This is a genomic window from Streptomyces sp. NPDC043853 (assembly GCF_056436025.1).
The window spans coordinates 741442-799112 of record NZ_JBWKDJ010000001.1; the positions used below are offsets into that span (position 1 = coordinate 741442).

At 72.7% G+C, this 57671-nt stretch carries 38 protein-coding genes, 2 pseudogenes and 1 riboswitch (2 of these 41 only partly in view); of the genes and pseudogenes, 22 read left to right on the forward strand and 18 right to left on the reverse strand.

Going from position 1 to position 57671, the window contains the following annotated elements:
- The 5 genes and pseudogenes from AC067U_RS03230 to AC067U_RS03250 form a co-directional block, all read left to right on the forward strand.
- Positions 1 to 521, forward strand: the 3' portion of a protein-coding gene (locus AC067U_RS03230; protein WP_478828275.1) for an NACHT domain-containing protein. 1459 nt of this gene lie to the left of the window's left edge; only the last 521 of its 1980 coding nucleotides appear in the window; its start codon lies off the left edge, out of view; the stop codon is at positions 519 to 521.
- A gap of 402 nt (positions 522 to 923) precedes the next feature.
- Positions 924 to 1118: pseudogene (locus AC067U_RS03235) on the forward strand (CorA family divalent cation transporter); the annotation flags it as partial.
- Between the two features lie 221 nt (positions 1119 to 1339).
- Positions 1340 to 2263, forward strand: coding sequence for an NAD-dependent epimerase/dehydratase family protein (locus AC067U_RS03240; protein ID WP_478827864.1), 924 nt, complete (start codon positions 1340 to 1342; stop codon positions 2261 to 2263).
- A gap of 4 nt (positions 2264 to 2267) precedes the next feature.
- Positions 2268 to 3152, forward strand: coding sequence for an RNA polymerase sigma-70 factor (locus AC067U_RS03245; protein ID WP_478827865.1), 885 nt, complete (start codon positions 2268 to 2270; stop codon positions 3150 to 3152).
- A 377-nt stretch (positions 3153 to 3529) separates the two neighbouring features.
- The gene (locus AC067U_RS03250) at positions 3530 to 4864 is read left to right on the forward strand and encodes a hypothetical protein (RefSeq protein ID WP_478827866.1); all 1335 of its coding nucleotides are present in this window, start codon (positions 3530 to 3532) and stop codon (positions 4862 to 4864) included.
- 36 nt (positions 4865 to 4900) lie between these two features.
- Here AC067U_RS03250 and AC067U_RS03255 read toward each other — a convergent pair whose 3' ends face one another.
- From AC067U_RS03255 to AC067U_RS03275, 5 genes are all read right to left on the reverse strand, one after another.
- Positions 4901 to 6259: a TIGR02679 family protein gene (locus AC067U_RS03255; protein WP_478827867.1), complete on the reverse strand. Its 1359-nt coding sequence runs from the start codon at positions 6257 to 6259 to the stop codon at positions 4901 to 4903.
- The gene (locus AC067U_RS03260; protein ID WP_478827868.1) at positions 6256 to 10467 is read right to left on the reverse strand and encodes a TIGR02680 family protein; all 4212 of its coding nucleotides are present in this window, start codon (positions 10465 to 10467) and stop codon (positions 6256 to 6258) included. Before AC067U_RS03260 ends, AC067U_RS03255 begins: the two co-directional genes overlap by 4 nt.
- A complete protein-coding gene (locus AC067U_RS03265; RefSeq protein ID WP_478827869.1) occupies positions 10464 to 11777 on the reverse strand; it encodes a TIGR02678 family protein in 1314 nt (437 codons plus the stop codon). Before AC067U_RS03265 ends, AC067U_RS03260 begins: the two co-directional genes overlap by 4 nt.
- On the reverse strand, positions 11774 to 13330 hold the full coding sequence (locus AC067U_RS03270) for a TIGR02677 family protein (protein WP_478827870.1): 1557 nt from the start codon (positions 13328 to 13330) through the stop codon (positions 11774 to 11776). The genes AC067U_RS03265 and AC067U_RS03270 overlap by 4 nt, the downstream gene beginning before the upstream one ends.
- A gap of 191 nt (positions 13331 to 13521) precedes the next feature.
- Complete coding sequence (locus AC067U_RS03275; protein ID WP_478827871.1) at positions 13522 to 14331, reverse strand: L-threonylcarbamoyladenylate synthase; 810 nt, start codon at positions 14329 to 14331, stop codon at positions 13522 to 13524.
- Between the two features lie 218 nt (positions 14332 to 14549).
- Between AC067U_RS03275 and sigJ the strand changes: the two genes are divergently transcribed.
- The 4 genes and pseudogenes from sigJ to AC067U_RS03295 all read left to right on the forward strand — a co-directional run bounded on the left by sigJ (position 14550) and on the right by AC067U_RS03295 (position 19623).
- Positions 14550 to 15560 (forward strand): RNA polymerase sigma factor SigJ, encoded by a 1011-nt coding sequence (sigJ, locus tag AC067U_RS03280; RefSeq protein ID WP_478827872.1) that lies wholly within the window; start codon positions 14550 to 14552, stop codon positions 15558 to 15560.
- A gap of 17 nt (positions 15561 to 15577) precedes the next feature.
- Positions 15578 to 17725 (forward strand): annotated as a pseudogene (locus AC067U_RS03285) (MMPL family transporter); the annotation flags it as partial.
- A gap of 213 nt (positions 17726 to 17938) precedes the next feature.
- Positions 17939 to 18646 carry a histidine phosphatase family protein gene (locus tag AC067U_RS03290; RefSeq protein ID WP_478827873.1) on the forward strand — a complete coding sequence of 236 codons (708 nt, stop codon included), beginning with the start codon at positions 17939 to 17941 and terminating at the stop codon, positions 18644 to 18646.
- Positions 18643 to 19623, forward strand: a complete 981-nt coding sequence (locus AC067U_RS03295) for a tellurite resistance/C4-dicarboxylate transporter family protein (protein ID WP_478827874.1) — start codon at positions 18643 to 18645, stop codon at positions 19621 to 19623. The genes AC067U_RS03290 and AC067U_RS03295 overlap by 4 nt, the downstream gene beginning before the upstream one ends.
- A 136-nt stretch (positions 19624 to 19759) precedes the next feature.
- Here the strand turns inward: AC067U_RS03295 and AC067U_RS03300 are convergent, their stop codons facing one another.
- A complete protein-coding gene (locus AC067U_RS03300; RefSeq protein ID WP_478827875.1) occupies positions 19760 to 21001 on the reverse strand; it encodes an MAB_1171c family putative transporter in 1242 nt (413 codons plus the stop codon).
- A 329-nt stretch (positions 21002 to 21330) separates the two neighbouring features.
- On the opposite strand from AC067U_RS03300, the gene AC067U_RS03305 reads away from it, so the two are divergent.
- Positions 21331 to 22257: an ATP-grasp domain-containing protein gene (locus AC067U_RS03305; RefSeq protein ID WP_478827876.1), complete on the forward strand. Its 927-nt coding sequence runs from the start codon at positions 21331 to 21333 to the stop codon at positions 22255 to 22257.
- Positions 22254 to 23147: an ATP-grasp domain-containing protein gene (locus tag AC067U_RS03310; protein ID WP_478827877.1), complete on the forward strand. Its 894-nt coding sequence runs from the start codon at positions 22254 to 22256 to the stop codon at positions 23145 to 23147. Before AC067U_RS03305 ends, AC067U_RS03310 begins: the two co-directional genes overlap by 4 nt.
- 233 nt (positions 23148 to 23380) lie before the next feature.
- On the opposite strand, the gene AC067U_RS03315 is transcribed toward AC067U_RS03310, so the two are convergent.
- Positions 23381 to 24343 carry an oxidoreductase gene (locus AC067U_RS03315; protein WP_478827878.1) on the reverse strand — a complete coding sequence of 321 codons (963 nt, stop codon included), beginning with the start codon at positions 24341 to 24343 and terminating at the stop codon, positions 23381 to 23383.
- A gap of 259 nt (positions 24344 to 24602) precedes the next feature.
- Between AC067U_RS03315 and cbiE the strand changes: the two genes are divergently transcribed.
- From cbiE to AC067U_RS03340, 5 genes are all read left to right on the forward strand, one after another.
- The gene (gene cbiE / locus AC067U_RS03320; RefSeq protein WP_478827879.1) at positions 24603 to 25838 is read left to right on the forward strand and encodes a precorrin-6y C5,15-methyltransferase (decarboxylating) subunit CbiE; all 1236 of its coding nucleotides are present in this window, start codon (positions 24603 to 24605) and stop codon (positions 25836 to 25838) included.
- A gap of 6 nt (positions 25839 to 25844) precedes the next feature.
- On the forward strand, positions 25845 to 26594 hold the full coding sequence (cobM, locus tag AC067U_RS03325) for a precorrin-4 C(11)-methyltransferase (RefSeq protein ID WP_478827880.1): 750 nt from the start codon (positions 25845 to 25847) through the stop codon (positions 26592 to 26594).
- Between the two features lie 58 nt (positions 26595 to 26652).
- Positions 26653 to 27525, forward strand: a complete 873-nt coding sequence (locus tag AC067U_RS03330; RefSeq protein WP_478827881.1) for a cobalt-precorrin-6A reductase — start codon at positions 26653 to 26655, stop codon at positions 27523 to 27525.
- Positions 27526 to 27618: 93 nt separating this feature from the next.
- Entirely contained in the window at positions 27619 to 28338 is a 720-nt protein-coding gene (locus AC067U_RS03335) for a hypothetical protein (RefSeq protein WP_478827882.1), read from the forward strand.
- A 1924-nt stretch (positions 28339 to 30262) separates the two neighbouring features.
- Positions 30263 to 30622, forward strand: a complete 360-nt coding sequence (locus AC067U_RS03340; protein WP_478827883.1) for a DUF6204 family protein — start codon at positions 30263 to 30265, stop codon at positions 30620 to 30622.
- Positions 30623 to 30794: 172 nt separating this feature from the next.
- Here the strand turns inward: AC067U_RS03340 and AC067U_RS03345 are convergent, their stop codons facing one another.
- From AC067U_RS03345 to AC067U_RS03355, 3 genes are read right to left on the reverse strand one after another with little or no spacing between them, the layout of a single operon-like run.
- A complete protein-coding gene (locus AC067U_RS03345; RefSeq protein ID WP_478827884.1) occupies positions 30795 to 32342 on the reverse strand; it encodes a precorrin-2 C(20)-methyltransferase in 1548 nt (515 codons plus the stop codon).
- Positions 32339 to 32986 (reverse strand): precorrin-8X methylmutase, encoded by a 648-nt coding sequence (locus AC067U_RS03350; protein ID WP_478827885.1) that lies wholly within the window; start codon positions 32984 to 32986, stop codon positions 32339 to 32341. The genes AC067U_RS03345 and AC067U_RS03350 overlap by 4 nt, the downstream gene beginning before the upstream one ends.
- A complete protein-coding gene (locus AC067U_RS03355; RefSeq protein WP_478828276.1) occupies positions 32983 to 34536 on the reverse strand; it encodes a cobalamin biosynthesis protein CobG in 1554 nt (517 codons plus the stop codon). The genes AC067U_RS03350 and AC067U_RS03355 overlap by 4 nt, the downstream gene beginning before the upstream one ends.
- Before the next feature lie 488 nt (positions 34537 to 35024).
- A riboswitch (cobalamin riboswitch) is annotated at positions 35025 to 35120 on the forward strand.
- Between the two features lie 51 nt (positions 35121 to 35171).
- On the opposite strand from AC067U_RS03355, the gene cobN reads away from it, so the two are divergent.
- The 3 genes from cobN (at position 35172) to AC067U_RS03370 (ending at position 41637) form a co-directional block, all read left to right on the forward strand.
- Entirely contained in the window at positions 35172 to 38810 is a 3639-nt protein-coding gene (gene cobN, locus AC067U_RS03360) for a cobaltochelatase subunit CobN (protein ID WP_478827886.1), read from the forward strand.
- Positions 38811 to 39052: 242 nt separating this feature from the next.
- Positions 39053 to 40837, forward strand: coding sequence for an aminotransferase class I/II-fold pyridoxal phosphate-dependent enzyme (locus AC067U_RS03365; RefSeq protein ID WP_478827887.1), 1785 nt, complete (start codon positions 39053 to 39055; stop codon positions 40835 to 40837).
- Complete coding sequence (locus AC067U_RS03370; protein WP_478827888.1) at positions 40834 to 41637, forward strand: phosphatidate cytidylyltransferase; 804 nt, start codon at positions 40834 to 40836, stop codon at positions 41635 to 41637. The genes AC067U_RS03365 and AC067U_RS03370 overlap by 4 nt, the downstream gene beginning before the upstream one ends.
- Positions 41638 to 41745: 108 nt before the next feature.
- Here the strand turns inward: AC067U_RS03370 and nadE are convergent, their stop codons facing one another.
- Positions 41746 to 42576 carry an ammonia-dependent NAD(+) synthetase gene (nadE, locus tag AC067U_RS03375; RefSeq protein ID WP_478827889.1) on the reverse strand — a complete coding sequence of 277 codons (831 nt, stop codon included), beginning with the start codon at positions 42574 to 42576 and terminating at the stop codon, positions 41746 to 41748.
- Between the two features lie 145 nt (positions 42577 to 42721).
- Complete coding sequence (locus tag AC067U_RS03380; protein ID WP_478827890.1) at positions 42722 to 43936, reverse strand: MFS transporter; 1215 nt, start codon at positions 43934 to 43936, stop codon at positions 42722 to 42724.
- A gap of 182 nt (positions 43937 to 44118) precedes the next feature.
- Between AC067U_RS03380 and AC067U_RS03385 the strand changes: the two genes are divergently transcribed.
- Together AC067U_RS03385 and AC067U_RS03390 are read left to right on the forward strand one after the other, a co-directional pair.
- Positions 44119 to 46347 carry a terpene synthase family protein gene (locus tag AC067U_RS03385; protein ID WP_478827891.1) on the forward strand — a complete coding sequence of 743 codons (2229 nt, stop codon included), beginning with the start codon at positions 44119 to 44121 and terminating at the stop codon, positions 46345 to 46347.
- Positions 46348 to 46506: 159 nt separating this feature from the next.
- Entirely contained in the window at positions 46507 to 47961 is a 1455-nt protein-coding gene (locus AC067U_RS03390) for a S28 family serine protease (RefSeq protein ID WP_478827892.1), read from the forward strand.
- A gap of 19 nt (positions 47962 to 47980) precedes the next feature.
- On the opposite strand, the gene AC067U_RS03395 is transcribed toward AC067U_RS03390, so the two are convergent.
- The 6 genes from AC067U_RS03395 to AC067U_RS03420 all read right to left on the reverse strand — a co-directional run bounded on the left by AC067U_RS03395 (position 47981) and on the right by AC067U_RS03420 (position 56294).
- On the reverse strand, positions 47981 to 49294 hold the full coding sequence (locus AC067U_RS03395; RefSeq protein ID WP_478827893.1) for a YncE family protein: 1314 nt from the start codon (positions 49292 to 49294) through the stop codon (positions 47981 to 47983).
- A gap of 116 nt (positions 49295 to 49410) precedes the next feature.
- A complete protein-coding gene (locus tag AC067U_RS03400) occupies positions 49411 to 50577 on the reverse strand; it encodes an XdhC family protein (RefSeq protein ID WP_478827894.1) in 1167 nt (388 codons plus the stop codon).
- A gap of 67 nt (positions 50578 to 50644) precedes the next feature.
- Entirely contained in the window at positions 50645 to 52108 is a 1464-nt protein-coding gene (locus AC067U_RS03405) for an NCS2 family permease (RefSeq protein ID WP_478827895.1), read from the reverse strand.
- A gap of 270 nt (positions 52109 to 52378) precedes the next feature.
- Positions 52379 to 54778: a xanthine dehydrogenase subunit D gene (gene pucD / locus AC067U_RS03410; protein ID WP_478827896.1), complete on the reverse strand. Its 2400-nt coding sequence runs from the start codon at positions 54776 to 54778 to the stop codon at positions 52379 to 52381.
- A 2-nt stretch (positions 54779 to 54780) separates the two neighbouring features.
- Complete coding sequence (locus tag AC067U_RS03415) at positions 54781 to 55398, reverse strand: (2Fe-2S)-binding protein (protein WP_478827897.1); 618 nt, start codon at positions 55396 to 55398, stop codon at positions 54781 to 54783.
- Positions 55399 to 55400: 2 nt separating this feature from the next.
- Complete coding sequence (locus AC067U_RS03420) at positions 55401 to 56294, reverse strand: FAD binding domain-containing protein (protein ID WP_478827898.1); 894 nt, start codon at positions 56292 to 56294, stop codon at positions 55401 to 55403.
- Positions 56295 to 56546: 252 nt separating this feature from the next.
- On the opposite strand from AC067U_RS03420, the gene AC067U_RS03425 reads away from it, so the two are divergent.
- Positions 56547 to 57671, forward strand: partial view of a PucR family transcriptional regulator gene (locus AC067U_RS03425; protein ID WP_478827899.1) — the 5' portion only. It continues 561 nt past the right edge of the window; the window shows 1125 of its 1686 coding nt (coding positions 1-1125); it begins with the start codon at positions 56547 to 56549; its stop codon lies off the right edge, out of view.

A 57671-nucleotide genomic window follows, 5' to 3' on the forward strand; every position in this document is an offset into this window, starting at 1 on the left:
GCATGGTGGCCACGCAGTTGGCGCGAGCTGGGTTTCCTTGGGCGCATGAATCCTTGGCCTCGATTGCCGCGAACGCCGAAGTCGACGGCCTGGTACGGGTATGGGCCGCAACCGCTCTGCACGACATGGGGGATATGCGTGGGCTGCTCTACCTAAAGCAAATCGCAGTCGGCGCGGTGGCCGACAGACTCGTCACCCTGTACGCAGCAGGTGCCGCTGCGGGGATCGGCGAGGAGTGGGGTACCGAGATACTCGCCCACATGGCCAGTGACGACACAGGTCCGTTCAAGCTGCAGAAGCTCTCGGCCCGCGTCCTGACAGAGGCTGGTGACGTGCGTGGTCCTAGGGCTCTCAAGCTACTGGAGGTCGACCCCAGAGGCCGTCTCTCGTGGAGACAGCGCAAACTCAAAGAGTGGGAAACTCAATGGGAGAGGGACATGGACAATCGCCTCCCCGCCCATATCCTCGACTCGGGGACTAGCGCGAAGAGCAAACGCGTGACCGAACGGGACGTAACCTGACATATGAGCCGGCGGCCTCACAGGCTGCGCGGGCACCCAAGGGAACCGCCACGCATGGCGCATGGTCAGTGCAGTTGACAAGAGGCTGTCCTGGGAGAAGGCGTGGGCGCTCGCGGTCTGGGGCCGGAGAGGCGTCTCCGCCCACCACGACCACCACCGCTGCTCCGACTCAGTTTCACTACGTTGCGTAGCCCATCTCGATACTTGGATCGGACTCCTGGCCAGCGGTGATCCGTCTTTCCGGGCAGCCGCGACTGGGGAGAATCTGGGGAGAATGAAGGCCCGTTGGGGAGCGGCTGGGGAGGATCGGCTACACAAAGGGGCAGCACGGCGAAAGGGCCGGAAAGGCGGATCACCGCAGGCCGGACCGGCTGCGCTGGCGGTTCCGCAGGTCAGAGCCGTAAGGGCGACAACTTCAAGAAGATCTCCTCCTGGGCCGCCATCCTCTTTGCACCCACACTCGTGGGAACCATCTACGGCATGAACTTCGGCTCCATGCCCGAGTTGAGCTGGCGCTTCGGTTACCCGTTCGCGGTTGGCTTGATGGGGGTGGTCTGCGTCAGTTTGTATGTGATTTTCAAGCGCCGGGACTGGCTAATGGATTGCCCTATGGGGTACCGGGACTCCTTGGGGAAGGCGCTCTTCGCGCCTGAGCCGCGGAGGGGACCCGGCCACACCTCGCAATCCACCTCCGCGAGGAGTCCGGAGTTGGCCGAGACGGCTGTGATCCAGCCCACTCCGAGAGGGTGTCACGTTCCGCGCCGGCCGTCTGTCTTCTGGACGTCACGGAGACCGAACGAGACCGAGGGAGTGCGGACATGAGGGTTCTGCTGGCGGGTGCGAGCGGTGTCCTGGGACAGCGGGTGGTGTCGGCGCTGACGGCGGCCGGGCACGAGGTGGCCACCCTGGGCCGGGGAGCGGGAAGTTCGGTACGCGCGGACCTGCTGGACAGGCAGACGGTGCTGCGGGCGGTCGACGGGCTGGCCTTCGACGTGGTGGTGCACGCGGCCACCGCGCTGAGCGGGAAGTCCATGATGAGGCACCAGGACATGGCCGGCACCAACGCGCTGCGCACCGAGGGCACCGCCCATCTGCTGGACGCCGCCCGGGAGACCGGGGCCAGGCGGTTCGTGGTGGAGTCGATGATGTTCGGCTATGGCTACGGCGATCACGGCGACGGCCTGCTGACCGAGCACGGGACGGCGTTCGGCCCGCGCCAGAACGACCCCTGGCTGGAGCGGCACGTCGGGGCGGTGCGCACCAAGGAGGAGTTGGCCTTCACCACCGAGGGCATCGAGGGGATCAGCCTGCGGTACGGCCTGTTCTACGGTGAAGGCACCACCGATGTCCATCTCGCGCCGATGCTGCGCAAACGTCAGGTGCCGGTCGTGGCCGACCAGGGGCGGGCGCTCTCCTGGGTGGACGTGGACGACGCCGCCCGCGCCGTTGTTCTCGCGGTGGAGAAGGGCCGGGCGGGAGAGGCGTACAACATCGCCGACGACACCCCGGTCGGCTTCGGGGAGCATCTGCGGGCGGTGGCCGCCGCGTTCGGCGCGCCACGGCCGCTGACCGTACCGCTGTGGCTGCTCAAGCCGGCCCCCCTTGCACACAGCATCATGGGGGCCAATCTCCGTCTGTCCAACGCGAAGGCGAAGTTCGAGCTCGGCTGGGAGCCCCGCTGTACCGGCAGCGTGGCCGGAGTGCAGGCGCTTGCCCGGCGGCTCGCCGTTCCGGCAGCCTGATCCGATGATCGATTCCACGCCCGTCCAGGACCCCTTCTTCGAACACCGGCGGCTGCTGTTCGCCACGGCCTACCGGATGCTGGGCAGTGTCGCCGATGCCGAGGACATCCTGCAGGACGCCTGGCTCAGCTGGTCCCGTACGGACCACGCCTCCGTCCAGCAGCCCAAGGCGTACCTGGTGCGCACCGTCACCAACCTGTCGCTGAACCGGCTCACCTCCGCCCGGGCCACCCGCGAGTCCTACGTCGGACCGTGGCTGCCCGAGCCGGTGCTGACCGGCCCTGACGTCGCGGAGAAGACAGACATGGCCGAGACCGTCTCGATGGCAATGCTCGTGGTGATGGAAAGCCTCAGCCCGATCGAGCGCGCCGTCTTCGTACTGCGCGAAGTCTTCGGCTACAGCCACGCCGAACTCGCCGACGTGCTGGAGCGCCCGGAGCCCACGATCCGCCAGATCGCGCACCGGGCGCGCTCCCACGTGCAGGCCCGAAGGCCTCGCTTCGACACGGACCGCGCCCAGCGTGACGCGATCACCGAGCGCTTCCTCGCGGCCTGCGCCGGCGGTGACCTGAACGCCATGATGGAGCTGCTGGCCCCCGATGTCACCGCCTGGTCCGACGGCGGCGGCAAGGTCACCGCCGCCCGCCGCCCGCTGCACGGCACCTCGGCCGTGGCCCGCTGGCTGCTCGGCGTGCTCGCCAAGCCGGAGTCCCACGGCATCACCCTGCGCGCCATCGAGATCAACGGCGAGCTCGGCATCCTCGCCGCCGTCGGGGACACCCCGGTCGGCGCGCTGTCCTTCGATCTGGTCGACGGACAGCTGCAGAACCTCCGCCTGCAGGTCAACCCGGACAAGCTCGCCGGCCTGGACAACGACCACACCTCCTGAGGCACCACCGCGCGACCCCGCCGGCCTCGTCAGGCCGCCCTGTCCGACGGTGAGCGGTACCGCCGTCGCCGTCGGCATGGGGCTGGTCCTCATCAGTGGACTGGTCTCACGTCGCACCTGTGGGCGTTCACGTATTTCCCCACGATCGATGGTTTCCCCATCACGTAATTCCCCACCTCGGCCGAGGTCGGCACCGACACCGAGTGCGCTCATCGGATGAATGCGGCGGCGTCAGGGCAGCCCAAGGGGAGCTGCACGCGGGAGACGTGGTCGGCTGGTTTCGGTGCCCCTCGTCGACGGTCTGCGGCAGGACGGACTGGGGTTGCCGTGTGGAGCACGTCCGACGGGACGTCTCCTGGCAGAAGGAGGAACCCCTGATGTCCTGGCAGAACTTTCGAGCGAAGGGTCCGGTCCTCGGTCTCCAGCGACCGCATCCGGGCCGGCTCCTGGCCGCGGCCGGCCTGGCAGCCAGCTGCGTGGCGGCGCTCCCTGCCCCGCTCGCCCACGCCGCCGAAAAACGCCTCCCATGCTCGGTCCCGGCGCTCGTCGAGGCGATCAAGAAGGCCAACGGCTCACCGGGCGCCGACACACTCCGCCTGGCGCGCAAGTGCACGTACACCCTCACCACCCCGGACAGCAATGACAACGCCAACGGCCTGCCGTTGATCACCACCGAAATCACCATCCACGGCAACGGAAGCACCATCAAGCGAAACCCGCGGGCCGCCACGCCGGACTTCCGTATCCTCGCCGTGTCAGGGGAGGGCAACCTCACCCTGGAAAGAATCACAATCGCTGGGGGAAGGACCACCGATCCCGCCGATTGCCCGAGCGCACCCGACCTGATCTGCGGGGGTGGAATCCTCAACGCAGGTACGCTCACGCTGCGCGCCAGCCGCGTGACCGGCAACACCGCCGCCGGCAGCGTCGGCGACGCAGTGCTCGGCGGCGGCATCCACAACGAAGGCACGGCCACGCTCACCGACACCCGGATCGACGGCAGTACCGCCACCAACACCGGCTCTGGGCAAGCCATCGGCGCAGGGGTGAGCAACTTCGGCACTCTCACCTTGAACCACGGCACCATCACCCGCAACACTGCCACCGCGACGGGGCTGCAGGCGGTCGGCGGCGGCCTGAACAACTTCGGCGCCGCCTCCGTGACCAGGACAGTGATCAGCGCCAACACGGCGACCAACACGGGCGGTGGGTTCGCGCGGGGCGGCGGCATCGGCAACGCAGGCAGCCTCACCATGAGCGGCGGCTCCGTGCACGAGAACCGTGTCGATTCCTCAGCGGGCATTGTGGGAGGCGCCGGGATCACCAACCGGGCGGAGCTGAAGCTGAAGGCTGCTTCCGTCCGCGACAACAGCGCCAGCGCATCCAACGGCACAGTCGAAGGCGGTGGCCTGCGCAATGCCCTCGGTGGCACGGCAACGCTGACCCGCACTCCGGTCAGCGGCAACACCGCCGACGCACCAGGCGGCACCGCGCTGGGCGCCGGTGTCTTCAACGGCGCCGACAGCACGACCTCCCTGGAACGCAGTCACGTGAAGGCGAACATCGCAAGGGCCTCCGGCGGGAGCGCCGACGGCGGCGGCGTCTTCAACCAAGCCGTCCTCGGCGCCGTAACACTGACCAGCAGCCGCGTCACGGGCAACCGCCCGAACAACTGCGCCCCACCCGGCAGCGTGACCGGCTGCACAGGCTGAGCGAGCCCCCGGGCCAGGACCTGCGCCACCCGCGGATCACGGCTCGTCCAGACGACGGCGAACGGTTCCCCCGCTCTTGGCCGGTACGGTGTGCGTGACGAGAGCATGGGCGTGGCCGTCGCCGAGCCCATGTGCCAGACCGACCAGGTCGTCCAACAGCACCTCGGCCACCAGTTCCTCGACCACGGCAGTGCCCTGCGCGGCCATGGCCCCGGCCAACTCCGTGTCCCACGGCGCTTCGGTGATCCGCCCGACCGGAGGGCCGCTCGGGTTGCGGAGGACCGCGTCACGGTAGTCCGCTGCCGCCATGCGCCAGGGGCGTGCCGAGGTCTTGTCCAGAACGTATGCGGCGATCCTGATGCCCTCGCCGTCGAAGTCACCGTGGTAGCGCAGCGCAGCGCCGTGGTCCACGAGTGTGCGCAGGAGCTGGATCGCGGCACTGTTCGGCCAGCCGGACGTGCAGACGAGCGGCGGGCAGCAGGGACCGAAGCGGCGTAGGGCCAGGGCCAGGATGCTGGGGTTCTCCACGACGTGGACGACGGATGCCTGCGCCGTGCACAGGGTGAACTCACCTGGGTTCCTGACCTGCGCGAGGGTCAGACTGGCGGCCTGACCGGCCTCCGCGCACGCTGCGGCCACCCTGGCGAGCAGACCTTCGCCGAACGGGCGCAGCCCGGCGACGAGGACGGTGCCGGACAGCTCGTCGTCGGCGACCCCCGCGCGGCTCCACAGGGCGCGCCGTTCGGCCGCGGAGTGTGGCGGAACGGTGTCGTACAGGGCAGCCAGGGCGCGCAGTACGAGTGTGGACAGGGGTGTGCCGTCGTCGAGTGCGTGCGCATGGCCGTTCAGCACCCTGGCGGCGAAGACGGGCAGGGGTTCTGCTCGGCCCGGCAATTCGGCGAGCACTCCGAGCGCATCCGTGAGCAGGGTGCGGGTGCGTTCCGCCGAGCCACCGACCGGACCGGCAGCGCGGCAGGAGGCGGCCCAGTCGGCGAGCACCGGCTGGGCCCGTACCACCTCGTGATCGGTCAGCCAGGTCCACAACTCGGCGCGTTCGTCTTCCCGGCGGCGCAGTTCGCCGGCCCTGTCGCCGAGCGGGCCGACGAGCGAGGTGACGAGCTCCCGTACCGTGCGGCCGGAGAGTTCGGTGACGGCCTCCTCCAGGCGGGCCAGGGTGATGCCGGGGCGTGTGTCGGGCAGCCGGTCCATGCCGAGGAGGTCGGCGAGGGCCTCCCGCTGGGTCTCGTCCAGCGGTCCGAGGCGGACCCGTGTGACGGGGCGGCCGGAGGAGAGCCGGCTGTGGACCGCCTGCCAGAGGGGGCGGAGTTCGGGGCGGCCCAGGGTGGCCTCACCCGGAGGGGGTTCCGTGGCAGCCCTCGGGTCCGGGGTCGTCATCCCGCCTCCATGCCGGTGCCGTTCCAGACGAAGCGCGCGCTGGTGACGGCGGCGTCGGCGCTGTCGGTGAGGAGCTGGTGGACGGCGATGCCGGGCAGCTCGCGGTAGGTGCCCCACTCGTGGTCGGAAGTGATCACGAGGTCCAGGTCGAGTGCGGTGAGCAGGGCGAAGACCTGTCCGCGGTTGACGGTGTCGACGCCGACGAAGACCTCGTCGAGCAGGATCGGGCGGGGTGCCAGGGGTACGTCCTCGTAGTGGGCGGCTACGGCGGCGAACAGCGGCAGGTGCAGGGCGATGGCCTTCTCCCCTCCGGAGAGCGCGCCGTGCAGCCTCTTGGTCAGCGGCTGCCAGCCGTTTCCGTCCGCCCGGTCGATACGGACGGTGAAACGGTGCCAGGCGGTGTAGTCGAGCACCTCGCCGAGGTGCTCCTCCCAGCTCGCGGCCGTGTCGCTGCCCTTGGCCTCCTCGATGCGGGCGCGGAAGAAGGCGTGCAGGGCCTCCCGGTCGGACTCGGTCACCCGGCCGGCGTCCTTCAGGAGCAGCCGGCGGGCGGTGCGGGTGCTGTCGGGGAGGTCCGGACGGACGTCCCAGACGAGCTGGACCGCCACGTTGGAGGCGGTACGGACCCGCTCCAGGTGCCCGTTCATGTCCTCCACGAGCCGGCCGGCCCGGCGGATCCGGGCGGCGAGGTGCCGGCGGATGTCGCCGGTGAGGATCTGGTCGAAGAGCCGCCGCTCGGCCGTGCTGATGTCCTCGCGGCTACGGTCACGCTCCTGGGTGAGCGTGGTGAGCAGGCCGGCCGCCCCTACGCGTACGCCGTCCAGGGTGGCGGTGAAGAGCTGGACCTCGTCGTCGGGTTCCAGAGCCAGATCGGCGCGGATGCCGAGGTGTGCGCGGGCCTCGTGCACGGCTTCGGAGAGCCGGGTGGCGGCATCGCCGAGGTTGCGCGGGGCGTGCGGGATGCCGGGCCACTGGGCCGCGGTGGCGCGGGCGGCCTCCAGGGTGGCCTTGGTACCGTCCCCGGCGTCGAGGTCCGGTGCGGTTCCGGCGTCCTCGGCCAGGCCGACCAGGCACAGGTGCCGGAACCGGTGCGCCGCCGCGTCCCGGGCCGCGACCGCCTTCTGCCGTCGCTCGACGTCCTGGGTGCTCGTGGCCTTCAGTTCGCCGATGCGACCTTCCAGGTCCACGAGGAGTCGGTTCGCCCGCCGGGCCTCGTTCCGGCAGCGGTCCCGTTCGAGGCGCGCCTCGGTGACGCGCGCGACGATCTGCCGGTAGTCCTCGCCTACGGTCGCCTCCACCGCCTCCAGGCGCGCCGCCGTCCCGGCGGCCTTCGTCCCGGCGGCGGCCGCTTCCGCGGCCCGCTCGTCCGCGATGCGGAGGGACCGGTCCGCCTGCGCGGCCGTCTGCCGGGCCCGCTCGGCGGCGGTGGCCGCGGTCAGACGGGCGTCGACCCAGGCGTCGGCCAGGTCGCGGAACCTCTCGATGTCGCCGGAGAGGGTCCGCAGCCGGTCGCGGTCGGTGGGCAGTCCGTGTTCGGCGGCCCGGCGGCTCAGCATGCGCAGCGCGTCCGCCACGCCGGTCTCACGCTGGGCGAGATGCGTGGTCGCGTGGCGTACCACCTCGTCCCGGGCGGCCACCCTGTCCTCGGCCCGGTCCCAGTCCCGTCGGCGGGCGTCGAGTTCCCGGTGGTCGGGCCGGGCGGCCCGGTCGGCCTCCAGCCTGGCGGCACGGGCGTCGAGCTCGTGCAGCCGGTCGTCGAGGGCTGCGAGGGCGGCGTCCGTCTCCTCGATGCGCCCGGCCAGTTCGGCGAGCCTGCGTTGCCGGGTCCGCTGCCGGGCGAGCGCCCCGATGAAGGCGGGTTCCGGCTTGCTCCAGGTCCCGGTGGCCGGCGCGAGGCGCCAGGCTCCCTCGGCGGAGACGGCGGCGGGGTGGCCGCCGGGCAGGGTGGTGCCGTACGCGACCCCGGCGAGGATGCGGGCCACGGCGTCGGCCGGTACGGGGATGTCCTCCTCGGGCCTCAGGACGTCGAGCAGGCTGGGCCCCGCGACGGACGCGGCCAGGGCGGCTTCGGCACGGGTGTCGTGGCCGGGCAGCGTGATCCCGTCCGAGGGGCTGACCCACGCGTCCAGGAGGCCCGAGGCCTGCAGCGCCGCTTCCACCGCGGCCTGGACGGTGACCGGCACGCCTTCCCGGAAGGCCACCAGCCGCCACAACGGCGCTCCCGCCACCATGGTGCGGACGGTGGTGCGGGTGGGCGGAGCGGGTGGCGGAAGGTCGGTCTCGCCGCTGAGCCGGCGTGCCTCTTCCACGAGCGCGCCCCGCTCTTCCCGCAGCCGCCGGCCGGTGGCCTGGACACCGGCTCGCGCCGTGGCGATCTCCTGGTCCAGCGGTCGTGCGGCGGCATCGACCAGCGCCCGTGCGTCCGCTTCGACCGCCGCCCTGGCAGCCAGTTCGCCGGGGTCGGCGAGGCGCAGTTCGGTGCAGCCCGTGGCCCAGGTCCACAGCCGTTCCGCCTGCGCGGCGACGGCCTCGTCCCAGGCTCCGGCGGTCGCGTCCCGGTGGACGATCGCCTCCCCGAGCCTGGTGCGTGCCTCGTCCAGCAGGTCCTCGGCGGCGCCCCGGTCGCGTACCGCGCGGTCGTGTTCCCCGACGGCCTCGGTGATGCGGGTGACCTGCTCGCGTCGGGCGGTGACCGCGCTCCTGAGCAGTGTGCGGGCCCGGCGGGCCGCGTCCTGGCCCACCATACGCGCGAGGGCACCGGGGCCCTCGGGGCGTCGGCCGCCCGTCCCGTTCTCCCGGCCGTCTGCGAGGGGTTCCGCCGATTCCGCCGGTTCCGCCGGTTCCGCCGGTTCCGCCGGTTCCGCCGGTTCCGCCGGTTCCGCTTCGAGGATCGTCCTCACTTCGTGGTGGATGGACTCCATTCCCGCGGCCCGCGCCGGCCGGTGTGCTTCGTCCGCGGCTTCGCGCGCGTGCTCCGCGAAGGTGCGGGCGTGCCCCGCGGTCTCGTCGGCGAGTTCCCGCGCCTGCTGCGCCCCGCTCTCGGCGGACCGGGCGATGGCACCCCGCTCCCTGGCGGCCGCGGCCAGGTCCGCGGTGTCGCGGCGGAGCCGGTCGAGTTCCTCCCCCTTCCGGTACGCGTCGCTCTCGCGCAGTCCCTCGACGGCCTCGTCCAGGGCGTGGGCCCGCAGCTCCTGTTCGTCGCGCAGGCTCCGGGTCGCTTCGCGTTCCGCGAGCGCCTCGTCGAGCTCCTCGGCGCTCAGGCGGGCGGCACGGGTCAGCTCGTCCATGTCGGTGGTCGCCGAGATCAGTCCGGCCGCGCCGGCGCGCAGGACCCGGCGGGCGTAGGCGCGTTGCCGGGAGGCGACGGTCTGGGCCGCCCTCACCTCGGCGTCGAGCCGGTCGAGGTGGTCGCGCTGCCGGTCCAGACGTTCGAAGCCCTCGGCGAGTTCGGTGATCTCTCCCTCGCCGAGCGGGGGCAGGGCGCGGGACAGCAGGGTGGACAGCAGGGACGGGTCGAGCCGTTCGGACAGCTTGGGCTGCCGCAGCTGGAGCAGCGCGGAGAGCAGCGATTCGTACCGCTGCTCCGCCATGCCGGCGAAGAGTGCGCGCCGGACGGCGGTGCGGTAATCGGTGGCCGACGGGTGCACCTCACCGCGGTCGCGCAGGGCGTCGGCGAGAGCGGCCTTGGTCAGGGGCTGCCCCGCCTCGTTGACGAGTGGTACGCCGTCGGGGTGGGCGATCCGGGAGCCCGTGGTGAAGTACTCGGCATGTGCCGTGCTGGTGTGCACGCTCGCGTGCAGGCGCGCACCGCAGCCGAACCACTGTTCGGCGCCGTCCTCGCCGACACGGCGGAACTCCATCCACACGTACCCCACCCGCGTCTTGCCGGAGGCTCCCGCACCGAGCAGGTTCCAGTGCATGGTGCGTTCCGAACCGCCGAAGGTGGAGAGGCGGTTGGGGCGGAGGCTGGCGTCGAAGAGGAAGGGCAGCAACAGCTCCAGCGCCTTGGACTTGCCGGAGCCGTTCTGGCCGCGCAACAGCAGGCGGCCCTGGTGGAAGGCGAAGGTCTCGTCGTAGTAGCGCCAGACGTTGAGGATGCCGGCACGGTGGGGCTGCCAGCGGCTGCGGACGGCGTCCGCCTCCCGCGCGGGCGGCGCCTGTGGAGTCTCCTCCGGCCGTCGCTGAAGGGGGAACTCCGTCACGCTCACTGCATGTCTCCTTCCATGGCGGCGCCGTTCGAAGCCGTGGTGCCGTCCTGGGCGTTCCTCGGACCCGGAGTCGTGGTCTGCGTCAAGCGGTAGCGGTACGCGGCCGGTCGTGCGACGACGCGGTCCCCCACCCTGCCCACCAGGCCGACGTCGAGCAGAACGCGTACGGCGTCGTCGGCCAGCCGTGCCGGACCGTCCTCGGACTGGTACGCCTTGGCCCAGCCCGGGAAGCGGCGCAGCTGATCGGCTCCGGCCTCGGCCAGCTGCTCGGGCAGCATCCCTGCGGGAGCCGAGCAGAGCGGTTCGAGGAGCAGCAGCGCGGCGACTCGGTCGGTGGAGGTGTCGTCGGGGAAGCGGACATCCGTGGCGATGCCGTCCGGATCGACGAGGAGGAAGCCCTCCGCCCGCTCCTCCAGGAGGAAGCCGGCCTGTTCGACCGAGCGGCGCAGGATCTGGCGGCCGGTCAGGGAGGTGACGTACGCGAGCTCGTCCTCGGCGAGGTCGGCCCGGTACAGCACGGGGTCGTCGAAGAGACGGCGGAGCACCGAGTGGCGCAGTTTCAGATTGCGCTGGGCGTCCGTGGCGGCGGTCTCGCCGGCCCATTCGCCGGAGGTCCCGTCGACGGCCGCGCCGCCGTAGCGCTTCTCCCGCACCAGGCCGGTGAGGAGGTCCTCGAACCGTGCGGGCACCTCGTCCTGGGACACGGCGAGCCGGGAGGCACCGACGGGCGCGGCCGGCAGCCGCATCAGCAGCGTGTTGTCCACCCGGAACAGGACCTTCGCCTCCGCCGAGTCGACGTACGCCTCGGTCGTCCCGTCCACGGCGCGCAGCACGTCGTACGACTCCAGCAGCTTCAGGACGTCGACGAACGCCATCCGTTCCGGCCGGTGGACCGGGTCGAACGCCGGCAGCGCCGGGTCGGCCGCGGTCGCCTGGACGACGCGGTCGGCGAGCATGCCGATGGTCGTCATCGGCATCGACAGCAGTTCGGCCGCGGTGACGCAGAGCAGAACGTACCGACGTCGGTCGAACGGGGCGCGGCCGGACCGCGCTCTGCGCGCCGGGCGGGAGCCGTCGGGGTTCGCGCGGATCTTGGTGAGGCGGGCGTACCCGCGGCGGGGCTCCACGACCAGGCTCCAGCCGCAGGTGTAGTCGAACCACCGGGCCAGCGGGTCGCGCCGACGCCGTACGAGTTCGAAACCGGTGGGGTCGGAGGCCTCGGTGAGCAGCGGGCGGGCCAGCAGGAGACGGATGGCGCGGGCCACCTCCTCCCTTTCCGCGGCGGCCAGTTGGTTGGCGAGCGTGCTCATCCGGCCGCCTCCCGCCCCGTCGCGGCCCGGCCGGCCGGGAAGGCCGCCGCCCCGCCCGCGGCCATGATGTGGACGACGTAGTCCGGGCCCGCCAGCGTCCCCTTCTCGGTGCGCAGTACGGCGGTACGCGGGTCGGGGGGCGGCGACAGCGCGACCTCCACCCGGCCGTCCCCGGTCGTGGCCCGCCGCAGACCGCCCGCGTCCGGCGGGGCGGCCAGGGCCCGGCCCAACAGGTCCAGCAGGCGGTCGAAGACCGCGGGATCCAGGGCGCCGAAGGACGAGAGCCGCACGGGGCCGTCCGTCTCCAGCGCCTGCCAGGCACGCACGAGCTCCGCCCGCTCCGCACGGGCCCGCTCGGCGCGCGCGGCCCGCACGGCCGCGACGTCCCGCACTTTGCCCGTACGCGTGAAGCGTTCGGTCCGTCCGCTGGTCCGCAGCAGCGCCGACACCTCCACCGGCGGCGTCTCCGACCAGGAACGGGACGAGGGGATCAGCTCCGGGTCGGGGTGGGCGAGGTGGGCGTGGCGCGCCGGACCGAGACCGAAGGCCGCCGACCACAACCGGTGCAGGTCCTCCTCCTCGGGAGCCGCCGCGAACCAGCGCGCCAGCTCCCGGAAGTCCTGCACGGCGCTGGAGGAGCGTCGGCGGGACTCGTTGATCCGCTCCAGGACCTGAAGGAGGGAGACGATGGCCCGCCGGGCGATGTCGTGCAGCTGCTCGATCCGGGGGCGCGCCCCGTCCTCCGGCAGGAACCAGGCCCGGAGGCCCGCCCAGCGTGCCCGTCGGCTCTCCAGCCAGCCGGCCGCGGGGTCCTCCCCCGGCACCGGTGGCAGTTCGGCGCCGCGCAGGGCCCGCTCGCGCAACACGGCGATGCCCCGCTCCTCCACGCGGGCCACCGCGGCGGCGACCGTCTCGCCGCGCCGGTCGAGGTTGACCAGGAACTCCTGGAGATAGGCGACGGTGGCGGCCTTCACCTCACGGAACACGTCCAGGTCCGCGCCCTCGGCGCGGAGAAGTCGCTGCAACTGACCGTTGAAGGCCTTGGTGTTCTCCACCAGGGCCTCCAGATGGCCCTCCAGCTCCCGCAGGGTGCTGAAGATCCGGCGGTCGGCCGCGCCGGGTTCACCGGACAGCACGGTCAGCTCGTCGAGCCGGTCGGTGATCGCTTCCAGCACCGCGGTCTGCAGCGCCCCCGTCGAGGCCAGCACCTCCAGCGCGTGCCGCACTCCGGCCAGCGCGGCCTCGCCCCGGCGGGTCAGCGAGTAGTGCAGGTTGCGCCGCTCGTACTCCTCGGCGGTGCGGTAGTTCTCGGCGTGGTTGTGGACCACGTCGAGGAGTTCCCACCCGACCAGCCGCTTCAGCGCGTCGTGCAGCTCCTCGTCCTCGATGTCCGCGATCCAGCCCACCGCGCGCAGCCGCTCGCGTACGCCGTCGAGCCCTAGCGTGGTCTCCAGGTACTCGCCGGCCACGCCGAAGGCCTCCAGGACGGCCCCGTTCAGGTCGGACTTCTCCCCCGTGGTGAACCGGAACATCTCCGGCGGAACCCTGCGCATGCCCGTACGTCCCCTCCTCCGCCGCCACCCTCGCGGCAGTTCGATCTCCACGGTAGGGGGCGACTTCAGATCCCGGCCACGATTCGCCTTCATCCTCCGCGAACAGGTCGAAGGTGCCGGAGGTGAGGACGGCGTGGACGACGTGGACGACGTGACGGTCTCGTCGTGGGGGGAGAGCTCGTCGGCCGCTGTCACGGTCCTGCGGTCAAGCCTGGTACGTGCGGGCGATCGGTTCGTTCCGGGCCCGGGGGGGCGAGGGCGAAGCCGTGGTTCGCGGCGAGGGATCGGGTGTGGTGTGCGGAGAGGGAGCCGTGGCGTTCGAGGGTCAGGGCGGGCAGGCCCGAGCGCCCGTGGCCGGCGGCGTGGTGGAAGGACAGCACCGTGGTCGGCATGAGGGCGTGATGGGGGTGTCTGCGGTGGGCGGCGGCCTCGTCGCGGTGGGCGAGGATCGTGACGGCCGGCTCATGGCCGAAGTCGGCGATCACGCCCTCGGCCCGCCAGTGGGCCGGTTCGTGCCCGCCGCCGGTCAGCCGCCGCGAGCGGTTGACCGAGGTGACGGACAGGAAGCGACCACCGGTACGGTCCAGCGCCTGGGCGAGGAAGGCGTTGGACGGACAGCGGTAGCCGGGGCCGATGAGCTGCACGGTGACCACACCGTCCTGGACCGCCGTGAGGTGGGCGGGGACGTGCTCGGCGGCGGGGCCGCGGAACCCGAACGGGCCGAGGGCGAAAAGTTCCTCCACGAGGCCCTCGAACTGCCTGCGCGGGAACTGCGGGGGCAGCCGCGTCCAGTCGAACAGTGAGGGGACGTGCTCGCGGACGGTGGTGACACTGCCGACCTGTTCGGCCGGGCGGCCCTTCACACGGTTGACCCGCTCCACGACAGCCCGGTCGGCGCGTGCGGTCAGAGCGTAGGAGTTGCCGAAGCCGTGGGCCACCGCGCACCCCTCGGCCAGCGCCTCGGCCGCCCCGCGTACGCCCTCCGCGTCGTCCAGGTGCATGACTCCGGTCGCGTTCGTCTGCTGTCCGCCCACAATCCCGCCTCGGTTACGTGTGATCGCCTACGACGGCCAACGACGGGACCCCGCACCGGTCACCCGGCGGAGGGGCACACCCGGAACGGGCCGTGCGATGTGGATCACAGTTCGGGGGTGGATGTCACACTCCGGCGGCCCGAACCCTCTCAGTGGGGAACGCATCCACTACGGGAGGTCCTCCGATGTACCACCCTCCGGCCGGAGCACAGGCTGATTCGGTCACCCAGGTGTTCGGTGAACACCGCGAGTTGTTGTTCTCCGTCGTCTACAACATGCTCGGCAGCGTCGCCGACACCGAGGACGTGTTGCAGGAGACATGGGTGTCGTGGGCCGCCAGGAGCGAAGCTCCGGGGGCGGATCCGGTCGGGAATCCGCGGGCCTATCTGGTGCGGATCGCGGTGAACCGGGCGCTCGCCCAGCAGGCGGCCATCAGCCGCAGGCGGGAGACGTACGTCGGGCCGTGGCTGCCCGAGCCGCTCGTCGGACCGCGCGCCGATCCGCTCGCCGGAGAACCCGTGGCGGGCGATGGCGCCGATGCGGCCGTGCGGGCCGAGGCGGTGTCCATGGCGCTGCTGGTGGTGCTGGAGACGCTCACGCCACTGGAGCGCGGGGTGTTCGTGCTGCACGAGGTGTTCGGTTACCCGCACGGTGAGATCGCGGAGATCCTCGGCCGCAGTCCCTCGGCGGTCCGGCAGCTCGCGCACCGTGCCCGCGAGCACGTGCACGCCCGGCGGCCGCGCTACGAGCCCGCCCCTCAGGTGCGGCAGCAGGTGACCGAGCGGTTCCTCGCGGCGGCGCTCGGCGGGGACCTCGACGCGCTGCTGGAGGTCCTGGCGCCGGAGGTGACCCTGACGGGTGACGCCGGGGGCAAGGGCAGGGCGGTGGCGGGCCTGCGGCCGATGCGGGGCCGGGACCGGATCGCCCGGCTGCTCGCCGCGGCCGCCCCGCAGTCCGGCAACGGGCTCGACATCGCCTATCGCACCGTCAACGGCGACCCGTCGGCCCTGCTGTTCGCCGGCGGGAGGCTCCACGCGGTCCTCGTCCTCGACCTCACCCCGGACGGCGACCGGGTGTGCGGGATCTTCGTCGTCACCAACCCCGACAAGCTCTCCCACCTCTCCCTCTCCCTCTCCCTCTCGCCCTCCCCCTCCTCCGCCTCCGCCTCCTCCTCTTCCTCCGTCCCCCTCGACTGAACGCCCAGGAGTCCGTCATGGTGCGCAAACTGGCAGCCCTGCCCGGCGGCAGAGTCGCGAAGTGGATCGTCCTCGTCCTGTGGGCGGCCGCGTTGGTCCCGGCCCTGATGCTGGCCGGCAGGCTCGGCGAGGTGGAGGAGAACGACAGTTCCGCCTGGCTGCCCGGCAACGCGGAGTCGACGCGGGTCGTCGAACGGGCCGAGCGGTTCCGGCCCGCGGACACCCTGCCCGCGATCGTGGTCTACGACCGGCCCGAGGGCATCACCGAAGCCGACATGGCCAAGGCCCGGTCCGACGCCGAGGCGTTCGGGCGGATCGCGAACGTCGTCGGGCAGCCCGAGGGGCCGGTGAAGTCCCAGGACGGAAAGGCCCTCCAGACCGTGGTCCGGATACGCAAGGACCGGACGGGCTGGGAAGGGATCGCCACGGTCGTCGATGCGCTGAGCGAGGTCGGGAAGGCGGATCCGGGAGCCGCCGCGGATCCTGGCGCGGATGCGGATCCGGGCGCGGATCCGGGCGCGGATGGGGACGGGCTCGGGTTCCACGTCACCGGGCCGGCCGGGCAGGCGTCCGACTCGATCAAGGCCTTCGGCGGAGGCGGCGGGCTGACGGCGATCACCGCGGCCGTCGTGGTCGTCATCCTGCTCTTCACCTACCGCAGCCCGGTGCTGCCCCTGCTGCCGCTGCTGACCGCCGGCGGTGCCCTGGTCACCTCCGAGGCGGTGATCTACCTGTTGGCCAAGCACGCCGGACTCACCGTCAACAAACAGACCGGCTTCGTGCTGACGGTGCTGGTGTTCGGCGCAGCCACCGACTACGCCCTCCTGCTCGTCTCGCGCTACCGGGAGGAACTGCGCAGGCACGAGGACCGGCACGAGGCGATGGCCGAGGCCCTGTACCGCTCCGGTCCCGCGATCGTCGCCAGTGCCGCGACCGTCGCGGTCAGCCTGGTGCTGCTGATGCTCGCCACCCTCAACTCCACGCAGGGGCTGGGGCCGGCCTGTGCCGTCGGGGTCCTCGTCGGGCTGCTCGCCATGGTCACCCTGATGCCGGCCCTGCTGGTCGTCTGCGGCCGATGGATCTTCTGGCCGGTGCAGCCCTCGTACGGATCGGCCGGCGCGAGCGCGGACGGCATCTGGACCCGGATCGGCACCGCCGTCGCCGCCCGCCCGCGGACCGTGTGGATCGGCACCGCGCTGCTGCTCGGGGTCATGGCGACCGGGGTGTTCGGGCTCAAGGCCGACGGGCTCGCCGGCAAGGACCAGTTCACGGGCAAGCCCCAGACCGTCGTCGGCGAGGAGATCCAGGCACGGCACTTCCCGGCCGGGGCCGGCGACCCCGTGTACGTCGTTGCCGGTGCCTCCTCGGCGGAACGGGTGAAGGCCGCGCTGTCCGGCGTACCGGGAGTCGCCGGCGTGTCCGCCCCCTTGGTCAAGGACGGTGAGGCCCTCGTGCTCGCGGAGCTTGCGGACATTCCCGGGAGCACGGCCGCGATGCGCACCGTCGAGCGGGCCCGGACCGCGGTGCACGCCGTCGAGGGCGCGGACGCGCAGGTCGGCGGGAACACGGCGGTCATCCTCGACACGCAGGAGGCGGCCGCCCGGGACTCCAAGGTGATCATCCCGTTGGTGCTGGTCGTGGTGTTCCTCGTGCTCGCGCTGCTGCTGCGGGCGATCGTCGCGCCGCTGCTGCTGATGGCGACGGTGGTGCTGTCCTTCGGCGCGGCCCTCGGCGTGAGCGCCCTGGTGTTCGACCACGTGTTCGGCTTCGCCGGGGCGGAGGCCTCCTTCCCCCTCCTGACCTTCGTGTTCCTGGTCGCGCTGGGCATCGACTACAACATCTTCCTGGTCACCCGGGTACGTGAGACGGCCCTGGTGCACGACACCCGGCAGGGCGCGCTGCTGGGTCTGTCCGCCACCGGCGGGGTCATCACCTCGGCCGGTCTGGTCCTCGCCGGCACCTTCGCGGCGATGGCCTCGCTGCCGTTGGTGTTCGCGGCCGAACTCGGGTTCGCGGTGGCGTTCGGCGTACTGCTGGACACGATGGTCGTCCGCTCGGTGCTGGTCACCGCGCTGACCCTGGACACGGGCCGGTGGATGTGGTGGCCGAGCCCGCTGTTCAGGCGGCATGACGCCAACCCGCCGACGACCGGGGGACCCGGCTCCCGCCGGGAGGTGGGGAACGGCACCGGCGAGGGCACGGACACAGGCACAGACACGGACATGGGCACGGACACAGGCACGGACATGGGCGCACTGGTGCCCGACCGGTCCTGACGGAACGCTTTGGGGCCGGATGGCCCGTGTCCCCCGTCCCCGGTCCGTCGCCCCCGGTCTGTCGCTCGGCCCCGGGCGGGGCACGGCCGTTAGCGTGGGGCCATGGGTGATCTCCTGCTGGTCCGGCACGGCGAGACCGAGTGGAGCGCCACCGGACGGCACACCGGGCGGACCGACCTGCCGCTCACGGCGCACGGCGAGGCGCAGGCGAAGACGCTGGCACCGTACTTCGCGGGGCGCGACCTGGCATTCGTACGGACCAGCCCCCTCGGGCGGGCCCGGCGGACGGCCGAACTGGCCGGACTGCGGCAGCCGGTGCCCGACGACGACCTGTGCGAGTGGGACTACGGCGGCTACGAGGGGCTGACCACGGCGGGGATCCAGGAGACCCGGCCGGACTGGTCGCTGTGGCGGGACGGGGTGCCCGCGGGCCCGGACGGCCGCCCCGGGGAGTCCGCCGAGGACGTGGGACGGCGCGCGGACCGCGTATTGCAGCGGATCGCCCCGCTGCTGGCAGCGCCCGGCTCCGCGGACGGGGTGCTGGTCGCGCACGCCCACCTGCTGCGGGTGCTCACCGCCCGCTACCTGGGGCTGCCGCCGGCCGACGGCCGGCTGTTCCTGCTCGCCACCGCGACGGTCGGCCGGCTGTCGACCGAACACGGGCTGCCGGTGATCGCCGGCTGGAACCAACGGGTCTCCCCGGGAACGGGAACGGGAACGGGAACAGGAACGGACACAGCAACAGGAACAGGAACAGGAGGAACGGGAACGGACACGGACACGGGTGGTGCCGTCGGGACCCACGCATGAACGCGCCCGCCGCCTCGCCCGGCTTGTCTCCGTGGGCGGGCGTCCCTCCGGTGGCCGGTTCCGTCGTCATGGCCACCGGCATCATCTCGGTCGGTCTGCACCTCATCGGCCACGAGGTGTTCTCCGTGGTCGTCTTCGTTCTCGCGCTGCTGGTCTGGGTGCTGCTGGCCATCGGTTTCGCCTCCCTGCTGCTCGGTGACCGCCGCGGCTGGAAGGCCCGGGCGGACACCCCGCCCGCCCTCACCTCGGTGGCGGCCACCTGTGTGCTCGGCGTCCGGTTCGAGGCGCTGGGCATGACCCCGGTGGCGGTGACACTGCTCGTCCTCGCCGCCGCCGTGTGGCCGGTGCTGCTGACGGCGGTACTGCGTCACCTGGGATGGCGCATGCCGGGTGCGGTGTTCCTCATCTGCGTGGCGACTCAGGCCCTGGCCGTGCTGTCCGCAGTCCTCGCCCCGCAAGTCGGAGACTGGCTCGCGTGGGCCGGGCTGGTGCTGCTCCTGCTGGGTCTGGCGCTGTACGGGAACGCCTTGGCGCGCTTCGACATGCGGCAGGTACTGACCGGTGCGGGCGACCAGTGGGTGGCGGGCGGGGCGATGGCCATCTCCGCCCTGGCCGGCTCCAAGCTGCTCGCCTCGGGCGTGTGGGACGGTAACGCGTTCACCGGCCTGCGGGCGGTCACCCTCGTACTCCTCGGGGTGGACCTGGTCTGGTACGTGGTGCTGACGTGCGGTGAGGTCGTACGTCCCCGGCCCGGCTACGACGTCCGCCGCTGGGCCACGGTGTTCCCGATGGGCATGTCGGCCGTCGCCTGCCTGTCCACGGCGGCCGCGGCGGCGGTGCTCTGGCCGGCCCGCCTGGGGCAGGTGCTGCTGTGGGTCGCCTGCGCCGCGTGGCTGGCAGCCGCGTACGGCCTGCTGCGGTCCCGTCGGAACCGTACGGCCCGGGCGACGGCCGGCGGGAGGCAAGCCGGCAACTGAGCCGGATACGGAGAGGCCGAGAGACGGAGAGAGGGAGCGACGGAGGCGGCGGAGGCGGCGGAGGCGACGCACGGGACCGGTCCGGGGCGGCCCATGGCATCGGTCGGTCCGGGGCCGCCTCTGGAAACCGCTGCGGTCAGCGGGGGCTGCTCGTGGGGAGTCCGGCCTGCCGCCGTGCCGCGGCGACCAAGGGCGAGTGCAGGACCTCGGACATCAGGGCGAGGCCGGCGGAGGTCCTGGCGGACTGGAGGACCGTGATGTCCGGGTTGCCGTCGTAGTCGTCGGGGGCGGTGCGCTTGCGCACCGAGGCCGCCGCGATCAGTGCCGCGTCCGCGGTCGCGTGGGCCTTCGTCGCCTCGAAACCGTGCTCGACGGCGGCTTCGTACGTCCGCGCGTGGAGTTCAAGGTCGAAGTAGGGGCTCAGGTTCAGGATGCCGTCGTGGATGTCCAGTTCGCGCTGGGTCAGCCGGATGCCGAGCGGGGCGAGGCGGCCGAACAGCTTCGGCCCCAGTTCGCCCGAGTCGCGCATCACCCGCCACAGCGGTCCGAGGCGCCGGTAGCGGCGGAGTTCGCCGCAGAGGTCGCCGATCCGCTGGCCGGCCAGGGGCGTGACGAAGCCGATGCCGATCAGCAGGGCCGAGAGGGAGGCGAGGGGCGGGGCGACGTCGGTGCTGAGCCAGTCCCAGTCCCGTCCCGTCCAGCGTGCGCCGACGGCGGTGAACTTGACGGCGTCGTACGCGAGGTTGAGCACGTAGCCGGAGACGATGACGAGCAGGCCCGCGCGCAGCGCCCCGGGGGCCTGCAGCGACCGCCGCAGGCACAGCGCCGTCATGGTGATGCCGGCGGCCGCGTGGGCGAGGAGGTAGAGCAGGATCATCTCGCGCATGAACGGTGTGGTCGCGTAGTACGTGTCCAGGTCACGAAGTCGCTCGACGGTGGGGTCGGCGAGGGCGAACAGCACGTTGAGCGCGACGATGACGGCGGCGTAGGCGGCGACGCAGTACCGGGAGGCGCGCCGGGTCCGGTCGAGGGGGTTCCCCTGCCAGTTGATCAGCAGCACGATGCAGCTGCAGCTGAACGCCGTGATGGTGGAGTACACCAGCGGGGCGGCGGCGTTGGGGACGCCGGTCCAGCGGTTGACCGCGGCGATGCTGGACGGTGCGGCGACGGCGAAGACCAGGCTCGCGGCCAGCAGCAGGGCGGCGACCGAACGCTGCAGGACGTCGCCCGGGGCGCGGCGCAGCGCGGGGAGCTTCAGCACGAATGCCGAGAACAGGACGGCGCCCGGTATGTAGAAGGACATGTCCCCGCTCATGCCGCCGTACCTCCCGTCGTTGTTCTCGGTGTCCGGGTCCGCCCCGACCCGCACGCCCGCCACGCCCGTGCTGCCTCGCGGGATCTTTCCACAAGCACCTCACCCTGCGTGGAACCGGCCATGGACCAGTGGCTTCCGGCCATGTGGGGCGGGCGCCCCGCCGCGGGTTCGGGTGTCCGGTGCGGAGCTTGGGCACGGTGGCACGGTGGCCCGGTGGCCCGGTGGCCCGGTGGCCCGGTGGCCGACCACGGGGCGTAGGCACGTGGGCCGCCGTCCGGCGGGGGGTGCGGGGGTACCGGGGGAACCGAAGGGCACGTCGTGACATCCTGTGACGTATCAGCGCGCCGGAACAGGACGGCGGTGTCCAGGGGTTCGGCGGGGACGGGATGGTCATGAAGCTCTGCTTCCTGGTGGAAGAGCACTACCGTCACGACGGCATGCCGGTCGAGGTGATCGGGCGGCTCAGGGAGTGGGGCCACCGGGTCGACATCGTCCGGCCCGGCGGATCGCTGCTGCGCATGACGGGGGCCGTGACCGCGGGCAGTCATGACGCGTGGGTGCTCAAGACCGTGTCCGGCGGGCCCGGGCTCAGCCTCCTGGAAGCCGCCGCGGCGGCCGGGATGACCACGGTCAACGACGCCCGGGCCATACGCGGCGTACGGGACAAGGCCGTTGCGGCCGCCGTGGCCCGCGACCGGGGCCTGCCGGTGCCGCCGACGTACGCTGCGGCCGATCCGGCCCTGCTGGCGGAGATACCCGCCTCGGAGTACCCGCTGGTGGTCAAGCCCGCCGAGGGCAGCTCCGGCCGGGACGTACGCCTGGTGCCGTCGCCGGAGCGGCTGCGCGAGCTGCCGCCGGCCCTGACGTCCGGCGGGGGGCTGCTCATCGCCCAGCCGTACGTGCCCAACTCGGGTACCGACCTGAAGGTGTACTGCATCGCGGGCGAGGTGTACGCCACCGAGCGCCGCTCGCCGCTGCACCCCGACCATCCGGTCAGGGAACGTCGGGTTCCGGTCCCGGCGGAGATCGTCGACCTCGCACACCGGGTCGGCCTGGTCCACGGGCTCGATCTGTACGGCCTCGACGTGCTGCTGGGTCCGGACGGGCCGGTGGTCGTCGACGTGAACGACTTCCCGAGCTTCCGCCAGGTCCCGGACGCGGCGGGCCGGGTGGCCCGGGCGGTGCTGGGACTGGCGGCGCGCGTACCCCAGGCGCGGACCCCGGAGCAGCGCGTCCCGGCGGCCGGAGCTGCGGCCGGCCCCGCGGTCGGACCGGCGGCCGGCCCGGTGCCGCTGCGCGCGGGCGGCGGCAGGTCATGAGAACGATCGGGCTGATCACGGCCGATCCGGAGCACCCGCTCCTCGCGGCCACGGCAGCGCTGCTCGGCCGGTCACACCGGGTGACGGTGCTGCACCCGGAACAGGACCCCGCCGACGTCCCCGGCCCCCTCGCCGACGTCCACCTGCTGAAGGCCCGCACACCGGGGGCGCTGGCGCTGGCCCACTCTCTGGAACTGCGCGGGTCCGTCGTCCTCAACTCGGCCGAGGCGACCGGGCTGTGCCAGGACCGTACGGCCATGGCGGACACGGCACGCGCCGCCGGCCTGCCGTTCGCCCCGACGGTGGCCGCGGGCCTGCTGGGCCACCTGGCGGCCGGGGGCGGGGCCAGGAGCGGGTCCGGGAGCGGGACCGGGGGCGCGGTCGTGGACGAGACCGGTGCGGCGGCAGGGCCGGTGATCACCGGCCCGTCGGTCGTCAAGAGCCGCTACAGCCGCAAGCACGACCTGGTAGCCCGCGTCGACAGCGACGCGGAACTGCGCGAACTGGCCGCCGCCTGGCCGGACGAGCCGGTCATCCTCCAGCACCTGGCCCCGGGCACCGGCTGGGACCACAAACTGTGGGCGGTCGGCGGCACGTACTTCGCGGCCCTACGCCGCTCGGAACTCGCCCCCGGCGGCCGCGGGCCCACCCTGCCCCTGGCCCTCACCGACCTCCCCGCGGGCTGGCTGGACCTCGTCCGGACGGTCGGCGAGGCCTTCGCGCTGGACGTCTACGGCGTGGACGTCATCGACACGGGCGACGGCCGCCCGCTCATCGTGGACATCAACGCCTTCCCCGGCATCCGCCACCAACCCGGCGCCCCGGAAGCCCTGTCCGCCCTCGCCCTCCGCAGCGTGCGCTCGGAGTTCCCCCTCCCCGGCGGCAGCTGATCGGCTCGTTGGCCGCTCTCGCGGCCGGTGCGACCACCCGGCGGGGATGGCTCGCCGAGCACGGCGTGGCCCGGTTGCAGGCCGGGTTGCAGGCCGGGTTGCAGACCCGGTGGCAGGCCCGGTTGCAGGCCCGGTTGCAGGCCCGGTTGCAGGCCCGGTTGCAGGCCCGGTTGCAGGCCGGTTGCAGGAGATCGACGCCCTCCTGGCCGGAACGAGCAGGCCACGGCGTGCGGTCAGCGGGACGGGAGGTCGTAGCTGACACCGGTGAGTCGTGTGGAGGTCTCCCACAGCCGGACGGCGGATACGTCGTCCAGGGTCCATCGCGCGCGCGGGGAGCGGGCCGGGGCACCGCGCCAGCCGAAACGCGGGCCGATGAACTCGTCCGGACGGACTCCGGCGGCGGTCGCCGCGTACAGCGTGGGCAGGGCTCCGGAAGAGGCGCGCTGCGCCACGACCCGGTTGGCGAGCTCCATCAGGCGCTCGGCCGCCCGCCGGCCCTCCTGACGGGGGCCCGCGGTCTGGAGGTTGGTGGCCGCGTAACCGGGATGGGCGGCGGCCGCGACGATCCCGGACCCGGCCGCGACCAGTCGGCGGGCCAGTTCGTGGACGAAGAGCAGGTTGGCGGTCTTGGACCGGCCGTACGCGATCCAGCGCCGGTAGGAGCCCTCGCCACCGGGACCGGAGCGGTCGAGGCCGGAACGGTCGAGCTCGGAGTGGTCCAGGTCGGCCAGGGCGTGGAAGCCGCTGGAGACGGTGACGATCCGGGCCTCGGGCGCCGCCAACAGGCCGGGCAGCAGGAGACCGGTGAGCGCGAAGTGACCGAGGTGGTTGACGCCGAACTGGGTCTCGAAGCCGTCGGCGGTGCGCCCGTACGGCAGGGCCATCACACCCGCGTTGTTCACCAGCAGGTCGAGGCGCCCGCCGTACCGATCCCCGTACGCCGACGCGAACTTCCTGACCGAGCCGAGGTCCGCGAGGTCCAGGGGCATGAACTCGACCTCGGCGTCCGGGAGCCTGCGCCGGATCAGGGCCTCGGCGACCCGGCCGCGTTCCGTGCTGCGGCAGGCCAGCACCACCCGCGCCCCGTGCCGGGCCAGCTCGCCGGCGGTCACCAGGCCGATCCCGCTGTTGGCCCCGGTGACCACCGCGATGCGTCCCGTCTGGTCGGGGATGTCCGCCGCACTCCAGCCCGCCACCACAGTCCTCCTCGCATCCGTGCATCCGGCGTATCCGTGCACCCGCACGCCCGCACGCCCGTACGCCCGTACGCCCGTACGCCCGTACGCCCGTACGCCCGAGCATCGTGTGCCCGAGCGCTCCATGATCGTGCCGAACGGCCCGCACACTTAGGTATTACCGATGGTAACTCCGGTGGCCCGGGGACGTCCGCCACCCGAACGGTAGAGTGCGGATCCGCCCCCCGTCCGGCCGGACCGTCCCCCGAGGAACCGCGCAGTGAGCTCCGCAGCACCCCCCATACCCGTGACGGTCGTCGGCATCGGAGCGGACGGCTGGGCCGGACTCACCGCCGCCGCCCGCGACGCGCTGACCGAGGCCGAGGTACTCATCGGCGGAGCCCGCCAACTGGTGATGGCACCGACCCGGGCGTGCCACGGCGAGCGCGTGTCCTGGCCGAGTCCGCTGCGGCCCGCCGTGCCCGCACTGCTGGCGCGGTACGCCGGCCGCCGGATCGTGGTCCTCGCGAGCGGGGACCCCATGTTCTACGGGATCGGCCGCGCATTGTCGGAGGAGATCGGTCCGGACCGCCTGCGGATCCTCCCCCATCCGTCCTCCGTGTCGTACGCCTGCGCCCGCCTGGGCTGGCCCGTCGAGGACACCGACGTGGTCACCGTGGTCGGCCGCCCCCTGGCCCGGCTCGCCGCCGCGCTGCACCAAGGGCGGCGCGTGCTGGTGCTGAGCGCGGGCTCCGGATCCCCCGGCGAGATCGCCGCCCTGCTGCGTGAACGGGGCTTCGGACCCAGCCGGATGCGCGTGCTGGAACAGCTCGGCTCCGAGGACGAGGCCGCGTACGAGGGCACCGCCGACGCCTGGCCGCACCCGCCCGGCGACCCGCTGAACGTGGTCGCCGTGGACTGCCGCCGCGCCCCCGGCGCGCTGCGGCTCGGTGCCGCGCCCGGCCTCCCCGACGCGGCTTACGAGCACGACGGTCAGCTGACCAAGCGCCACGTACGGGCCGCCACCCTGTGCGCGCTGGCTCCGGCACCCGGCGAACTGCTCTGGGACGTCGGCGGCGGCTCCGGCTCCATCGGCATCGAGTGGATGCGCACTCACCCGTCCTGCCGGGCGATCTCCGTGGAACGCTCCCCCGAACGGGCGGCCCGGATCACCCGGAACGCCGCCGCGCTCGGCGTCCCCGGGCTGCGCGTGGTCACCGGCGCGGCCCCCGAGGCACTCGCCGGGCTCCCCGCTCCCGACGCGGTGTTCATCGGCGGCGGGCTGACCGCACCCGGCCTGCTGGACGCGGTCTGGGCGGCCCTGCCGGCCGGCGGCCGGCTGGTGGTCAACACGGTCACCCTCGAATCGGAGGCCCTGCTCGCCCGCCGCCACCGCGAACACGGTGGCGAGCTGGTGAAACTGGCCGTCTCGCACGCGGTGCCGGTCGGCGGTTTCACGGGCTGGCGGCAGGCGATGCCGGTCACGCAGTGGTCGGTCACCAAGGAAGGCAGCTGAGACGACATGACGGTCTACTTCATCGGAGCGGGCCCCGGCGCCGCCGACCTGATCACGGTGCGCGGCGCCCGTACCCTCGCCGCCAGTCCGGTATGCCTGTACGCGGGCAGCCTGGTCCCGCCGGAGCTGCTGGCCGAGTGCCCCGAAGGGGCCCGGCTGGTGGACACCTCACAGCTGGACCTCGACCAGATCGTGGCGGAGATGACGGCCGCGCACGAGGCCGGGCTGGACGTGGCCCGGCTGCACTCCGGCGACCCCTCGATCTTCAGCGCGGTCGCCGAGCAGATGCGCCGTCTGGACACCGCGGGCATTCCCTACGAGGTGGTGCCCGGAGTCCCGGCGTTCGCCGCGGCGGCGGCCTCGCTCAAGCGGGAACTGACCGTCCCGACCGTCGGCCAGACCGTCATCCTGACCCGCATCGCCCAACAGGCCACCCCCATGCCCGAGGGAGAGGACCTGGCCACCCTCGGCCGGAGCGGCGCACTGCTGGTCCTGCACCTGGCGACGCGGTACGTCGACCGGGTTGTCAACGAACTGCTGCCGCACTACGGGGCGGACTGCCCGGCCGCCGTGGTCGCGATGGCCAGCCGGCCCGACGAGCTGATCCTGCGCGGCACGCTGGAGGACATCGCGGACCAGGTGAAGGCACACGGTCTGGTGCGCACGGCCGTCATCGTGGTGGGCCGCACGCTGGCGGCCAAGGAGTTCCGCGACAGCCACCTGTACTCGCCGGAGCGCGACCGGCATGTCTGCTGAGGCGGGGCCCGTTCCCGGGCCCGGTCCCGTCGGACCCGAACCGAACCCCACAGAACGGATGCGGCACGTCCTGATCCTGGGCGGCACGACCGAGGCCCGTCGCCTGGCGGAAGCACTGGCGGATGGGCGGGCGCAGGCACAGGCACAGACCCGAACGCAGGCCGGGACCGAGGCCGGGACTGGGGCTGGGGCCGGGAACATGGCCGAGACCGGTGCCGAGGCCGACACCAACGCCAACGCCAACACCAACACCAACACCCTCTACCGCGTCACCAGCTCGCTCGCGGGCCGGGTCGCGGCGCCCGCACTGCCGCCGGGCGAAACCCGGATCGGCGGTTTCGGCGGGCCGGCCGGCCTCGCGGCCTGGATCGCGGAGCACCAGGTCACCCACCTCGTGGACGCCACCCACCCGTTCGCCGGGCGGATGAGCTTCCACGCCGCCGAGGCGGCCGCTGCGACGGGAATCCCGGTGCTGGCGCTGCGCCGCCCGGCCTGGGAGCCCGTACCCGGCGACATGTGGCACCGGGTCCCGGACCTGGAGACGGCCGCGGAAGTGCTGCCGGAACTGGGCAGCCGGGCGTTCCTGACCACCGGCCGGATGGGCCTGGCCGCCTTTGCCCACCTGGACCGGACCTGGTTCCTGGTCCGGTCGGTGGACGCACCGGAGCCGCCGATGCCGGCGCGTACGGAAGTCCTGCTGGCCCGGGGGCCGTTCGCGCTGGCGGACGAGCGGGAGCTGCTGCGCGCACACCGGATCGACGTCCTGGTCACCAAGGACAGCGGCGGCTCGGCCACCGCCCCCAAACTGACCGCCGCCCGAGAGGCCGGCATCCCGGTGCTCGTGGTCGACCGGCCGCCGGTGCCGGACGGGGTGCCGGAGGCCCCATCGGTGGCGGAAGCGCTCAACTGGCTCACCGAACACGGCGCCTGAGCCGCCACGGAGGCCGTGGACGGGGACGGGCACGGGGACGGGGACGGGGACGGGGACGGGGCACTGTCGTAGGCACCGGCTAGGTTCGATCGTATGAGCACCACGAGCCTGATGATTCACGGCGGTTCCGCCGATCCCCACGCCCCGGTCACCCGGATCGGCGGCCTGCCACTGGCGCCCGCGGGCACCGAGTGGCCCGCCTGCACGACCTGTTCCGGCCCGCTGCAGTTCATAGCCCAACTCTTGCTGGGCGAGGGGCACGGGACCGTGGCCGTCTTCATGTGCGCGAACGACCCTGGCGGGTGCGAGGAGTGGAGTGCAACGTCCGGCGGCAACCGGGCGTTCCTGTTCCCTGTCCCCGCCGACGGACTCGTCCCGCTGCCCCTGCCCGAGGTGGCGCCCGGGGTGGGCGCGGAGGCGGACGCGGACGAGGACGAGGAGCATGAGGACGAGGACGACGAGGACGACGAGGACGAGGACGACGCGGACGAGGACGAAATCCTGCAACTCGGCGCCGTCCGAACCGTCGAGCTTGTCGAAACGACCGACGCGGACTTCCGGGAGGCGTACCTGGCCTGGTCGACAGAGACCGGCCGTTCCACGGCCGAGGTTCTCGGACAGCTGGGCGGCGCTCCTCACTGGCTGCAGTACGACCAGATACCCGACTGCCCCGGCTGCACCCGCCCGATGGCCTTCGCCGCACAGCTCAAGGAAGGCCCCGACCCCCTGACCGCACCCAACTTCGGCTCCGGCCAGGCATACGTTTTCGCGTGCGAGCCATGCGCGGAGGCCGCTTTCCTCTGGCAGTGCTGAGGGCAGGCGGGGCCGGGGATCGGCGGAACTCACCCTGAGCGGGGTCGTCGGTGGGGCGGGAGCGAGGCATGCCGGTGCTCCGCTTGGACGGAATCCGGGAGGTGCCCGGGGGCTGCCCGTCAGTCCCAGTGTCATTACGTGCCGCCCGCCGGCGTCAAGGGCGCTCCTTCGTCGCGTCGGCAAGCCGATGGCCCTTCGGGCCCCCCTTGACCCCGACGACCGTCACGCAACGACAAGGACTGTCGGGCCGCCCCCGGGGGATGGCATGGGAGGAGCCTTCGGATCCTGGTGGTCTGGCGTTGGCGGGCACGAGCAGCGGCTCCCGCCCGGGCAGCCGCCCTCCGGGCGGGAAGCCGGATCGAAGTCGATCAGATCTACGTAATCCAGGCCGGTCCAGGCGCCCCAAATCGCTACGCGCTCCTGCTGATTGGCGGATGCGGGCCGCCGGTGGCCGGACATAGGCCGCCAACGATCGCTACGCGCTCCGGACGGACGGCGGATGCGGGCCGCCGGGGGTTGAACGTGGGCCGCCCACGATCGCTACGCGCTCCGGACGGACGGCGCGTGCGGGCCGCCGGTGGCCGAACACAGACCGCCGACAGCTGCTACACGCACCGGTCCGTCGGCGAGTGCGAGTCGCCGGGGAGAGGAGAAGCGCCTGCGATCGCTACGTACTCCTGCCATTTCAGCGGCCGACAGGCCGTCGCAGGCCCTCTCAAAGCGGGAGTAACGATCTGGTCGAGGTGAGGATCCGAGATTGGTCCCAGAGTGCCTCAAGAGCCGCCCACGCAGGCGGTATATCGGCATGATTTGACCGGCTGTGAGGGGTGCTGGGGTGTGGAGGGGTGCTCTCGGATTCTCAGTTCGGTCTGATCGGCTCGACGGCCCGTCGGGTGGCAGTCGGCCGCTCCGATCCGGAGGATCGGGCGAGCCGGCTGGCACCTTGACCTACCGCAGGCGGCCTGATGGCCGCCCGACCGCCCCGACCGCCCACCTCCGTCGTCTGCGGGCGTGGTCGTCTGATCCCCGAGCCCGCCAACGACCCAGCCGCCGCCCAAACCGCCCGAACCACCCAACGACCGAACCACCCAACGGCCAGACCACCCAACGGCCGAAGTACCCAACGGCCGATGGTGTCATCGGCCATCAGTGCACATCGACACATTGGCACATTGACACATCGGTCCGAACGACGCGTCGGCCGCCGTCCCGGCGGGAGCACGTAGCGATCGCAGGCGCTTCACCCAGCCACCGGCGACCCGCATCCGCCGTCCGTCCGGAGCGCGTAGCGATCGTTGGCGGTCTCTGTCCGGCCACCGGCGGCCCGCATTCGCCAATCAGCAGGAGCGCGTAGCGATTTGGTGCGCCTGGACCGGCCTAAATTACGTAGATCTGATCGACTTCGCTTCCGCGTCCGCCCGGAGGGCGGCTGGCCGAGCGGAGCCGCTGCTGGTGCCCGCCAAGGCCAGAGCGCAAGGATCCGAAGGCTCCTCCCATGCCATCCCCCGGGGGCCGCCCGACAGTCCTTGTCGTTGCGTGACGGTCGTCGGTGTCAAGGGGGGCCCGAAGGGCCATCGGCTTGCCGACGCGACCAACGGGAGCGCCCTTGACGCCGGCGGCCGGCACGTAATGACACTGGGACTGACGGGCAGCCCCCGGGCACCTCCCGGATTCCGTCCAAGCGGAGCACGGGCATTCCTCGCTCCCGCCCCGCCAACCGATGCCGTCCCGGCGGAGTCCTCCGGCCTCCGGCCCCGGCCCCGCCCGAATGGGGGATCGACCCGGGGAAGCGTGGTACCTCGGCTCCCGCAGTCCGCTTCCGCCCTCACCTCCCCCATCACCCCGCCCCACCCCGGTCTCCGCTCAGGCGGAATCCCAGAAAATGCGGATGCGGGTGGTAGCCGGACCGGCCTAGCCTGCCGGGATGAGCACCCGCACTTTTCGGATCACCGTCCGCGGTTCGTTCGACGCGCTCACTGCCGAACAGCGTGCCGAGCTGGTGGCCGAGGCCGCCGAGCACCACATCCTCACCGCCGAGTACCGGCCCGAGGGGCACCTGTCGTACGACCTCGGCACCGGGGACTTCTTCACCTTCCGGTTCCTGGACTCCGGTGAGGCCGAGGAGGACATCCTGGAGGCGTCCGCCCGGGCGGAACTCGCGGCCGAGGAGTGGCTGACCGGGCGCGGGTACGCGTACAAGCGGCTGAAGTCCCAGGCCCTGGACCTCTCCCAGGCGCCGATGGGCAAGCGGCAGCGCCGCGAAGCCGCACGTCGCGCCTCCTGACCCCCAGCCCCGAACCCGGACGAGCCCGGCCGCCGCCCCGTGCAGGCGGGGCGGCGGGCGAGCACAGCAGACACGGGAAACACGGCAGACACCGCAGATACCGCGGACACCTCAGACACCGCGGACACCGCAGGCGGACGAACGACGCCGCAGCCGCCGGGCGCCTGCCCGCTCAGGCCTCCGGATAGCGCCGAGGCGTCCAGGTGATGCGGGTGCCGTCGCCCCGCTCCGTGATCTGGGTCTGCGAGGAACCGATCAGCAGGATCGTCCGCATGTCGACCTCGGAGGGCTCCAGCGTGCCCAGCGTCAGGACCCGGACGGACTGCTCCGGGCCGCCGACGTCGCGTGCCACCACCACCGGGGTGTCCGCGCCGCGCAGCTCCGTCAGCAGGTCGCGGGCCTGCGCCACCTGCCAGGTGCGGCTGCGCGAGCCGGGGTTGTACAGGGCGAGGACCAGGTCCGCGGCAGAGGCGGCGCGGAGCCGGTCCGCGATGACCTCCCACGGCTTGAGGCGGTCGGAGAGCGAGATCGTGGCGTAGTCGTGGCCGAGCGGGGCGCCGGCCGCGGCGGCCGCCGCGTTCGCCGCCGTCACGCCCGGCAGGACCCGTACCGGCACGTCCTTGTACGCGTCCTGGCCGGCGACCTCCAGGACGGCGGTCGCCATGGCGAAGACGCCAGGATCACCGCCCGAGACCACCGCGACCCGCTTGCCGCGGCGCGCCAGGTCCAGGGCGAACTCGGCACGCTCCGACTCCACCTTGTTGTCCGACCCGTGCCGGATCTGTCCGGGCCGGACCGGAACCCGGTCCAGGTACGTGGTGTAGCCGATGAGGACCTCGGCGTCGGCCAGCACGCGCTTGGTCTCCGGGGTGAGCCACAGCGGGCCGGCCGGGCCGGTACCGACGACCGCCACCTCGCCGGGGCCGGCGGGCTTGGCGCCCGGGTTGCCGATCCGGCTCGGTACGACGGCCACCGCGAAGTACGGCACCGACTCCGGGTCGGTGTCGGCGAGCCGGCCGGTCCGCTCGCCCGCCATGGTGGCGCGTTCGACGTACCGGGCCTCCGCCAGTCGGCCGGAGGACTCCATGGCGCTGCGGACGGCCGGGAAGGTGCGGCCGAGCTTCATCACCACGGCGGAGTCCGTGGCGGCGAGGCGCGCCGTGAGCTCCTCCTCGGGCAGGGTTCCGGGCAGGATGGTCAGCACCTCCTCGCCCTCGACCAGCGGGGTCTGCAGCCGGGCGGCGGCGGCGCTCACCGAGGTGACACCGGGGATCACCTCGGTCTCGTAGCGGTCGGCGAGCCGCTTGTGCATGTGCATGTACGAGCCGTAGAAGAGCGGGTCGCCCTCCGCGAGCACGGCGACCGTACGGCCTGCGTCGAGGTGCGCGGCGAGCCGGGCGGCGGACTCCTCGTAGAACTCCTCCATCGCGCCCTGGTAGCCGCCGGGGTGGTCGGTGGTCTCCGTGGTGACCGGGTAGACCAGCTGTTCCTCGACGTGGTCGGCGCGCAGGTGCGCCTGCGCGATGGAGCGGGCGATGGACCGGCCGTGGCGGGCGCTGTGGTAGGCCACCACGTCCGCCTCGGCGATCACCTGGACGGCCCGGAGGGTCATCAGGTTGGGATCGCCGGGGCCGAGCCCCACTCCGTACAACCTGCCGAGAGCGCTGCCGTGGCCGCTGCCGTGGCCGGTGCCCGTATCGGTGCTGGCTGCCGTGCTCATTCTTCCTCGCTCGCTATCGCGTTGATCGCCGCGGCGGCGATGGCGCTGCCGCCGCGCCGCCCGCGCACGATCAAGTGGTCCAGGCCGGAGGGGTGTTCGGCCAGTGCGTCCTTGGACTCGGCGGCGCCGATGAACCCGACCGGGACGCCGATGACGGCGGCCGGACGCGGGGCCCCCTCCTCGATCATCTCCAGGAGCCGGAAGAGGGCGGTGGGGGCGTTGCCGACGGCCACCACGGAACCCTCCAGAAGGCCGCGGTCGCGCCACAGTTCGAGGGCGGCGGCGCTGCGCGTCGTGCCCATCTTCCGGGCGAGCTCGGGCACCGCCGGGTCGGAGAGGGTGCACAGCACGTCGTTGTCCGCGGGCAGCCGCTTGCGGGTGACCCCGCTGGCGACCATCTGTACGTCGCACAGGATCGGCGCGCCGGCGTGCAGGGCGGCGCGGGCGCGCAGCACGACCTCGTCCGTGTAGCCCAGATCCCCGGGCAGGTCGGTCATTCCGCAGGCGTGGATCATGCGGACGGCGACCTGGGCCACCGAGGCGGGGAGCCCGGACAGGTCCGCCTCGGCGCGGATCGTGGCAAAGGACTGGCGGTAGATCGCGGCGCCGTCCTTCTCGTACTCGAACACGGTGTAGTCGCTCATCTCTCTGCTGGGGTGTTCCGGGCTGTGGTGAGGGAGGCCGCAAGGTCGGGTCCGGAGGGCACCGGCCGCCCGTGGACGGACAGGTCGTAGCCGCTGCCGGTGGCGAGCACGTCCACCCAGGCGGTGCCTCGGGGGTGGCCGCAGCGGCGCGCGCAGCCGGAGAAGTGCACCGGCAGCGGTCTGTGGCGCCGCGTCTCGTCCTGCCCGGCCGGCGTGCCGACTTCCGCTGCGCCGGTCTCCGTGGCACCGGGCCGTGGGTCGGTGCGCGTGACGACGGCCAGGGCGTCGGCGCGTACGTCCGCGAGGGACTTCGCGCAGCCGGGCCGCCCGGCGCAGGCGGTGACCCCCTCGGAGGGGTGGTCGGGCCCGGTGACCAGACCGACGGCGGCGAGCGCCGCGGCGGCGGCCGGGGCGGTACGGGTGGTCGGGCCGGGGAGGACGAAGCCGCGCCAGGGGGTGGCACGGAGGCGCCCGCCGTCACCGCCGCTCGCGGCGGCGAGGGCGCGGAGCTGGGCGGTCGTCAGCCGGCCGAGGGGCACCCCGACGACCAGGGCATCACCGGCCGGGCCGGGGCGCGGGGGTTCGGCGGCCCGGCCGGACGGAGCGGTCGGGGCGGCCGGGCCGCTCGGGGTGATCAGGACGGGAACGACGCGGGCCCCGGAGCATCCCTGAGCCCGCATCAGCTCGGCGAGGGCCGCGGCGTCGAGCGCGTGCTCCGGCGGGAGTTCGCGGACCTGCCAGGCGCGGGTCCCGGCGGCACGGGCGGCGTCCAGGAAGGCGCGCGCCGCGACCAGCGCGGCACGGGGGGCGTCGGCGTGCGCGACCTCGACGGCCTCGGTGGCGTCGCCGACGCGGATCAGGGCCCGGCGGCCACCGTGGGCGCCGTTGACCGTGCCGGTTCCCATGCCGGTGCCGGTGCCCGCGCCAATGCCGGTGCCAGTGTCCGTCCCCGTGCCGATGCCGGCATCGGCGTCAGTGCCGGCACCACGGCAGGGACCGGCCTGAAGCAGCACATCGGGGGAGAGCGCGGCGACGTCGCCGCGGCCGTCGTCGCAGGCGAACAGGAAGCGGCCGGACAGGGCGGCGGCCCAGTCGGCCGAGCAGAGCAGCCGGTCGAGTTCGCGGACCCAGCCCTCCACGTCGGGCAGGCCACCCGAGCCGGTGTCCCCGCCCGTACCCGGGCCCGCTCCCGTGCCGGTGAGCGGCGACATGACGACATTGCGGACCCGCTCGTGCGAAGGCGCGGGCAACAGGCCCGCGTCCGAGAGCAGTTGACCGAGCTCCCCGCCGCAGCCCGCGTCCAGGCCGCGGAGCTGGAGGTTGCCGCGCGAGGTGAGGTCGACGTGGCCGTCACCGAGCCGGTCGGCGGCGTCGGCGAGCGCCGTGGCCGCCGCGCCGGTGAGCAGCCCGCCGGGAACACGGACGCGGGCGAGGTAACCGTCGTCCGCCGCGTGCAGGCGGAGCGCACCCGGGCAGGCGTCACCGCGGTCCCGTATGACGGGTTCGTCACGGGGGGCGGCGGAGGGATGCGGGGGCATGGCGGCGAGCATACCCACCCGTACGGCGGCTCCCACCCCTCACCGCCCGCCCCGGCCGGGGTGGGGGCACAGCTCCCACCTGCGCCCCACCGGACCCGGCCATCGTGTCCGCCCGCCGCACGGAACCGCTCGCCCGGCCCCTCTCCTTCCCGTGGTACCGCCGGGCTGTTCGGCCGCATGCCGCGCTCGGCTGCACCCGGACCCGAACACGCTCGCACAGCCGAGCAGCCGAGCAGCCGGGCATCGGGCATCGGGCATCGGGGCAGCCCGGCAGGGCCACGGTGAGCGAACGGCCGGCTCGCCCGCCCGGCACCGCCGCCCACCCGCCGCACCCCCGCCCCGCACCCCCGCCCCGCGCCGGCCACCCCCGACGAACCACGGCGCACGGCGCCGAGCCAGGGCGCCGGTCGCTCCCGTGCGCCCCGCGGAAGTTCCCGGAACCCCCCTGACCAGCGGCGGGCCCGGCCGCTTAGGATGCACCCGGCGGGTCGACTGGCCCGTCGTCGCCAGGACGGCGACATGGGAGGAAGCCCGGTGCGATTCCGGCGCGGTCCCGCCACTGTGAGCCAGGCCCCGGCCGGGCGAGTCAGGAACTCCCGCCGTCCGCACTGCCCGGGGCGCGGAAACCCCAGGAAGGCTGCTTTCGCATGATCCTGCTGTTGTCGACCTCCGACACCGATCTGCTGAGCGCCCGCGCGGCCAACGCCGCGAGCGACGCGGGCGGGCCCGGGCCGTACCGGTTCGCGAACCCCTCCCGGCTCCCCCTCGACGACCTGCCCGGGCTGCTGGACGGCGCCGAGCTGGTCGTCGTACGCCTCCTCGGCGGTCTGCGGGCCTGGCAGGAGGGCCTGGACGTGCTGCTCGCCCCCGAGCAGACCCGGCCCGTGGTGGTGCTGACCGGTGAACAGGCCCCCGACGCGCAGCTGATGGAGGCCTCCACCGTCCCGATCGGCATCGCCGCCGAAGCGCACGCCTACCTGGCCCACGGCGGTCCGGCCAACCTCACACAGCTGGCCCGCTTCCTCTCCGACACCGTGCTGCTCACGGGTCACGGCTTCGAGCCGCCGGCCGCCGCCCCCACCTGGGGCCGGCTGGAGCGTGAGGCCGCCACCGGCGCGGCCCCCACCGGCGGCCCGACGATCGCCGTGCTCTACTACCGAGCCCACCAGATGAGCGGCAACACCGCGTTCGTGCACGCCCTGTGCGACGCGATCACCGAGGCCGGCGGGACGCCCGCGCCGCTGTACGTGTCCTCGCTGCGCAGCCCCGAGCCGGAGCTGCTGCGCGAACTCGGCGGCGCCGACGCCATCGTGACGACGGTCCTCGCGGCCGGCGGCACCCGGCCCGCCGACGCCTCGGCCGGCGGGGACGACGAGTCCTGGGACGCGGGCGCGCTCGCCGCGCTGGACGTGCCGATCCTGCAGGCACTCTGCCTCACCGGTTCGCGCAGCGCCTGGGAGGAGAACGACGAGGGCCTCTCCCCGCTGGACGCGGCCAGCCAGGTCGCCGTGCCCGAGTTCGACGGCCGCCTCATCACCGTGCCGTTCTCCTTCAAGGAGATCGACGCCGACGGCCTCCCCGCCTACGTCGCCGACCCCGAGCGGGCTGCCCGCGTCGCCGGGACCGCCGTACGCCATGCCCGCCTGCGCCACATCCCGAACGCCGAGAAGAAGATCGCGCTGGTGCTGTCGGCGTACCCGACCAAGCACTCGCGGATCGGCAACGCGGTCGGTCTGGACACCCCCGCGTCGGCCGTGGCGCTGCTGCGCCGCCTCATCGCCGAGGGCTACGACTTCGGCCCGGTCGAGGAGATCCCCGGGCTGGTCTCCGGCGACGGCGACGAGCTGATCCGGGCCCTGATCGAGGCCGGCGGCCACGACCAGGACTGGCTGACCGAAGAACAGCTGGCGAAGAACCCGGTCCGGATCCCGGCCGCCGACTACGAGCGGTGGTACGGGCAGCTGCCCGCGGAGCTCCGCGAGGAGGTCGAGGAGCACTGGGGTCCGGCGCCCGGCGAGATGTTCCTGGACCGGACGCACAATCCGGAGGGCGACATCGTCCTCGCGGCGCTGCGCCGCGGGAACCTGCTGATCCTCATTCAGCCGCCGCGCGGCTTCGGCGAGAACCCGATCGCGATCTACCACGACCCGGACCTGCCGCCGTCGCACCACTACCTGGGTGCCTACCGGTGGATCCAGGCCGCGGCCGCGGACGGCGGCTTCGGCGCCGACGCGATGATCCACCTGGGCAAGCACGGCAACCTGGAGTGGCTGCCCGGCAAGAACGCCGGCCTGTCCGCGGCCTGCGCGCCCGACGCCGCGCTCGGCGACCTGCCGCTGGTCTACCCGTTCCTGGTCAACGACCCGGGCGAGGGCACCCAGGCCAAGCGCCGGGTGCACGCCACCCTGGTCGACCACCTGGTGCCGCCGATGGCGCGCGCCGACTCCTACGGGGACATCGCCCGCCTGGAGCAGCACCTGGACGAGTACGCCCAGATCTCCTCCATGGACCCGGCGAAGCTGCCCGCGATCCGCGCCCAGATCTGGACGTTGATCCAGGCCGCGAAGCTGGACCACGACCTGGGCCTGGCGGAGCGCCCGGACGACGACGGCTTCGACGACTTCCTGCTGCACGTCGACGGCTGGCTGTGCGAGGTCAAGGACGCGCAGATCCGCGACGGCCTGCACGTCCTGGGCGGTGCGCCCGCCGGCCCGGAGCGGGTCAACCTGGTCCTGGCCATCCTGCGCGCCCGGCAGATCTGGGGCGGTACGACGGCCCTGCCCGGGCTGCGCGAGGCGCTCGGCCTGGACGAGTCCAAGGCCACCCGTACCTCCGCCGACGAGGCGGAGGAGCAGGCCCGCGCCCTGGTCGAGGCCATGGAGGCCGCGGACTGGGACCCGGCGGCGGTGGCGGAGGTGGCGTCCGGCCACGGGCGGCCGGTCCACGACATCCTGCGGTTCGCGGCCACCGAGGTGGTGCCGCGGCTGGCGGCCACCACCGATGAGCTGGCGCACGCCGTGCACGCCCTGAACGGCGGTTTCGTGCCGGCCGGTCCGTCCGGTTCGCCGCTGCGCGGTCTGGTCAACGTGCTGCCGACGGGCCGCAACTTCTACTCCGTGGACCCGAAGGCGGTGCCCTCGCGCCTCGCCTGGGAGACCGGCCAGGCCCTCGCCGACTCCCTCCTGGAGCGCTACCGCACCGACAACGGGGAGTGGCCGGCCTCCGTCGGCCTGTCCCTGTGGGGCACCAGCGCGATGCGCACCGCCGGCGACGACGTCGCCGAGGCCCTCGCCCTGCTCGGCATCCGCCCGGTGTGGGACGAGGCCTCGCGCCGTGTCACCGGCCTGGAGCCGATCCCGCTCGACGAGCTGGGCCGTCCGCGCATCGACGTGACCCTGCGCATCTCGGGCTTCTTCCGGGACGCCTTCCCGCACGTGATCGGCCTGCTGGACGACGCGGTGCGACTGGCCGCCTCGCTGGACGAGCCTGCCGAGTCCAACCACGTACGGGCGCACGCCCAGGCGGACCTGGCCGAGCACGGTGACGAGCGGCGTGCCACCACGCGCATCTTCGGCTCCCGGCCGGGTACGTACGGCGCGGGCATCCTGCAGCTGATCGACAGCCGGGACTGGCGCACCGACGCCGACCTGGCCGAGGTGTACACGGTGTGGGGCGGCTACGCGTACGGCCGGGGCCTGGAGGGCCGTCCGGCGCGCGCGGAGATGGAGTCGGCGTACAAGCGGATCACGGTGGCGGCGAAGAACACGGACACCCGTGAGCACGACATCGCCGACTCGGACGACTACTTCCAGTACCACGGCGGCATGGTGGCGACGGTGCGCGCGCTGCGCGGCACCGCGCCCGAGGCGTACATCGGCGACTCCACGCGCCCGGAGACGGTCCGTACCCGCACGCTGGTGGAGGAGACCAGCCGGGTGTTCCGGGCCCGGGTGGTCAACCCCAAGTGGATCGAGGCGATGCGCCGCCACGGCTACAAGGGCGCCTTCGAGCTGGCGGCCACGGTCGACTACCTGTTCGGCTACGACGCCACGACGGGCGTGATCGCGGACTGGATGTACGACAAACTGACCGAGACGTACGTGCTGGACCCGGAGAACCAGGCCTTCCTGAAGGAGGCCAACCCCTGGGCGCTGCACGGCATCGCGGAGCGGCTGCTGGAGGCGGAGTCCCGCGGTCTGTGGGAGAAGCCGGACCCGCAGGTGCTGGAGGCGCTGCGGCAGGTGTACCTGGACACGGAGGGCAGCCTGGAGGGCGAGGCGGAGTAACCCACCCGCCCGGAAGGGCAGTTCACCTACCGAGCCGGCCGCGCGACCTCGTACGGGGTCGCGCGGCCGGCTCGCGCGTAGCACCGGCCGCGCCGCCGGCTCGCGCGCATAGCAAAGCACCCTGCCGGGGCCGCGCCTGAGTACCCGTACCCAGATCATCTGCGTCGCTCGACCCTGACCCGGCCGGGCCCGCACTCCCGATCATGGGAGCCCCCGCGTCAAAGAGAGGTACTGAGGTGCTCATGGGCCGTGACCTGCAGCTGCGTGCTGCCGCTCCGGAGGATTTCGAGTGGATCCACGAGCTTCGCCACCGGGTGTACGCCGAGGAGCTCGGCCAGCACGCGCCGGATCCGTCCGGGCGGCTGCGCGACGGGCTGGACGACGACGGCAACGTCTACCTGGTGGCGGCCCGCGGCGCCGACCGGATCGGCTTCGTCAGCCTGACCCCGCCCTGGACGGGGCTGGGACGGTACTCGGTGGACAAGTATCTGAGCCGCGAGGACATGCCACCGACGGCCGGCGGCGACCTGTTCGAGGTGCGCATCCTCACGGTCGAGCCGCGCTGGCGGTCCACCGCGGCGGCCCCGCTGCTGATGTACGCGGCGCTGCGCTGGATCGCCGCCCGGGGCGGCCGCCGGGTGATGGCTCTGGGGCGCGCCGAGCTGCTCCCCATGTACCTGGCCGCGGGTCTGCGCCCGGCCGGCCGTACGGTCCGCAGCGGGGAGGTGACCTTCGAGCTGCTGACCGGAGGCGTGGCCGAACTGACGAAGGCCACGGCGGACCGCTACGGCACCCTGCTGGAGCGCCTCGGGGCCGAGGTGGACTGGCAGCTGGACGTGGCGTTCGCGCCCCGGCCGGACGGCTGTGAGCACGGCGGGGCCTCGTTCACCGCGATCGGCACCGACTTCCGCACCCTGGACCGCCGCCGGCGGATCGTCGCGGCCGACGTGCTGGACGCCTGGTTCCCGCCGGCCCCCGGGGTACGGGCGGCCCTCGCGGAGGATCCGGCCTGGGCCGCCCGGACCTCGCCGCCGACCGGAGCCGAGGGCCTGGTCGCGGAGATCGCCAGGGCCCGGGCGCTGCCGCAGGAGTCCCTCGCGGTGGGTGCCGGCTCGTCCGACCTGATCTTCCGGGCGTTCGGGCAGTGGCTGACCCCGGAGAGCCGGGTCCTGCTGATGGACCCGGGCTACGGCGAGTACGCGCACGTCACCGAGCGGGTGATCGGCTGCCGGGTGGACCGGTTCCGGCTGCGCGCCGAGGACGGCTGGCGGATCGATCCGGCCCGGCTGTCCGAGGCCGTCGCGTCCGGCCGCTACGACCTCGTGGTGGTGGTCAACCCGAACAACCCGACCGGACGCCACGCGCCGGCCGCCGCTCTGCGGTCGGTGATCGCCACCGCGCCGGCCCGGACGCGCTGGTGGATCGACGAAGCGTACCTGGGGTACGTCGGCCTGTCCGAGTCGCTCGCCGGCCTCGCCGCGACGGACCCCCGGGTCGTGGTGTGCAGCTCGCTGTCCAAGATGTACGCGCTGTCCGGCGTGCGGGCCGCGTACCTGGTGGCCGAGCCGGGCACCGCGGCGCGGCTGCGCCGGTGGACGCCGCCCTGGGCGGTGAGCCTTCCGGCGCAGCTGGCGGCGGTGGCGGCGCTGCGGGACCCGGCGTACTACGGCGACCGCTGGCTCCGCACCCACGAGCTGCGCCGGGAGCTGGCGACCGAGCTGGCCGGACTGTCCGGGGCGGCCGGGGCGGTGACGGTCGAGGAGTCGGTGGCGAACTTCATCGGCGTGACCCTGCCGGCGGGCGGCCCGAGCGCCGCTCAGCTGGTCGACGCCTGCCGCCGCCACGACGTCTACCTGCGCGACCTGTCCCCGCTGTCGCCGGTCTACGAGGGGCGCACCGTGCGGATCGCGGTCAGGGACACCGAGGAGAACGCACGCATCGTGGCGGCCGTCGCAGCTGCCCTCGGGGCCTCTGCCGGGGCCTCCTCCGGCGCCTCCGCCGGAGCGGCAGCCGGAGCCGCCCGGTGATCACCGTGGCATCGCTGGCGCCGTACCTCGGTGGGGCGCTGGCGGTGGGCGGCATCGCGGTGGCGGCGTCCCGGCGCCGTGAGCTGATGGTCCGGTGGTGCGCCTGGGCGGTCGGGGTGCCGCTGGTCACCGGCGCGTTCTGGCTGGGCCGCCCGGGCGCCGCGGCCGTGGCCGTCATCGCCGGGGTGATCGCGGTGATGGAGTTCGGCGGACTGATGCGGCTGGGCCGGGCCGACCGGGCCGTGCTGGCCGTGGCGGTGACCGGCGTGGTGCTGGCCGCCTGGCTGGTACCGGATCAGGTCCTCCGCGTGCTCGCGATCGGGGCGCTCGTGGTGGCCGCGGTGCCGCTGCTGGCCGGGGACGCCGACCGTGGCCTGCACCGGCTCTGCTCCGGCCTGCTCGGGCTGGCCTGGCTGAGCGTGCTGGCGGCGCTGGTGCCGCTCGGAGCGACCGCGCTCGCACTGTTCGTGGCCGTGTCCGTCGCCGACATCACGGCGTACTTCGCCGGCCGGCGGCTGGGCGGGCCGCGGCTGTCGCCGCTGTCGCCGGCCAAACGCTGGAGCGGGACCCTGGCCGGGGCCGCGGCAGGCCTCGGAGTGCTCGCCGTGCTGTCCGCGCTGAGCTGGCCGGCGGCCGTGGCCGTCGCGGTCGGCGGGCCGGCCGGCGACCTGCTCGAATCCATGGTCAAGCGAGGTGCCCGGACCAAGGACGCGGGCACCTGGCTGCCCGGCTCCGGCGGCCTGCTGGACAGGATCGACTCGCTGCTCGTCGCGCTGGCCGTCCTGCTCGTCCTGAGCTGACCCCCGGCCGGCCCGGCCGCGGCACGCCCGCGATGAGCAGGTCGGCTCGGGCTCGGGCTCCGGCCGGCCTCTGGCTCCGGCCGGGCCTGGCAACAGCCGGCCCCGGTGTCAGGGCGCGATCGGCAGCTGCCGCTTGTGTCCGGTCGCCTCGTAGCGGCGCACGATGATCCCGAAGGCCCGCTCGTCGACCGGCTTGCCCTCCAGGAAGTCGTCGATCTCGTCGTACGTGACACCCAGCGCGTCCTCATCGGCCTTGCCCGGGTCCAGGGTCTCCAGGTCCGCCGTCGGGGTCTTCCACACCAGCTCGGCGGGGGCGCCGAGGAGGTCCGCGACGGCGCGCACCCGGCGCTTGGTCAGGCCGGTCAGCGGGACCAGGTCGGCGGCGCCGTCGCCGAACTTGGTGAAGAAGCCGGAGACCGCCTCGGCTGCGTGGTCGGTGCCGACGACCAGGCCGTTGTGGGCGCCGGCCACCGCGTACTGGGCGATCATGCGCTGGCGGGCCTTGATGTTGCCGTGCACGAAGTCCTGGTGGTGGTCGTCCTTGAAGACCACTCCGGCGGCGAGGGCCGCCTCCAGCGCGGCGTCGGAGGCCGGCTTGACGTCCACGGTCAGCACGTGGTCGGCGCGGATGAAGCCGAGCGCGAGCTGGGCGTCGTGCTCGTCGGCCTGGACGCCGTACGGCAGGCGCATGGCGTGGAACTCGGCCTGGTGGCCGGCCGCCCGGGCCCGCTCGACGGCGAGCTGGCAGAGCCGCCCGGCGGTGGTGGAGTCCACGCCTCCGCTGATGCCGAGGACCAGGGACCGCAGGCCGGCCGAGACGAGCCGCTCGGTGAGGAAGGCCACCCGGCGCTCGATCTCCCGCTCGGCGTCGAAGGTCTCGGCGACCTCCAGCTCGCGGGCGATCTGCTGCTGCAGGGCGATGGACGCCGACTGGCTCACGGCTGCTCCTCGGGGGTCGTTCCTGACGGGTGCGTGCGTACGCGCGTACGGTGCGCGTACGTGCGTGTCCGGACAACCCTACTGAGGTTTTCGGCCGCGGTTGCCCCCTGTGGAAAACCCCACCCGGACCCCTTGCCCGCCGCCCTCACCGCGCCGTCCGGACCGGCCTGCGGATCAGGTACGCCGCCGCGGAGGAGACCAGGACGGCCATGCAGGCGATGAACACCAGGCCCGCGCCCTCCAGGCCGAGCGGGCCGACCAGCAGGCCCACCCCGATCACCGGCACCGAGATGCCCGCGTACGCCACCACGAACAGGGTGGAGATCACCGCAGCCCGCCGGTCCTCCGGCGCGGCCTGGGCCACCGCGGCCAGCCCCGCGCGGAACGCCAGGCCCTGCCCGGCCCCGCCGACCAGGGCGCTCAGCACCACCAGCGCCAGCTGCTCCCACCACAGCGCACCGGCCAGCAGGGCCAGCCCGGCCAGCAGTCCGGCGCAGCCCACCTGCAGCGAGCGGGCCGTCCCGATCCGGCCGACCGCGAGCTGACCGGCGGTGGAGGCGAAGAAGGCCAGTGCGACGACCAGTCCGCTCACCGCGTGGTCCTCGACGTGCAGGGCTTCGGCGAGGAAGGCCGGGCTGACCGAGGTGAACACCCCGAACAGGGCGAAGCCGGCGAAGGAGGCGGTGGCGGCGGGCCCGAACACGGGCCGGACCGGTGGGGGCAGGGCGGGCCGCTGCGGCCGTACGGTGCCGAGCGGACGCCGGTCCCGTACGGTCTCGGGGAGCCGCAGCAGCACCGCGGCCGAGCCGGCCACCAGCACCAGGTGCACGGCGAACGGCAGGGTCAGCGGCGCGGGGGCGTACTCCGCGAGCAGGCCGGCCAGCAGCGGGCCGCAGCCCAGGCCGCCCATGGTGGCCGCGGTCGCCACGAAGGTCGCCCGGGAGTCGCCGCCGGGCGGCGCGAGCTCCATCACGTAGGCGGTGGCGGCCCCGGTGAACAGCCCGGCGGACAGCCCCGAGAGCAGCCGGCCGGTGTAGAGCCAGCCGAGTCCGGAGGCGAGCAGGAAGCAGACGGCGCTCGCGGCCGCGCAGGCCAGGCCGGTGAAGAGCACCGGGCGGCGGCCGACGGTGTCGGAGGCGTTGCCGGCGAGCAGCAGCGCCCCGATGACCCCGAAGGCGTACACGGCGTAGACGACCGTGACGGTCAGCTCGGAGAAGCCGAACTCCTCCTGGTAGAGCGGGTAGAGCGGGGTCGGCAGCGTGGTGCCGGCCATGCACACCGCGAACACCGCGCCCGCGAGGAGGCACCGGCGCCAGCCGTGGCGATCACCGTTCACGGCCTGGAGGCGATCACCGTTCATGGCGCAGACGCTTCCCCCGATTCGAACACCGGTCACGCGTCGCGCCCGGTCGTCACCTGAACCGGTGAACTCCTCATTGTCCCGGCGGAGGCAGGGGTAGGGCCGTGCTGATCTCGGTGCGGGGCCCGGTGTGTGCGCCGGGCCCCGCCCCCGCCGCCGTGCGACGAAAGGCCCGCCCCGCCGTGACCCAGCCGTTCCGACTGCCGGATTTCTACGTGCCGTATCCGGCACGACTGAACCCCCATCTCCAGGAGGCCCGCACCCACACCAAGCGGTGGGCGCGCGGCTTCGGGATGCTGGAGGGTTCCGGCGTCTGGGAGGAGAGCGACCTGGACGCGCACGACTACGCGCTGCTGTGCTCCCACACCCACCCCGACTGCGACGCCGAGGCACTGGCCCTGGTCACCGACTGGTACGTGTGGGTGTTCTTCTTCGACGACCACTTCCTGGAGGTCTTCAAGCGCACCCAGGACCGGGCCGGCGCCAGGGCGTACCTGGACCGGCTGGCCGCGTTCATGCCGATGGACCTGGCCGACGGGTTCCCCGAGCCCACCAACCCGGTGGAGGCGGGACTCGCCGACCTGTGGGCGCGGACCGTGCCGGCCATGTCCATGGACTGGCGGGAACGGTTCTCCGAGAGCACCCGGAACCTGCTGAACGAGTCCATGTGGGAGCTCGCCAACATCGGCATCGGGCGGGTCGCGAACCCCCTGGAGTACATCGAGATGCGCCGCAAGGTGGGCGGTGCCCCCTGGTCGGCGGGCCTGGTCGAGTACGTGTCCGCGGAGGTGCCGGCCCGGGTCGCGCACGCCCGGCCGCTGCGGGTCCTCCGGGACTCCTTCGCCGACGCCGTGCACATCCGCAACGACCTGTTCTCCTACCGGCGCGAGGTCGAGGACGAGGGCGAGCTCTCCAACGCCGTCCTGGTCCTGGAGACGTTCCTGGGCTGCTCCACGCAGGAGGCCGCCGACCTCTCGAACGACCTGCTGACCTCGCGGCTCCACCAGTTCGAGCACACGGCACTGACCGAGGTGCCGGCCTACGCCGCCGAGCACGGGCTCACCCCCGGCGAGACGGCGGCCGTCCTGGCCTACGCGAAGGGGCTGCAGGACTGGCAGTCCGGCGGCCACGAATGGCACATGGTGTCCAGCCGCTACATGAACGAGGCTGCCCGGCCCACCCCACCGCTCACCCTGCCCTTCATGCCGGCCGGCCTCGGCACCAGCGCGCTCGACCCGCGCGCGCTGTGCACCCCGCGGTCCACCGCCCTGCGCGCGCGCACCTTCTCCCACGTGCCGTTCCAGAGAGTGGGGCCCTCGCTGCTGCCGGACTTCCACATGCCGTTCCCGCTGACCCTGAACCCCCACCTGAACCGGGTCCGCCGCGAGCTCGTCGACTGGTGCCGGCGGATGGGGCTGCTCGACCCGCAGCCCGGGGACCCGGGCTCGGACATCTGGAACGAGTCCAAGCTGGTGGGCTTCGACCTCGCGCTCTGCTCGGCGGGCATCGCCCCGGACGCCTCCCCGGAGGACCTCCGTCTGAACGCCCAGTGGCTGGCCTGGGGTACGTACGCCGACGACTACTACCCCAAGGTCTTCGGCACCACCCGGTCCCCGGAAGGGGCGCGCGCCGCCACCGCCCGGCTGGCCGCCATGATGCCGCTCGGCCCCGGCCCGGGAGCCGAACCGGTCACCGCGCTGGAACGGAGCCTGAAGGACCTCTGGACGCGCACCGCCGCCCGCATGGGCGAACGGGTCCGGGCGGAATTCCGGGATTCCGTGACCGAGATGCTGGACAGCTGGGTGTGGGAGATCGACAACACCGCCGCCCACCGGGTCCCCGATCCGGTCGACTACGCGGAGATGCGCCGGATCACCTTCGGCTCGTGGCTGACGATGTTCCTGGTGCGGCTCGGCCAGGAAGGACGCGGCCTGCCACCGGAGCTCCGCGGCAACGGGGTGATCCGCTCACTGGAGAACGCGGCGGCGGACACCGGCGCCGTAATCAACGACCTGTTCTCGTACCAGAAGGAGATCGAGGTGGAGGGCGAGGTGCACAACCACGTCCTGGTCACCCAGAAGTTCTTCGGCATCGGCTACCCGGAGGCGTTCCGGATCGTCGCGGACCTGCTGAGACGGCGCACCGAGGAGTTCGAGCACGTCCGGGACCACCAGCTCCCGGTGCTGTACGGGGACCTCGGCCTGGACCCGGAGGCCCGCGCCGCTGTCGACGCGTACGTCGGGGAGCTGGAGGACTGGCTGGCCGCGATCCTCCACTGGCACCGGAACGTACGCCGCTACCGCGACGAGGACCTGCACCCGCGCCCCACCGGCCTGACCCCCGGTGCCTGGACGGAGGGCCTCGGCATGTCGGCGGCGCGACTCCCCTTCGCCGCCGTTCGCCCGTCCTGACGCGGCGGACGCACGACGGGACGGCACCGGACGGCACCGGACGGCACCGGACGGCACATCCCAACACACCGACCGCGCCGCCGTCTTCCCCCGCACGGGGGAGGCTTTCTCCCCGCGCGGGGGATCCGCCTGCCCCCGCCCCCGCGGTTGTCTGGGGGTATGAACCAGACGTTGAAGCCCACGTTGAAGCCCACGTTGCACACCACGCTGAGCCCCGCACGGAAGCACCTGCTGATCGCGCCGCTGCTGGCCGGCGTGCTGACGGTGACCGGGCTGTCCGCCCCGGCCGCGGCCGGGACGGGCAAGGTCGGGGGCACGGCCACGGGCGTGGCCAGAGGCACGCCCGTGGCCGCGGCCGACGGACCGACGGACGCCGAGGACATCCGCGCCCGGATCGCGGCCGTCCCCGGCATGCGGCTGCTGGGCGAACGGCCGGCCCCTGCCCCGGGGCAGACCGTCCTGGACCTGTCCTACCGCCAGCCGGTGGACCACCGCCGCCCGGGCGGCGACACGTTCGAGCAGCGGCTGACGCTGCTGCACAAGTCCACGCGGCGCCCCATGGTGCTCTACTCCAGCGGGTACGACCTCGGGTCCACGCCGCAACGCCCGACCGAGCCGACCGAGTTGCTGGACGCCAACCAGATCACCGTGGAGCAGCGCTTCTTCGGAACCTCCCGGCCCGCCGGGAACGACTGGTCCACGCTGACGATCCGACAGGCGGCGGGCGACCACCACCGCATCGTCGGCGCCCTGAAGCGGGTGTACCGGGGTGCGTGGATCTCCACCGGGGGCAGCAAGGGCGGGATGGCCGCCGTCTACCACCGCCGCTTCCACCCGGACGACGTGGCCGGCACCGTCGCGTACGCCGCGCCCAACAACACCGACGACCGGGACGACAGCGCCTACGACGCCGCCCTGGAGCGGGTCGGGACCCCGGAGTGCCGGGCGGCCCTGAAGACCGCCCAGCGCGAGGCGCTGGTCCGCCGGGAGGCGATGACCGGGCGGTACGGTCGGTGGGCCGAGACCGGGAAGGCGAGCTTCGAGATCATCGGCGGCGTGGACCGGGCCTTCGAACTCGCCGTGCTGCGCCTGCCGTTGATGTTCTGGATGCACCAGCCGCCGGGCGGCTGCGCGGGGGTGCCGACGGCCGCGGCCACGGACGACGCCCTGTACGCCTGGGTGGACCGGGTGACCGGGCTGCCCTTGTACGCCGACCCGACCCTGCGGGCCTTCACGCCGTACTTCCACCAGCTGGGCACCGAGCTCGGGTATCCGACCTTCGCCGCCCCGCACCTGGCCGGGCTGCTGCGCTACCCGGGCGTCCAGGAGGTCCGCTCCTACGTGCCGCGGGACGTCCCGCTGCGGTTCCGGCCCGCCGCAATGGCGGACGTCGACCGCTGGGTCCGCAACCGGGGCAGCGCGCTGATGTTCGTCAACGGCGAGAACGACGTAGCGGTCGCGGAGCCCTTCCGCCTGGGGCGGGGGACCCGCGACTCGTACGCCTTCACCGTGCCGGAGGCCAACCACCACCTGTCCATACGCAGCCTGCCGCCGGCCGACGCGGCCCGGGCCACGGAGGCCCTTCACCGCTGGGCCGGCGTCGGACAGGGGTAGCCCGTCGGGCGGGGACGGCTCAGCGCCCGCCCGCGGCCGGGCCGGTCCAGTCGGCCGGGACGTGGCCGAGGCGGACCCGCTGGGGGTGCTCGCCGACGGGGACGGAGACGCGCTTGGTGCCGGTGGCGAAGTCGATGGCGGTGACCCGGTCGGTGCCGCTCTCGGAGATCACGCAGGCGGTGCCGTCCCCGTTGACGGTCGCCCAGTACGGCTTGGCGGCCGGGACCAGCGGCCCCTCGGTCAGGGTGGCGCGGTCGACCACGGTGGCGTAGTCGTCCATGGTCCCGGCGATGCAGAGCTTGCTGCCGTCGGGGCTCATGGACATCCCGTGGTGACGGGAGTCGTTGACGAAGGTGGTGCGGTCGTCGCTGGTGGCGGGGTTCTTCGGGAGGGTCTTGAAACGGGTGATCCGGTCCGTGGCCACGTCGTACTCCACGAAGCCGTTGAAGAAGGACACCTGGAAGTACAGCTTCGACTCGTCGGGGGTGAAGGCGTTGGGCCGGATCGAGTCCGACAGGTCGGAGCGGCCCGCGGCGTCCAGCCGTTCGCGCATGTCGACCGTCCGGACGGGGCGGAAGGTCTGCGCGTCCACCACGGTGAACTTCCGGTCGCCCTTCGTCCAGTCCAGCCAGGGTGCGTCCAGGGCGGTGTTGACCTCGCCGATGGAGGCGTTCCAGATCAGCCGACCGTCGCGGGAGAAAGTGTTCTCGTGCGGCTTGTCGCCGGTGGCGAAGGAGCCGACCTGGCGGCCGGTGGTGATGTCCAGGACGTGCACGGTGTTGGCGGTGGAGGCGGACACCGCGACCCGGCTGCCGTCCGGGGAGACCGCCATGTGGTCCGCGCGGTATCCGGAGACGGGGAAGCGCCAGTTGATCCGGCCGGAGGCCAGGTCGATGGAGACCACATCGGCGAAGGAGGGCCGGGAAACGACCACCGCCGAGCCGTCCGGGGTGGTGTACATGTCGTCGGCGAACTGGTCATGGCCCTCGCCCGCGGTGGTGCGGATGCCCAGGAAGTAGGCGAGTTTGACGGGGTTGAGGTGGATCTCCCGGAGCCGCTCGGCCTTGTCGGGGATCACGTTGATCCGGCCGATCCGGGCCATGTCGCCGGTGGCGGCGAGGACGTCGGCGGTGCCGTCCCAGTTGTTGCCGACGAACAGCACCTGGCGGAGCCCGGCCGGCGTGGTCATGGGCCCGGCGTTCGGCGCGGCGTTCGGCGCCGTACCCGGCACGGACTCCGGCGGGGTGTCCGCCGCCGCCGGGGCGAGGGCGGTGAGCAGGGCGGCCGCGGTCAGCGCACAGACGGCGCGCAGCGGGCGGGGGCTTCGCAGCATCCGGTCAACTCCATTGGGGGAAGGGAGTGTTACCGGCGGGTAAAAGTAGACCGCAGCGGAAAAGGGCGCAAGCCCTGTGGCTGCGCCCTTCGTTCGGCGTGACGGGGTCGTTCCCGTCAGACGGTCATCCGGGCGCGCGAGGGCGCCGTACGCCCGGGCGCGGGTTCGGGGAACTCGCGGTGGATCGGGGTGTGCGCTCCGGTGAGGGCGATCCCGCTGCCGCCGCGCCGGTTGGCGACGATCTCGGCGGCGATGGAGATCGCGGTCTCCTCGGGGGTACGGGCGCCGAGGTCCAGGCCGATCGGCGAGCGCAGCCGGCCGAGCTCCAGGTCGGTGACGCCGGCCCGGAGGAGCCTCTTGTTGCGGTCCTGGTGGGTCCGGCGGGAGCCCATGGCGCCGACGTAGGCGACCGGGAGGCGCAGGGCCAGCTCGAGCAGCGGGACGTCGAACTTGGCGTCGTGGGTGAGGACGCAGAGCACGGTCCGGCCGTCGGTTTCGGTGGACTGCAGGTAGCGGTGCGGCCACTCGACGACGATCTCGTCGGCCTCGGGGAAGCGGGCCTTGGTCGCGAACACCGGGCGGGCGTCGCAGAGGGTGACGTGGTAGCCGAGGAACTTGCCGACCTTCACCAGGGCGGAAGCGAAGTCGATGGCACCGAAGACGATCATGCGCGGGGCCGGGACGCTGGACTCGACCAGCACCTTCAGCGGCTCTCCGCAGAGCCGGCCGTCCGCACCGATCTCCAGCACGCCGTTCCGGCCGGCGTCCAGCATGGCGCGGGCCTCGGCGGCGATGGTGCGGTCCAGCTCGGGGTCCCCGCCGAAGCCGCCCTCGTGGGCGCCTTCGGGACGGACCAGGACCGGGCGGCCCATGAGCTCGGCCGGGCCGGAGGCGATCCGCGCCAGGGCGGCCGGCGAACCGGCCGCCGCGGCGGCGATCGCGGCCTCGAAGACGGCCCGCTCGGGGCTGTCCACGAGGACCGGGGTGATCAGGATGTCGATGAGTCCGCCGCAGGTCAGCCCCACGGCGAAAGCATCGTCATCGCTGTAGCCGAAGCTCTCCAGGACGGTCTCGCCGTCCTCGATCGCCTGTCGGCACAGCTCGTACACCGCGCCCTCCACGCATCCGCCGGAGACCGAGCCGATGGCCGTGCCGTCGCTGTCGACGGCGAGGGCCGCTCCGGGCTGCCGGGGCGCGCTGCCGCTGGTCGCCACCACGGTGGCGACCGCGAAGTCACGTCCCTGCTCGACCCACCGGTTGAGATCTTCGGCGATGTCCAGCATGTCGGCCTCCTCGGAAACTCGGTTTCAGTATCGGACGCGCGGAGGGTTCACGCGTTGCGGGTCAGGCTCAGGCGACACCGAGCCAGTGCTCGATCGGGTTCAGCGCGAAGAAGACCACGAAGATCGCGGTGAGTGCCCACATGAAGGCACCGATCTCGCGGGCCTTGCCCTGCGCCACCTTGATGGCGACCCAGGCAATCACACCGGCGGCGACGCCGGCCGTGATCGAGTACGTGAACGGCATGATCACGACGGTGAGGAAGACCGGGATCGCGGTCGCGGTGTCGGCCCAGTCCACGTGGCGGGCGTTCTGCATCATCATCGCGCCGATGACGACCAGGGCCGCGGAGGCGACCTCACCGGGGACCACCTGGGTGATCGGGGTGAAGAAGAGGCAGGCGGCGAAGAACAGGCCGGTGACGACGGAGGCGAGACCTGTGCGGGCACCCTCGCCGACGCCGGTGGCCGACTCGACGAACACGGTCTGGCCGGAGCCACCCGAGACACCACCGATGGCACCGCCGGCGCCGTCGATGAACAGGGCCTTCGACAGGCCCGGCATGCGGCCCTTGTCGTCGGCGAGCTTGGCCTCGGTGCCGACACCGATGATGGTGGCCATCGCGTCGAAGAAGCCCGCGAGCACCAGCGTGAAGACGATCATGCCGACCGTCATGTAGCCGACGTCGCCCCAGCCGCCGAAGCTGACGTCGCCGAAGAGGGAGAAGTCGGGCAGCGAGACGGCGGAGCCCTTGAGGACCGGCGGGCCGTTCTTCCACGCCTTGTCGTCGATGTCGACGATGGCGTTGAGGATGGCGGCGAGGATGGTTCCGCCGACGATGCCGATCAGGATCGCGCCGGGGACCTTGCGGGCCTGCAGCATGAAGATGGCGAGCAGGGTCACGCAGAAGAGCAGGACGGGCCAGCCGGAGAGCTCACCGACGGCACCGAGCTGGACCGGCGGACCGAACTCCGGGCCGCGGCCGACGAAGCCGCCCTTGACGAGACCGATGATGGCGACGAAGAGGCCGATGCCCATGGTGATGGCGTGCTTGAGCGCGAGGGGGATCGCGTTCATGATCATCTCACGCAGGCCGGTGACGACCAGGAGACAGATCACGACACCGTAGAGCACACACATGCCCATGGCCTGGGGCCAGGTCATCTGGGGAGCGACCTGCGAGGCCAGCACACCCGAGACCGAGAGGCCGGCGGCGAGGGCGAGCGGCACCTTGCCGACAAAGCCCATGAGGAGCGTGGTCGCGGCGGCCGCGAAGGCGGTGGCCGTGATGAGAGCCTTCTGGCTCATCGTGTCCCCGGCGACATCCTTACCGGAGAGCAGCAGGGGGTTGAGCAGAAGGATGTACGCCATGGCCATGAAGGTCGTGATACCGCCACGAACCTCGTTGCCGACGTTGGATCCTCTGTGGGTGATGTGAAAGTACCGGTCGAGCCAAGACCTGCCGGCCTCGGGACGCGAGCCTTCGGCTGCGTCTTCCGAGGTGGTCTTGGGCTCCACAGACGACTGGGTCATGGTGCCTAACTCCCAAGGTTCAAAGGGGCACCCGCATGGGGGCTTTCGGGGTTACTGCGGGATTTGGGATGAAACGTTTGGCCGCACGACCCGGGGGACGGCCCGAGACGAAGCGATTACTGCTGGCACTGCTGGTACTGCTGACACTGCGGGTACTTCTGGTACTGCAGGGGTGAAGCGGTCCGCGAGCGGTGCGGGACTTCGTGCTCCGGGCGGTGTGACCGTGAAGTGTGACGTTCCCTGTCACACCGCCCGGAGAGCTCTTCGGTCCTAGAGGGTGCCGGTCAGGGCCTCAGGACGGATCGGCGTCTTGTTGAGCTCCAGGCCCGTCGCCTGCCGGATCGCCGCGAGGACGGCCGGGGTGGACGACAGGGTCGGGGCCTCGCCGAGACCGCGCAGACCGTACGGCGCGTTCGGGTCGGCCAGCTCCAGGACATCGACCGGGATGGTCGGGGTGTCGAGGATGGTCGGGATCAGGTAGTCCGTGAAGGAGGGGTTGCGCACCTTCGCGGTCTTCGGATCCACGATGATCTCTTCCATGACGGCCACTCCGAGACCCTGGGTGGTACCACCCTGGATCTGGCCGACCACGGAAAGCATGTTGAGGGCCTTGCCCACGTCCTGGGCGGTCGCCAGCTCGACGACCTTGACGAGGCCGAGCTCGGTGTCCACCTCGACGACCGCGCGGTGCGCGGCGAAGGTGTACTGGACGTGACCGTCACCCTGGCCGGTGACCAGGTCGAACGGCTGGGTCGGCCGGTGCCGGAACTCCAGCTCCAGGTCGATCGCCTCGTCCTCGAGGATCTCGGCGATGTCCGCGAGGACCTCACCGCCGTCCGTGACGATCTTGCCGCCTTCGAGGACCAGCTCCGCGTGGGCCCACGCCGGGTGGTACGAGCCGTTCTTGCGGCGGCCCATCTCCAGCAGCGCCTCGCGCACGGCCTCGCAGGTGTTCTTCACGGCGCCACCGGTCATGTACGTCTGCCTGGAGGCGGACGTGGAACCGGCGGAGCCGACCTGGGTGTCGGCCGGGTGGATGGTCACCTGGGTGACGCCCAGCTCCGTACGGGCGATCTGGGCGTGCACGGTGACACCGCCCTGACCGACCTCCGCCATGGCCGTGTGGACCATCGCGACGGGCTCGCCGCCGATGACCTCCAGGCGCACACGGGCGGTGGAGTAGTCGTCGAAGCCCTCGGAGAAGCCGACGTTCTTGATGCCGACCGCGTAGCCGACGCCGCGGACGACGCCCTCGCCGTGCGTGGTGTTCGACAGGCCGCCGGGCAGAGCGCGGACGTCCGCTCCCTCGCCGGCGGTCTCCCACTGGCGCTCCGGCGGCAGCGGACGGGCCTTGACCCGGCGCAGCAGCTCGGCGACCGGGGCCGGCGAGTCCACGACCTGGCCGGTGGGCATGATCGTGCCCTGCTCCATGGCGTTCAGCTGGCGGAACTCGACCGGGTCCATGCCCAGCTTCGCCGCGAGCTTGTCCATCTGGGCCTCGTACGCGAAGCAGGCCTGGACGGCGCCGAAGCCGCGCATCGCGCCACAGGGCGGGTTGTTCGTGTAGAGGGCGACGGCCTCGATGTTCACGTTGTCGATGACGTACGGGCCCACCGAGAGGGAGGACGCGTTGCCGACGACGGCCGGGGAGGCGGAGGCGTAGGCGCCGCCGTCGAGCACGATCCGGCACTTCATGTGCGTGATCTTGCCGTCCTTGGTGGCACCGTGCTCGTACCAGAGCTTCGCCGGGTGGCGGTGCACGTGGCCGAAGAAGGACTCGAACCGGTTGTAGACCATCTTGACCGGCTTGTTGGTGGCCAGGGCCAGGAGGCACGCGTGGATCTGCATCGAGATGTCCTCGCGGCCGCCGAAGGCACCGCCGACGCCGGACAGCGTCATGCGGACCTTCTCCTCGGGCAGGCCGAGGACCGGGGCGATCTGCCTGAGGTCCGAGTGCAGCCACTGGGTGGCCACGTACAGGTCGACGCCGCCGTCCTCGCCGGGCACGGCCAGGCCGGACTCCGGGCCGAGGAAGGCCTGGTCCTGCATGCCGAAGGTGTACTCGCCGGTGACGATGACATCGGCCTTCTTGGCCGCCTCGTCCGCGTCGCCGCGGATGATCGGCTGGCGGTGCACGATGTTCGGGTGCGGGACGTGACCGGAGTGGTGGTCGTCGCGGCCCGGGTGGAGCAGGATCGCGTCGTCGGCGAGGGCGGAGGCCTCGTCCGTGACGACCGGGAGCTCCTTGAAGTCGATCTTGATCTTCGCCGCGGCGCGGCGGGCGGTCTCCGGGTGGTCGGCCGCCACGAGGGCGATCGGCTCACCGTGGTGCCGTACCCGGCCGTTGGCCAGGACGGGGGTGTCCTGGATCTCCAGGCCGTAGTTCTTCATCTCCGCGGGCAGGTCCGCGTAGGTGAGGACGGAGTAGACGCCCGGCATGGCCAGCGCCTCGGAGATGTCGATGTTCTCGATCTCGGCGTGGGCGATCGGACTGCGCAGGGTCTGGCCCCACAGCATGTCCTCGTGCCACATGTCCGAGGAGTACGCGAACTCGCCGGTGACCTTGAGGGTGCCGTCCGGGCGGAGCGTGGACTCGCCGATGCCGCCCTTGGTGTGCTTCTGGGTGACGTTCGTCGGCGTGCCGGAGGGCGCGGTGCGGTGGTTGGCCATGATCAGACCACCTCTCCCTGGCGGGCGGCCGCCAGGCGAACCGCGTCGAGGATCTTCTCGTAACCCGTGCAGCGGCACAGGTTGCCGGACAGGGCCTCACGGATGTCCTGGTCGGAGGGCGACGGGTTGCTCTCCAGCAGCGCGTCGGCCTGGACCAGCAGACCGGGGGTGCAGAAACCGCACTGGACGGCGCCGGCGTCGATGAACGCCTGCTGGACGTCGGAGAGCTCCACGCCCTCGCCGGTCTGGGAGTCGCTGACCCCGTCGGAGGGACGAGCGGACCACCGCTTGGCCTCGTCGGTGGACACGCCCTTGCTGCCGCAGCCGCCGCCGGTGCCGCAGGCACCGCCGTGGCCGTGCTGCCGGCGCTGCTTGGCGAAGTCGGCCAAACCCTCGACGGTCACGACGTCGCGGCCCTCGACCTGACCGGCCGCGACCAGACACGAACAGACCGGCACGCCGTCGAGACGGACCGTGCAGGAACCGCATTCGCCCTGCTCACAGGCGTTCTTCGAGCCGGGCAGACCCAGGCGCTCACGCAGCACGTAGAGGAGGGACTCGCCCTCCCAGACATCGTCGGCTTCCTGCGGACGACCGTTGACGGTGAAATTGACGCGCATGATTACGCAGCCCCTTCAAGCGGGCGGCCGTTCGTGCCGCGGTACTGCTCCCAGGTCCAGACGAGCTGGCGGCGAGCGAGGATGCCCACCGCGTGACGGCGGTACTTCGCCGTGCCACGGACGTCGTCGATCGGGTTGCACGCGGCGGACGCGAGCTGACCGAACTGCTTGGCGATCGACGGAGTGATGACCTTGCCGCTGTCCCAGAAGCCGCCCTCTTCGAGCGCGGCGTTCAGGAACTCCTCGGCGGCCGTCGCCCGGACCGGGGTCGGGGCGGCGGAGCCGATGCCCGTACGCACGGTGCGGGTGTCGGCGTGCAGGGCCAGGCCGAAGCCGCAGACCGCGATGACCATCGCGTTGCGGGTGCCGACCTTGGAGTACTGCTGGGGTCCGGTGGCGTTCTTGATGTGAACCGTCTTGATGAGCTCGTCGGCGGCCAGCGCGTTGCGCTTCACACCGGTGTAGAACTCGTCGATGGGGATCAGGCGGGAGCCGCGTACGGACTCGACCTCGACCTCGGCGCCGGCGGCGAGGAGGGCGGGGTGGGAGTCACCGGCGGGCGAGGCGCAACCGAGGTTGCCGCCGACGCCGCCGCGGTTGCGGATCTGCGGGGACGCGACCGTGTGCGAGGCGAGCGCGAGGCCCGGCAGAGTGCTGCGCAGGTTTTCCATGATCTGGGTGTACGGCACGGAGGCACCCAGCTTGGTGACCTCCTCGCCCACCTCCCACTCCCGCAGCAGTTCGATGCGGTTGAGGTCGAGGAGGTACTCCGGACGGCGGTGGTCGAAGTTGATCTCGACCATGATGTCGGTGCCACCCGCGATCGGCACAGCGGTGGGGTACTCGGCCTTGGCGGCGAGTGCCTCCTCCCAACTGGCGGGACGAAGGAAGTCCATGTGCGGCTCTCTTCTTCGTGATCGGGTCGTTCAAATCCAGCCACATGGCCCAGGGCTCGCGGCCCGTCGTTCACGTGCTGTTAATGCGGTGTGGAGCCAGTACACAAGCCGCGCGTCCCCCGGGTGCAGTCACCGAAACCATGAAGGAGTTGGCTGAGGGCCTCCTTCGTCTTGTAGATTCGTATGAAAGGCAGGATGCGATGACCTGCCCGATTTTCAACGGCAACATCGAGACAGATCGGCGGCGACATCATGCGGCTGCGCGCACTGCTGGAAACCGAGGCGCTGGGGCTGCGGCTGCTGGGCGGCGAGGAAGAGCTCGACCGTACGGTCCGCGGGGTCATGACGACGGACCTCAGAGATCCCAGCCGATACCTCTCCGGAGGAGAACTTGTCCTGACAGGACTGGCCTGGAGACGAAATTCAGCCGACTCCGAGCCCTTCGTACGCATCCTCGCCAGCGCCGGCGTGGCCGGGCTCGCGGCGGGTGAGGCCGAGCTCGGGGACATCCCCGACGATCTGGTTTCGGCCTGCCTGCGCAACCGGCTCCCGCTGTTCGCCGTGAACGAGGACGTTGCATTCGCCACCATCACGGAATACGTGGTGAGGCAGGTTTCCGGGGAGCGCGCGGGGGACCTGGCGGCCGTCGTCGACCGGCACCGCCGGCTCATGACCTCGGGCCCCGCGGGCGGTGGTCCGGATGTGGTGCTGGATCTGCTCACCACGGACCTCGATCTGCGTGCATGGGTGCTCTCCCCCACGGGCAGGCAGATCGCCGGGGCCGGGGAGCCGCTCACGCCGGGCGTCTGCGCGGCGCTGGCGAGCGAGCACATGGCGGCGGTCCGGACCGGCCGCCGGGGCCCGCACCGGATCTCCCTCCAGGGTATTACCTACTCGCTCTTCCCGATCAGAGGCGTGGGACGGGCCTCCGCGCCGGGCGCCCGGGACGTGCGCGAGAGCGTGCTCTCGGACTGGCTGCTGGCCGTCGAGGCCGACGCCGGCGACTGGCCCGCCGAGCGCCTGGACCTGCTCCAGGGCGTCACCCAGCTGATCGCGGTCGAGCGGGACCGCCGGGACGCGGCCCGCACGGTCCGCCGCCGGCTGGCCCAGGAGGTGCTGGAGCTGGTCCAGACCGGCGCCCCGCCCGCCGAGATCGCCGCCCGCCTGCGCGTCGCCGCCCCGGTGCTGCTGCCCGGCCTGGGCACGGCCCCGCACTGGCAGGTCGTGGTGGCGCGGGTGGACTGGGAGGGCGGGGACATCCCCGGCGGCCCGGTCGCCCAGTCCCTGCTCGAAGAGATCCTCGTGGACCCGTCGGTGTCCGGCCCGGAGCCCTCCGACCGGATCGCCGTGGCCCACGCCGGCGACGAGGCCATCGCC

Bases quoted from the DNA above. Each gene is read 5' to 3' on its own strand.
- AC067U_RS03405 (WP_478827895.1), bottom strand. From the start codon at position 52,108: ATGACCCAGTCGTCTGTGGAGCCCAAGACCACCTCGGAAGACGCAGCC.
- AC067U_RS03345 (WP_478827884.1), bottom strand. From the start codon at position 32,342: ATGAGCACGGCAGCCAGCACCGATACGGGCACCGGCCACGGCAGCGGC.
- AC067U_RS03400 (WP_478827894.1), bottom strand. From the start codon at position 50,577: ATGCTGGACATCGCCGAAGATCTCAACCGGTGGGTCGAGCAGGGACGT.
- AC067U_RS03330 (WP_478827881.1), top strand. From the start codon at position 26,653: ATGCGGCACGTCCTGATCCTGGGCGGCACGACCGAGGCCCGTCGCCTG.
- AC067U_RS03395 (WP_478827893.1), bottom strand. From the start codon at position 49,294: ATGCTGCGAAGCCCCCGCCCGCTGCGCGCCGTCTGTGCGCTGACCGCG.
- AC067U_RS03270 (WP_478827870.1), bottom strand. From the start codon at position 13,330: ATGCGCAGGGTTCCGCCGGAGATGTTCCGGTTCACCACGGGGGAGAAG.
- AC067U_RS03350 (WP_478827885.1), bottom strand. From the start codon at position 32,986: ATGAGCGACTACACCGTGTTCGAGTACGAGAAGGACGGCGCCGCGATC.
- AC067U_RS03245 (WP_478827865.1), top strand. From the start codon at position 2,268: ATGATCGATTCCACGCCCGTCCAGGACCCCTTCTTCGAACACCGGCGG.
- AC067U_RS03335 (WP_478827882.1), top strand. From the start codon at position 27,619: ATGAGCACCACGAGCCTGATGATTCACGGCGGTTCCGCCGATCCCCAC.
- AC067U_RS03365 (WP_478827887.1), top strand. From the start codon at position 39,053: ATGGGCCGTGACCTGCAGCTGCGTGCTGCCGCTCCGGAGGATTTCGAG.
- cobM (WP_478827880.1), top strand. From the start codon at position 25,845: ATGACGGTCTACTTCATCGGAGCGGGCCCCGGCGCCGCCGACCTGATC.
- AC067U_RS03290 (WP_478827873.1), top strand. From the start codon at position 17,939: ATGGGTGATCTCCTGCTGGTCCGGCACGGCGAGACCGAGTGGAGCGCC.
- AC067U_RS03295 (WP_478827874.1), top strand. From the start codon at position 18,643: ATGAACGCGCCCGCCGCCTCGCCCGGCTTGTCTCCGTGGGCGGGCGTC.
- AC067U_RS03390 (WP_478827892.1), top strand. From the start codon at position 46,507: ATGAACCAGACGTTGAAGCCCACGTTGAAGCCCACGTTGCACACCACG.
- AC067U_RS03265 (WP_478827869.1), bottom strand. From the start codon at position 11,777: ATGAGCACGCTCGCCAACCAACTGGCCGCCGCGGAAAGGGAGGAGGTG.
- cobN (WP_478827886.1), top strand. From the start codon at position 35,172: ATGATCCTGCTGTTGTCGACCTCCGACACCGATCTGCTGAGCGCCCGC.
- AC067U_RS03340 (WP_478827883.1), top strand. From the start codon at position 30,263: ATGAGCACCCGCACTTTTCGGATCACCGTCCGCGGTTCGTTCGACGCG.
- AC067U_RS03310 (WP_478827877.1), top strand. From the start codon at position 22,254: ATGAGAACGATCGGGCTGATCACGGCCGATCCGGAGCACCCGCTCCTC.
- AC067U_RS03275 (WP_478827871.1), bottom strand. From the start codon at position 14,331: ATGCACCTGGACGACGCGGAGGGCGTACGCGGGGCGGCCGAGGCGCTG.
- AC067U_RS03380 (WP_478827890.1), bottom strand. From the start codon at position 43,936: ATGAACGGTGATCGCCTCCAGGCCGTGAACGGTGATCGCCACGGCTGG.
- AC067U_RS03255 (WP_478827867.1), bottom strand. From the start codon at position 6,259: ATGACGACCCCGGACCCGAGGGCTGCCACGGAACCCCCTCCGGGTGAG.
- AC067U_RS03250 (WP_478827866.1), top strand. From the start codon at position 3,530: ATGTCCTGGCAGAACTTTCGAGCGAAGGGTCCGGTCCTCGGTCTCCAG.
- AC067U_RS03305 (WP_478827876.1), top strand. From the start codon at position 21,331: ATGAAGCTCTGCTTCCTGGTGGAAGAGCACTACCGTCACGACGGCATG.
- AC067U_RS03420 (WP_478827898.1), bottom strand. From the start codon at position 56,294: ATGGACTTCCTTCGTCCCGCCAGTTGGGAGGAGGCACTCGCCGCCAAG.
- pucD (WP_478827896.1), bottom strand. From the start codon at position 54,778: ATGGCCAACCACCGCACCGCGCCCTCCGGCACGCCGACGAACGTCACC.
- AC067U_RS03355 (WP_478828276.1), bottom strand. From the start codon at position 34,536: ATGCTCGCCGCCATGCCCCCGCATCCCTCCGCCGCCCCCCGTGACGAA.
- AC067U_RS03415 (WP_478827897.1), bottom strand. From the start codon at position 55,398: ATGCGCGTCAATTTCACCGTCAACGGTCGTCCGCAGGAAGCCGACGAT.
- AC067U_RS03240 (WP_478827864.1), top strand. From the start codon at position 1,340: ATGAGGGTTCTGCTGGCGGGTGCGAGCGGTGTCCTGGGACAGCGGGTG.
- sigJ (WP_478827872.1), top strand. From the start codon at position 14,550: ATGTACCACCCTCCGGCCGGAGCACAGGCTGATTCGGTCACCCAGGTG.